This is a genomic window from Staphylococcus cohnii subsp. cohnii (assembly GCF_002902365.1).
GTDB lineage: Bacteria > Bacillota > Bacilli > Staphylococcales > Staphylococcaceae > Staphylococcus > Staphylococcus cohnii.
The window spans coordinates 57672-115342 of record NZ_PPQC01000036.1 but is presented as its reverse complement, the minus strand read 5'-3'; the positions used below and the strand labels follow the sequence as shown (position 1 = coordinate 115342).

General features: G+C 33.6%; 71 protein-coding genes and 2 pseudogenes (2 of these 73 cut by a window edge). 66 read left to right on the top strand and 7 right to left on the bottom strand.

Annotated elements, in window-relative coordinates; genetic code table 11:
- The 50 genes from CD032_RS06650 to CD032_RS06400 all read left to right on the top strand — a co-directional run.
- On the top strand, positions 1-63 hold the 3' end of the coding sequence (locus tag CD032_RS06650) for a putative HNHc nuclease (RefSeq protein ID WP_103211316.1). 609 nt of this gene lie to the left of the window's left edge; only the last 63 of its 672 coding nucleotides appear in the window; its start codon lies off the left edge, out of view; the stop codon is at positions 61-63.
- Positions 60-812 (top strand): DnaD domain protein, encoded by a 753-nt coding sequence (locus tag CD032_RS06645; RefSeq protein ID WP_103211315.1) that lies wholly within the window; start codon positions 60-62, stop codon positions 810-812. The genes CD032_RS06650 and CD032_RS06645 overlap by 4 nt, the downstream gene beginning before the upstream one ends.
- 5 nt (positions 813-817) lie before the next feature.
- The gene (locus CD032_RS06640) at positions 818-1186 is read left to right on the top strand and encodes a replicative helicase loader/inhibitor (RefSeq protein ID WP_103211314.1); all 369 of its coding nucleotides are present in this window, start codon (positions 818-820) and stop codon (positions 1184-1186) included.
- Complete coding sequence (locus CD032_RS06635) at positions 1176-2411, top strand: DnaB helicase C-terminal domain-containing protein (protein WP_103211313.1); 1236 nt, start codon at positions 1176-1178, stop codon at positions 2409-2411. The genes CD032_RS06640 and CD032_RS06635 overlap by 11 nt, the downstream gene beginning before the upstream one ends.
- 193 nt (positions 2412-2604) lie before the next feature.
- Positions 2605-2841 (top strand): DUF3269 family protein, encoded by a 237-nt coding sequence (locus CD032_RS06625; protein WP_103211311.1) that lies wholly within the window; start codon positions 2605-2607, stop codon positions 2839-2841.
- Positions 2842-2851: 10 nt separating this feature from the next.
- Entirely contained in the window at positions 2852-3265 is a 414-nt protein-coding gene (locus CD032_RS06620; protein WP_103211310.1) for a RusA family crossover junction endodeoxyribonuclease, read from the top strand.
- Positions 3258-3455 carry a hypothetical protein gene (locus CD032_RS06615; protein ID WP_103211309.1) on the top strand — a complete coding sequence of 66 codons (198 nt, stop codon included), beginning with the start codon at positions 3258-3260 and terminating at the stop codon, positions 3453-3455. The genes CD032_RS06620 and CD032_RS06615 overlap by 8 nt, the downstream gene beginning before the upstream one ends.
- Position 3456: 1 nt before the next feature.
- Positions 3457-3858 (top strand): hypothetical protein, encoded by a 402-nt coding sequence (locus CD032_RS06610; protein ID WP_103211308.1) that lies wholly within the window; start codon positions 3457-3459, stop codon positions 3856-3858.
- 11 nt (positions 3859-3869) lie between these two features.
- Entirely contained in the window at positions 3870-4088 is a 219-nt protein-coding gene (locus CD032_RS06605; RefSeq protein ID WP_103211307.1) for a hypothetical protein, read from the top strand.
- The gene (locus CD032_RS06600) at positions 4089-4571 is read left to right on the top strand and encodes a DUF3310 domain-containing protein (RefSeq protein WP_231912215.1); all 483 of its coding nucleotides are present in this window, start codon (positions 4089-4091) and stop codon (positions 4569-4571) included.
- A complete protein-coding gene (locus CD032_RS06595) occupies positions 4572-4877 on the top strand; it encodes a DUF1140 family protein (RefSeq protein WP_069973593.1) in 306 nt (101 codons plus the stop codon). It abuts the gene before it with no gap.
- A 199-nt stretch (positions 4878-5076) separates the two neighbouring features.
- Positions 5077-5352: a hypothetical protein gene (locus CD032_RS06585; protein WP_103211305.1), complete on the top strand. Its 276-nt coding sequence runs from the start codon at positions 5077-5079 to the stop codon at positions 5350-5352.
- Positions 5353-5601 (top strand): hypothetical protein, encoded by a 249-nt coding sequence (locus CD032_RS06580; protein ID WP_040030406.1) that lies wholly within the window; start codon positions 5353-5355, stop codon positions 5599-5601. It abuts the gene before it with no gap.
- Positions 5598-6020 carry a dUTP diphosphatase gene (gene dut, locus CD032_RS06575; RefSeq protein WP_103211304.1) on the top strand — a complete coding sequence of 141 codons (423 nt, stop codon included), beginning with the start codon at positions 5598-5600 and terminating at the stop codon, positions 6018-6020. Before CD032_RS06580 ends, dut begins: the two co-directional genes overlap by 4 nt.
- A gap of 47 nt (positions 6021-6067) precedes the next feature.
- Positions 6068-6298, top strand: a complete 231-nt coding sequence (locus tag CD032_RS06570) for a DUF1381 domain-containing protein (RefSeq protein WP_103211303.1) — start codon at positions 6068-6070, stop codon at positions 6296-6298.
- Position 6299: 1 nt separating this feature from the next.
- Positions 6300-6533, top strand: coding sequence for a hypothetical protein (locus tag CD032_RS06565; protein WP_103211302.1), 234 nt, complete (start codon positions 6300-6302; stop codon positions 6531-6533).
- 1 nt (position 6534) lies between these two features.
- Positions 6535-6669 carry a transcriptional activator RinB gene (gene rinB / locus CD032_RS06560; protein WP_103211301.1) on the top strand — a complete coding sequence of 45 codons (135 nt, stop codon included), beginning with the start codon at positions 6535-6537 and terminating at the stop codon, positions 6667-6669.
- Positions 6669-6896, top strand: a complete 228-nt coding sequence (locus CD032_RS06555) for a DUF1514 family protein (RefSeq protein WP_103211300.1) — start codon at positions 6669-6671, stop codon at positions 6894-6896. Before rinB ends, CD032_RS06555 begins: the two co-directional genes overlap by 1 nt.
- Positions 6897-6909: 13 nt before the next feature.
- Positions 6910-7305 carry a helix-turn-helix domain-containing protein gene (locus CD032_RS06550; protein WP_053464119.1) on the top strand — a complete coding sequence of 132 codons (396 nt, stop codon included), beginning with the start codon at positions 6910-6912 and terminating at the stop codon, positions 7303-7305.
- Between the two features lie 278 nt (positions 7306-7583).
- Positions 7584-7898, top strand: a complete 315-nt coding sequence (locus tag CD032_RS06545; protein WP_103211299.1) for an HNH endonuclease — start codon at positions 7584-7586, stop codon at positions 7896-7898.
- A gap of 184 nt (positions 7899-8082) precedes the next feature.
- Entirely contained in the window at positions 8083-8445 is a 363-nt protein-coding gene (locus CD032_RS06540; protein ID WP_103211298.1) for a hypothetical protein, read from the top strand.
- Positions 8442-10112, top strand: coding sequence for a terminase TerL endonuclease subunit (locus tag CD032_RS06535; protein ID WP_103211297.1), 1671 nt, complete (start codon positions 8442-8444; stop codon positions 10110-10112). The genes CD032_RS06540 and CD032_RS06535 overlap by 4 nt, the downstream gene beginning before the upstream one ends.
- Before the next feature lie 15 nt (positions 10113-10127).
- The gene (locus tag CD032_RS06530; RefSeq protein WP_103211296.1) at positions 10128-11306 is read left to right on the top strand and encodes a phage portal protein; all 1179 of its coding nucleotides are present in this window, start codon (positions 10128-10130) and stop codon (positions 11304-11306) included.
- Positions 11269-11976 carry a head maturation protease, ClpP-related gene (locus CD032_RS06525; protein WP_103211295.1) on the top strand — a complete coding sequence of 236 codons (708 nt, stop codon included), beginning with the start codon at positions 11269-11271 and terminating at the stop codon, positions 11974-11976. The genes CD032_RS06530 and CD032_RS06525 overlap by 38 nt, the downstream gene beginning before the upstream one ends.
- Positions 11977-11987: 11 nt before the next feature.
- Positions 11988-13181 (top strand): phage major capsid protein, encoded by a 1194-nt coding sequence (locus CD032_RS06520; RefSeq protein WP_103211294.1) that lies wholly within the window; start codon positions 11988-11990, stop codon positions 13179-13181.
- Positions 13182-13195: 14 nt separating this feature from the next.
- Complete coding sequence (locus CD032_RS06515) at positions 13196-13483, top strand: phage head-tail connector protein (RefSeq protein WP_103211293.1); 288 nt, start codon at positions 13196-13198, stop codon at positions 13481-13483.
- On the top strand, positions 13467-13835 hold the full coding sequence (locus CD032_RS06510) for a hypothetical protein (RefSeq protein ID WP_103211292.1): 369 nt from the start codon (positions 13467-13469) through the stop codon (positions 13833-13835). The genes CD032_RS06515 and CD032_RS06510 overlap by 17 nt, the downstream gene beginning before the upstream one ends.
- The gene (locus tag CD032_RS06505) at positions 13825-14214 is read left to right on the top strand and encodes a hypothetical protein (protein ID WP_103211291.1); all 390 of its coding nucleotides are present in this window, start codon (positions 13825-13827) and stop codon (positions 14212-14214) included. Before CD032_RS06510 ends, CD032_RS06505 begins: the two co-directional genes overlap by 11 nt.
- 20 nt (positions 14215-14234) lie before the next feature.
- On the top strand, positions 14235-14642 hold the full coding sequence (locus tag CD032_RS06500) for a hypothetical protein (RefSeq protein WP_126116909.1): 408 nt from the start codon (positions 14235-14237) through the stop codon (positions 14640-14642).
- Positions 14642-15238, top strand: a complete 597-nt coding sequence (locus CD032_RS06495; RefSeq protein ID WP_103211289.1) for a major tail protein — start codon at positions 14642-14644, stop codon at positions 15236-15238. The genes CD032_RS06500 and CD032_RS06495 overlap by 1 nt, the downstream gene beginning before the upstream one ends.
- A gap of 18 nt (positions 15239-15256) precedes the next feature.
- Entirely contained in the window at positions 15257-15454 is a 198-nt protein-coding gene (locus CD032_RS06490) for a hypothetical protein (RefSeq protein ID WP_103211288.1), read from the top strand.
- 69 nt (positions 15455-15523) lie between these two features.
- Entirely contained in the window at positions 15524-15883 is a 360-nt protein-coding gene (gene gpG, locus CD032_RS06485; protein WP_103211287.1) for a phage tail assembly chaperone G, read from the top strand.
- A gap of 15 nt (positions 15884-15898) precedes the next feature.
- Positions 15899-16420 (top strand): phage tail assembly chaperone GT, encoded by a 522-nt coding sequence (gene gpGT, locus CD032_RS06480; RefSeq protein WP_103211286.1) that lies wholly within the window; start codon positions 15899-15901, stop codon positions 16418-16420.
- Positions 16421-16561: 141 nt separating this feature from the next.
- Positions 16562-21667 carry a phage tail tape measure protein gene (locus CD032_RS06475; protein ID WP_103211285.1) on the top strand — a complete coding sequence of 1702 codons (5106 nt, stop codon included), beginning with the start codon at positions 16562-16564 and terminating at the stop codon, positions 21665-21667.
- A gap of 21 nt (positions 21668-21688) precedes the next feature.
- Positions 21689-22522 (top strand): phage tail domain-containing protein, encoded by an 834-nt coding sequence (locus CD032_RS06470; RefSeq protein ID WP_231912214.1) that lies wholly within the window; start codon positions 21689-21691, stop codon positions 22520-22522.
- A gap of 12 nt (positions 22523-22534) precedes the next feature.
- Entirely contained in the window at positions 22535-24451 is a 1917-nt protein-coding gene (locus CD032_RS06465) for a hypothetical protein (protein WP_103211284.1), read from the top strand.
- Positions 24452-24512: 61 nt separating this feature from the next.
- A complete protein-coding gene (locus CD032_RS06460; RefSeq protein WP_103211283.1) occupies positions 24513-26969 on the top strand; it encodes a phage tail spike protein in 2457 nt (818 codons plus the stop codon).
- Positions 26956-27108, top strand: coding sequence for a hypothetical protein (locus CD032_RS13100; protein WP_172459302.1), 153 nt, complete (start codon positions 26956-26958; stop codon positions 27106-27108). The genes CD032_RS06460 and CD032_RS13100 overlap by 14 nt, the downstream gene beginning before the upstream one ends.
- A 37-nt stretch (positions 27109-27145) precedes the next feature.
- A complete protein-coding gene (locus CD032_RS06455; RefSeq protein WP_103211282.1) occupies positions 27146-27568 on the top strand; it encodes a hypothetical protein in 423 nt (140 codons plus the stop codon).
- Complete coding sequence (locus tag CD032_RS06450) at positions 27555-27953, top strand: hypothetical protein (protein WP_103211281.1); 399 nt, start codon at positions 27555-27557, stop codon at positions 27951-27953. The genes CD032_RS06455 and CD032_RS06450 overlap by 14 nt, the downstream gene beginning before the upstream one ends.
- Positions 27954-28058: 105 nt before the next feature.
- A complete protein-coding gene (locus CD032_RS06445) occupies positions 28059-28541 on the top strand; it encodes a phage holin (RefSeq protein WP_103211280.1) in 483 nt (160 codons plus the stop codon).
- Positions 28528-30006, top strand: a complete 1479-nt coding sequence (locus CD032_RS06440) for an SH3 domain-containing protein (protein WP_103211279.1) — start codon at positions 28528-28530, stop codon at positions 30004-30006. Before CD032_RS06445 ends, CD032_RS06440 begins: the two co-directional genes overlap by 14 nt.
- A 67-nt stretch (positions 30007-30073) precedes the next feature.
- Positions 30074-31477 carry a hypothetical protein gene (locus CD032_RS06435; protein ID WP_103211278.1) on the top strand — a complete coding sequence of 468 codons (1404 nt, stop codon included), beginning with the start codon at positions 30074-30076 and terminating at the stop codon, positions 31475-31477.
- A gap of 862 nt (positions 31478-32339) precedes the next feature.
- Positions 32340-33359: a hemolysin family protein gene (locus CD032_RS06430; protein ID WP_019469692.1), complete on the top strand. Its 1020-nt coding sequence runs from the start codon at positions 32340-32342 to the stop codon at positions 33357-33359.
- A 52-nt stretch (positions 33360-33411) separates the two neighbouring features.
- Positions 33412-34479 carry an NAD(P)H-dependent flavin oxidoreductase gene (locus CD032_RS06425; protein ID WP_040030172.1) on the top strand — a complete coding sequence of 356 codons (1068 nt, stop codon included), beginning with the start codon at positions 33412-33414 and terminating at the stop codon, positions 34477-34479.
- 189 nt (positions 34480-34668) lie between these two features.
- Complete coding sequence (locus tag CD032_RS06420; RefSeq protein ID WP_103211277.1) at positions 34669-35517, top strand: DUF72 domain-containing protein; 849 nt, start codon at positions 34669-34671, stop codon at positions 35515-35517.
- Between the two features lie 12 nt (positions 35518-35529).
- A complete protein-coding gene (locus CD032_RS06415; RefSeq protein WP_019469689.1) occupies positions 35530-36354 on the top strand; it encodes a sulfite exporter TauE/SafE family protein in 825 nt (274 codons plus the stop codon).
- A 20-nt stretch (positions 36355-36374) separates the two neighbouring features.
- Positions 36375-37694, top strand: coding sequence for a bifunctional metallophosphatase/5'-nucleotidase (locus CD032_RS06410; RefSeq protein WP_019469688.1), 1320 nt, complete (start codon positions 36375-36377; stop codon positions 37692-37694).
- Positions 37695-37775: 81 nt separating this feature from the next.
- On the top strand, positions 37776-38705 hold the full coding sequence (lipA, locus tag CD032_RS06405) for a lipoyl synthase (RefSeq protein WP_019469687.1): 930 nt from the start codon (positions 37776-37778) through the stop codon (positions 38703-38705).
- Between the two features lie 171 nt (positions 38706-38876).
- Positions 38877-39260, top strand: coding sequence for a YutD family protein (locus CD032_RS06400; RefSeq protein WP_103211276.1), 384 nt, complete (start codon positions 38877-38879; stop codon positions 39258-39260).
- 275 nt (positions 39261-39535) lie between these two features.
- On the opposite strand, the gene CD032_RS06395 is transcribed toward CD032_RS06400, so the two are convergent.
- Positions 39536-39802 carry a DUF3055 domain-containing protein gene (locus CD032_RS06395; protein WP_019469685.1) on the bottom strand — a complete coding sequence of 89 codons (267 nt, stop codon included), beginning with the start codon at positions 39800-39802 and terminating at the stop codon, positions 39536-39538.
- Positions 39803-39947: 145 nt separating this feature from the next.
- Here CD032_RS06395 and CD032_RS06390 point away from each other — a divergent pair, with 145 nt between their 5' ends.
- The 8 genes and pseudogenes from CD032_RS06390 (at position 39948) to dltD (ending at position 46804) form a co-directional block, all read left to right on the top strand.
- A complete protein-coding gene (locus tag CD032_RS06390) occupies positions 39948-40382 on the top strand; it encodes a DUF86 domain-containing protein (RefSeq protein WP_019469684.1) in 435 nt (144 codons plus the stop codon).
- A 6-nt stretch (positions 40383-40388) separates the two neighbouring features.
- On the top strand, positions 40389-41168 hold the full coding sequence (gene nucF, locus CD032_RS06385) for a 5' nucleotidase NucF (RefSeq protein ID WP_019469683.1): 780 nt from the start codon (positions 40389-40391) through the stop codon (positions 41166-41168).
- Positions 41169-41178: 10 nt separating this feature from the next.
- Positions 41179-42138, top strand: coding sequence for a 2-hydroxyacid dehydrogenase (locus tag CD032_RS06380; protein WP_064264629.1), 960 nt, complete (start codon positions 41179-41181; stop codon positions 42136-42138).
- 434 nt (positions 42139-42572) lie between these two features.
- Complete coding sequence (locus tag CD032_RS06375; protein ID WP_019469681.1) at positions 42573-42719, top strand: teichoic acid D-Ala incorporation-associated protein DltX; 147 nt, start codon at positions 42573-42575, stop codon at positions 42717-42719.
- A 14-nt stretch (positions 42720-42733) separates the two neighbouring features.
- Positions 42734-44197: pseudogene (gene dltA, locus CD032_RS06370) on the top strand (D-alanine--poly(phosphoribitol) ligase subunit DltA).
- Positions 44194-45408 carry a D-alanyl-lipoteichoic acid biosynthesis protein DltB gene (gene dltB, locus CD032_RS06365; RefSeq protein ID WP_019469679.1) on the top strand — a complete coding sequence of 405 codons (1215 nt, stop codon included), beginning with the start codon at positions 44194-44196 and terminating at the stop codon, positions 45406-45408. The pseudogene dltA and the gene dltB overlap by 4 nt, the downstream one beginning before the upstream one ends.
- A gap of 17 nt (positions 45409-45425) precedes the next feature.
- Positions 45426-45662, top strand: coding sequence for a D-alanine--poly(phosphoribitol) ligase subunit 2 (dltC, locus tag CD032_RS06360; RefSeq protein WP_019469678.1), 237 nt, complete (start codon positions 45426-45428; stop codon positions 45660-45662).
- A complete protein-coding gene (gene dltD, locus CD032_RS06355) occupies positions 45659-46804 on the top strand; it encodes a D-alanyl-lipoteichoic acid biosynthesis protein DltD (protein ID WP_103211275.1) in 1146 nt (381 codons plus the stop codon). The genes dltC and dltD overlap by 4 nt, the downstream gene beginning before the upstream one ends.
- Before the next feature lie 163 nt (positions 46805-46967).
- Here the strand turns inward: dltD and CD032_RS06350 are convergent, their stop codons facing one another.
- Positions 46968-47210, bottom strand: coding sequence for a NifU family protein (locus tag CD032_RS06350; RefSeq protein ID WP_019469675.1), 243 nt, complete (start codon positions 47208-47210; stop codon positions 46968-46970).
- Between the two features lie 106 nt (positions 47211-47316).
- Here CD032_RS06350 and CD032_RS06345 point away from each other — a divergent pair, with 106 nt between their 5' ends.
- Complete coding sequence (locus CD032_RS06345) at positions 47317-47628, top strand: YuzD family protein (protein ID WP_019469674.1); 312 nt, start codon at positions 47317-47319, stop codon at positions 47626-47628.
- A gap of 92 nt (positions 47629-47720) precedes the next feature.
- Here the strand turns inward: CD032_RS06345 and CD032_RS06340 are convergent, their stop codons facing one another.
- A complete protein-coding gene (locus CD032_RS06340) occupies positions 47721-48785 on the bottom strand; it encodes an NAD(P)/FAD-dependent oxidoreductase (RefSeq protein ID WP_019469673.1) in 1065 nt (354 codons plus the stop codon).
- 435 nt (positions 48786-49220) lie between these two features.
- Here CD032_RS06340 and CD032_RS06335 point away from each other — a divergent pair, with 435 nt between their 5' ends.
- The 7 genes and pseudogenes from CD032_RS06335 to CD032_RS13390 all read left to right on the top strand — a co-directional run.
- Positions 49221-49457: a YuzB family protein gene (locus CD032_RS06335; RefSeq protein WP_019469672.1), complete on the top strand. Its 237-nt coding sequence runs from the start codon at positions 49221-49223 to the stop codon at positions 49455-49457.
- Between the two features lie 13 nt (positions 49458-49470).
- Positions 49471-49830, top strand: coding sequence for a HesB/IscA family protein (locus CD032_RS06330; RefSeq protein WP_019469671.1), 360 nt, complete (start codon positions 49471-49473; stop codon positions 49828-49830).
- 235 nt (positions 49831-50065) lie between these two features.
- Positions 50066-51274: an NAD(P)/FAD-dependent oxidoreductase gene (locus CD032_RS06325; RefSeq protein WP_019469670.1), complete on the top strand. Its 1209-nt coding sequence runs from the start codon at positions 50066-50068 to the stop codon at positions 51272-51274.
- A 183-nt stretch (positions 51275-51457) separates the two neighbouring features.
- Entirely contained in the window at positions 51458-52933 is a 1476-nt protein-coding gene (locus CD032_RS06320) for a M17 family metallopeptidase (protein ID WP_019469669.1), read from the top strand.
- 234 nt (positions 52934-53167) lie between these two features.
- Entirely contained in the window at positions 53168-54484 is a 1317-nt protein-coding gene (locus CD032_RS06315; protein WP_019469668.1) for a Na+/H+ antiporter family protein, read from the top strand.
- 30 nt (positions 54485-54514) lie between these two features.
- Positions 54515-54895, top strand: coding sequence for a PaaI family thioesterase (locus tag CD032_RS06310; protein ID WP_019469667.1), 381 nt, complete (start codon positions 54515-54517; stop codon positions 54893-54895).
- Positions 54896-55192: 297 nt separating this feature from the next.
- Positions 55193-55380, top strand: a pseudogene (locus tag CD032_RS13390) (IS5/IS1182 family transposase); the annotation flags it as partial.
- A gap of 146 nt (positions 55381-55526) precedes the next feature.
- On the opposite strand, the gene CD032_RS06305 reads toward CD032_RS13390, so the two are convergent.
- The 4 genes from CD032_RS06305 to CD032_RS06290 form a co-directional block, all read right to left on the bottom strand.
- Positions 55527-56672, bottom strand: a complete 1146-nt coding sequence (locus CD032_RS06305) for an NAD(P)-binding domain-containing protein (RefSeq protein WP_103211274.1) — start codon at positions 56670-56672, stop codon at positions 55527-55529.
- 127 nt (positions 56673-56799) lie between these two features.
- Entirely contained in the window at positions 56800-57156 is a 357-nt protein-coding gene (locus CD032_RS06300) for a Na+/H+ antiporter subunit G1 (RefSeq protein ID WP_019469665.1), read from the bottom strand.
- Positions 57134-57427: a Na(+)/H(+) antiporter subunit F1 gene (locus CD032_RS06295; RefSeq protein ID WP_019469664.1), complete on the bottom strand. Its 294-nt coding sequence runs from the start codon at positions 57425-57427 to the stop codon at positions 57134-57136. Before CD032_RS06295 ends, CD032_RS06300 begins: the two co-directional genes overlap by 23 nt.
- Positions 57427-57671: the 3' portion of a Na+/H+ antiporter subunit E gene (locus CD032_RS06290; RefSeq protein ID WP_019469663.1), read on the bottom strand. Its footprint extends 235 nt past the window's final position; the window shows 245 of its 480 coding nt (coding positions 236-480); its start codon lies beyond the right edge, outside the window — the gene reads right to left on this strand; its stop codon occupies positions 57427-57429. Before CD032_RS06290 ends, CD032_RS06295 begins: the two co-directional genes overlap by 1 nt.

The following is a 57671-nucleotide window of genomic DNA, read 5'->3' as shown; positions in this document are numbered from 1 at the left end:
GACAGCTGGCTTGATGTAGACGAGAAGCTGAATAAGATGTTGAAAGGAGAAAAAGCAGATTGAGTAAATTATTAATAGATGACTATCCAATACAAGTGCTGCCTAAATTAGCAGAACATATTGGATTAAACGAAGCAATCATACTACAACAAATGCATTATTGGTTGAACGCAAGTAAACACTCACACGACGATAAGAAATGGATTTATAACAGTTATAAAAATTGGGAAAAGCAATTTCCTTTTTGGAGCAACGTTACTATAAGAAGAACAATATCAAGTTTAGAAAAACAAAATTTATTATTCACAGGTAATTTTAACAAAGCAGGATTTGATAAAACAAAATGGTATTCGATAAATTATGAAGTTTTAGAGGGTGTGAGCAAACGAGTTGCTCAAAATGAGCAAACGAATGTATCAAAAAGAGAAAATGGAGATGCTCAAAATGAGCAAACCAATACCATAGACTACACAGAGACTTCTACAGATAGTATAGACACCTCAAAAATATTTGAATATATATCTAAAGAATTACATCCAGTTAGTAATATGTTGCAAGTAGAAAACCTAGATTATGAAATAAACCAAATTAAAAATGATGCATATGAAATAACAAAGACAGCTGTCGATTACTGTAGAGAAAAAGACAAAGGAATACCTTACCTAATATCAATATTAAAAAATTGGAATAAGGAAGGCATCGACACTGTAGAAAAAGCTACAGCTAAAGTTACACCTAAACAACGTAAGCAGTCTAAAGATCAAACCGAAGATTTCTTAGAGAAGAAACGTCAAGAAATATATGGAGGTTAGACATTATGCCGATGACTAAAAAAGAAGCATTTCACATTATTGAAGTTGTAAGTAATGTCTACAATATGGAATTAACCGAGAATAAGTTTAATTTATGGATTCAGTTCTTAACTGAAGATGGGGATTATGAGCCAACAATGAAAATGGCCAAAAAATATATTAAAGATGGTAATGTTTATCCTCCTAAAATACCTAACATTATGCGGGCATCACCAAAGTTAATGCAAGAAGATGAACTGGATGATGAAACAAAAACGCATCGATGGAAAATGGAAAACGATCCCGAGTATGTGGAACGCAGGAAACAAGCGCTAGATGCTTTTAAACAAAAGGTCCAAGAATATAACAACAGAGGTGATGACTATGTTGAATGAGCAATATGAGATTGAAAGTACAGTCATTGCCAGTTTGTTAAAAAAACCAGATTTGCTTGAGAAATTAAGAGTTAAGCCCTATATGTTCCAGAACGAATATTTCAAGAGTTTTCTCGAATATATATTAGATCAAGGGAAAATCGATTTAAATGAAATATATCTCAAGAGCGCTAAGGATAAAACATTCCTAAGTAATGATGTGATAGGTAAACTATATCAATCAGACTTTATAGGTTATGGCTTCTTTGAACGATACCAGCAAGATTTATTAAAGAACTATCAGATTATAAAAGCTCAACAAATTACAAATAACTTTAAAGCGAATGCAACTAATGAAAATCTAAATGCGATGCTAGATGAGTTGAAAGACCTAACAAATATTACTACTAAACAAGAGAACGGAACGCAAAAATTTGTAAATGATTATGTGGAGTTGCTGTACAGTGATGAACCGTCACGAACAATCAAAACGAAGTTTCCATTGATGGACCATAAAATAGGTGGATTTGAACCTAGTCAGTTAGTTGTAATCGCAGCACGACCTAGTATAGGTAAGACTGGTTTCGCCCTTAATATGCTATGGAATATTGCCAAACAAGGATATGAAACATCATTCTTCAGTATAGAAACAACTGGTGTAAACGTATTACAAAGACTATTAGCTACGATTACAGGCATTCCATTAAAGAAAATAATGGGAATCAAAGACCTAACACCAGAGGAATTAACACAGTTAACTAGCGCTATGGATAAAATACTGAAGCTAGGTATCAATATCAGTGAAGAAAGCTCAACTACTATTCAAGATGTTAGATCACAAGCAATGAAATCATCAGATAAACCACAAATTATTTTTATAGATTACCTGCAGTTAATGAGTACAGATACCAACGCAGATAGACGTGTGGCAGTAGAAAAATTATCTCGAGATTTGAAGATTGTAGCTAACGAAACAGGTGCTGTCATAGTCATTCTTTCACAATTAAGTCGTGCGGTAGAAACACGTAATGACAAACGCCCAATGTTATCGGATATGAAAGAGTCTGGTGGTATTGAAGCAGATGCAAGTTTGGCAATGCTTTTATATAGAGATGATTATTATGACCAAGATGCCGAAGATACAGATAAATCTATTCTTGAATGTAACATTGCAAAAAATAAAGACGGTGAAACTGGTGTGATTGAGTTTGATTACTATAAAGCAACGCAGAGGTTTTTTACATGAGTATAAATCAATTTAAACAACTACTAGGACACCTATTCAGAACGACATACAAGGGCGATACGCTCATCCAACGCAATTTGCTTGAGTTAGGTTGGGCAACTGAAAGATTGCTTGTGAGTGGGCGAATAACGCCATTTGATGTGTACGAAGAAAAGAAGGACATTATTTTTGAAGATATGGAGTGGTCAGACAGATGGGATTAGTTGATGGTTATAAAAATAAATTTTATTTGTACCGAGAGAATAATGAAAAAGTAATTTCAGTTATTCCATTAGCTCCTAACGTGAATAACGTAGGAAATTTAACTGGTGCTTACTTTGCAGGTACAGAAAAAAATATGACTGATGATGAGCTGATGAGTTTTAAGGGAGTACACAATCTGTACTACGAGCATGAGCTTGGCAGCCAAATGAATATATTTGACCTCTAGGAGTGAATAAATGAAACGCATAGAGCTTACGGTAGATGCTCCTATGGCATCACCTAGACCGAGATTTAGAAATGCAGGAAAATTTGTACAAACATACATGTCTAGCGATTATATGAAGCATAAGAAAGAGTTACAAAAACAAATGCCGAAACTTCTGCTAGATGGGCCACTGATAATACTCATAGAGTTTCACTTTCCAATGTTAAAAAGTTGGAGTAAGAAAAAACAACAATCAATGGCAGGTAAATATAAAATAACCAAACCAGATGTAGATAATTTGATTAAGACAATACTTGATGCTGGTAATAATCACTTATGGGCTGATGACAATATCGTTGCTGATGCAAGAGGTATAAAAACTTATTCCTTTGAGCCGAGAGTGATTATTCACATTGAAAAAGTAGAAGGTGATCTAAATGAATGAAGAAACGTTAAAGATTAAATACACGATAGAGTATGAAAGACAATATACATTTCCTGCTAAAAATGGTGAACCAGATAACGATGTAGAACATAGAATATCGAATCACATGATTACAAATTTAGATGATTACACAGATGAAAATTTATTTAGGGATATAATCGACGTAAAAATTATAGATAGGGGTTATTGAGATGAGGTTTCAACGTGTGAAAGATAAGAATGGCGAAGTGTGTTATGCACTGCAAAACTGGGATAAAGCAATCTTAATACCAGTCGAAGATTACAAAGAGGCAACGAGATTGGGCATAAGTAATGGAACAATCAAAAAACATATGGAAAAAGGTATAAGACATTTTCGTAAATACGTTAGAGATTATGATGCTCAACAAGGGTTAGCTAGATTAAAGCGTGAGGACAGAGAACGTGAAGAACGCAAGCAAGCATTAGCGGAAGAAAAGCAACGTAAGGAACAGGAACGCTTACAGATGATTGACGATGCGAAATGTAGCAGTAAGTGGTTTCAGGAATTATCTAAAAATAATTTAGTAGCAAAACTTAAAAAAGATAAATATGGCAATCAACAATTAGTTTAGAGGTGGACAGAATGGCAAAAGGACGATCACATGCATACGAATATGTTGTATATAAAGGGGATGAAGTGATTTGTGCCGGTACTAGACAAGAAATACAAGCGAAGATGAATATTACAGAAGGTACATTTGCTCGAATGGCAAGTTCTCTAACAAAAAGAGAAGCTGGACCAAACCAAATTGTAGCAGAGAAAGTGAGTATCAAAGAAATAAAAGCAGAGGCGGTGCGTTAGATGAAAATCAGTGATTTAAAAATAGGTAAATACGTTGTTGTGAATGACTTAGGTGCAGGTAATTATAGCAGTGGCATGCGTGTGATAGGTAAAGTGGTTGAGATTGACGGTAAAGGAAACTATGCAATTATCGAATCGCTAGCTAAACACAGATATGAAATCACAGACTTCAACGATTTTGAGTTGTGGGCGAAAGAGATAGAAAATAAGACGAAGCGTATGGGATTGGATAAACAATCCAACGACGTACAACAACGTAAGCGTAAGGATAACGTCAACAGTCCTTCACATTATAACTTTGGTGATATAGAAGTTGTGGACTTCATCGACCAGGTTACCAAACATTACAATCCAAACGTAGCTTATCACATTGGCAATGCTATCAAATATATTAGCAGGGCGCCGCATAAGAATGGTAAAGAAGATGTTGCTAAAGCTAAATGGTCAATAGAACGTGCGTTTGAGAATTGGGATGTGAAGTAAATGACACCTAACGACATACTACTAAAAAATTCTGACTTGATTGTTAAATCATTATTTCAAAGAGCTGATAGAACATATAAACAATTCTTGAAATATAGTAACACAAGTTATGAGGCAGAAGTTGGTACAAGTAGATACTGGAAAGCAGTGGCTGCCGCTGAACAGACGCAGAGAGAAATAAAAGGATTAATTGAACAACTTAAAGCAATGGACGAATATACACAGTGGAGTGAGAAGTTACACCAAGACAGATATAAGTTTGTTGAGAAGTACGACATAGTAATGGAGAAATATAAATTATCATGATGCTATCAGAAACTATCAAAGTTAAGTACAAAATTGATACTAAAGGCAGAAACACTGTCGAAATGACAAAGCTACTAAGATATTGGGGAGTTAAAGGATTCTTATACTCTCTCAATACACGTAGCATTGTCATGGCAGTGTTACCAGAGGACAAGAAACATAACAGGAAAGTTTTAAATGGGATAAAGGAGTGTTAATTATGAATTCAGAAACGAAACTTCATGTAAGTGTTATGGATGCAAGGTTGAAGAAAGTGAAAAAGCAACATGACCAATACAAACAAGCGTATCAACACTGTGTAGATGATTTAATCGTCTTGCGTGCGAATAATAAACGATTGGAACGAGAGAACGCCGAACAACTTGCATTACTGAAACAGTTTAGAAAGCTCATAGATTATAAATTATCACTGCATCAAGGCAGTTCAATGTATAGAGAATATCGAAGTAAGTTAGATAAGTTGGGGGTTAAGTAGATGGCGTATGAGTATGAGGAAAGCAATAAGCAAATAGTTTTTACAGTAGATAATGAAACTTCAATGGATGAATTAAACGAACGAATTAAAGAACTTGAAGAAGTCTATCGCAAAGCTAAAACTTTAGATGAAGTAAAAAATTTCACTACCGAAAGATTAAAAGAACAGAAACATACTGACGAATATGATTTTGGTGAAAGATTAATGTGTGAAGAAATAGAAGAGATTATTGGAGGACAAACAAAATGACTAAACTACAAATCAAACTATTAAGCGACAACGCAACTAAACCAAAAAGAGCAAACCCTAGTGATAGTGGATTGGATTTATATGTATCGGAAACAGTAAACATTCCACCACACACTACTAAGTTAGTTAAAACAGATATAGCTATAAAATTACCTTACGGATACGAAGGACAAGTAAGACCACGTTCAGGAAAGTCATTAAAAACTAAATTACGTGTTGCATTAGGAACTATAGATTACACATACCATAAGGAAGTTGGAATTATTACAGATAATATAGGCGATAAACCTATTATAGTTCAAAAAGGTGAACGATTAGCGCAGCTAGTTGTTGCGCCAGTGAGTTATATGGAGGTAGAAAATGTGGAAAAATTCGAAGAAGAATCAGACAGAGGCGGATACGGATCAACAGGATACTAAAGATATCGTTGAACGTGTACGAATAATATTAGGCAAGGAGTGACGACATGCAATTCCTAGTACGCAAAACAACCCACACAACAGGTGAAGTGTTCTTTGATGTAACCAGAGCTAAGGAGAATGAAGAATTCATTGTAGTGGACGCAGAGAATAAGGAAGATGCGAAAGAGAAGGTAAGGAAACCTAAAGGATTATTGGAAGTAGTACCATCTAGTTTTAATAACGGTCCTATTAGTAGAGCGTTAAAAGCTGGTATGTATAGAAAGGACAGTGAGTGAGATGGAAATAGGTAAATACTATTATGTTGTTACACGCAATAATCAAATGGCTACCGGTTCAGTTGTGAGTTTTTATGCTGACTGGGAAGTCATCGAGAAAACTATAGAAACTACAACAGATATTACTAAGGTTAGATTGTATGAAGATTATGATGACGCATTGAATTTTGCAGAAAAATATAACTTAGAAGTTAAGAAAATTAGAACGGACATATTAGGATTGGGGAGTCGATGAAATGAAAATACTTAAAACACTACTAATCACTACCTTGTATGAATTAAGCAAATACGTTACGAATGAAATTATAGTACGCATGCAAGCTAATGACATGGTGGATCAGTATCCTAAGGACTATGAGGTGAGCGACTAATGTTCTGGATTATATCAACTATTCTTCTAGGCGTAATCGCAGTCATTTCTCTTATATACAATTCAGTTAAAGATACTAAGATAGATGCACTGGAATATGAGGTTGCGTACTTGCTAGATATTATATTCAATGATCATGGTGATGTGGCGTTGAGGTTGAAGGAAGATGAACTCACTGACGAACAGATCAGAGAGATAAAAGATGCATGGGATAAACGTATTAAATAACTGGAGGTATTAGATGTACAGTGAATCAGAGGTAAGACAATTAATTACAGGCTATCATTGGCGTGTTAACTTGCTAGAACATAAGGTGTACGAGTATGACAGTACCTCAACAGGGCAGTATGGTATAGAGGCGGCAATGCCGAAAGGTCAAGGACAGACAGGAGATAAGGTGTTAGTTAGAGTGATACGCAATGATAAGGACAAGAGACACTCACAGAAGCTTATAGAAGAGATAGGCTTTGTAGATAAGCTAGAGTGTTATATCACTAATGATAAGAACTACCACATATTACAATTACTTAAACAAGGAGAAACTATCAAGACTATAGAAAGACTACTAAGTATTAGTAGAAGAAGTATATATAGTCGTATAGATAAGATAGTAGACACATACATGAAGCACCAATAAGTCTGCACATATTGCACACTTTGCACAGATTACACACTATTATGTACTGTACATAGGTACGGTATATAATATAGATATACGATAAGTTTCAGTGACTTATTATAAATAACAATACTATATTATATTGAGGCACGCAGGGGTGATTACCTGTGTGTCTTCTTTGTGCTTATTGATATGAACACTACACATGAACTCCAACTATATAACTTTTAGTCATGCTCGTAGTGTTGATATGAGTTAGCATATGCCATTCATTAATAAAGATAAGGTGATTGCATATGATAGATGATATTAACTATAAAGATGTGAATGATCGTAAGAGATTTTATAAGAAGAGAGAATGGAAAGACATAAAGGCGATAAGGCGTGAGATTGATAATGATGAATGTCAGTGGTGCAAAGATAATGGCAGAGTAGTTACGTCTAAAGACACAAGATTAATTGTTCATCATAAGCAAGAGTTAAAGGACAGACCAGACTTAGCATTAGATATAGATAATTTAGTTACAGTTTGCTTTGCTTGTCACGAAAATCATCACGATAGAAATATTTATAAAAAGAAAAAAGATAATTGGAATGATGAATGGTGGTAATTTAAAAAAAATAAAAATAAATTTTTAAAAAATATTTTTCAAAAAAATTAAATCCCCCCACCAAAATATTTTTAATTTTATTTTAACCTCGGGGAACGAGGTGGGGAGTCTTTTCTCGACATTTGCTAACAAATATCGCGTATAACCCCCTCCCTAAAGCATATATAGAAAAGAGGTGATAACTGTGGAAAGAAACGAACAACAAATTAAAGAGCATGAGGCACGAGTAGATAAAGAAAAGAAACGCTTAGACAAGGTTTTCCAATCTATACCAGATGACAAAAAGAGAGTGGCGCAAGGCTTAATCGTTCAAGCTGCTAGAATGCGTGTATTACTTGATGACGCATGGTTGGATATCCAAGAAAATGGCGATTATGAGTTATTCACTCAATCAGAGAGTGCCCCTCCATACGAACGTGAACGACCAATAGCCAAACTTTTCAATTCTCGTGATGGTGCTTATCAGAAAATTATACAACAACTAACGCGGTTGTTACCTGAAGATGTAGCGCAAGAAGTGAAGGAAAAAGGTAGGAGTTTATTATGACGAAAGTAAATAAACATGTACAACGGTACATAGATAAATATAAAAATGGCGAAATCAATTTAAACAGTGACCGAATTAAATTAATAGATCACTTGGAACTTAACGTTTTGTATCGAGAAGATTTATATTTCGATGATGAACAAATTGAAAAGTGTATTGCTTTTACAGAAAAGTTTTATTTTAAATTACAACCATTTCAAAAATTTCTAATCGCCTTTATTTTCTTGTTTGATGAAGAAGATGAATTATACTTTGAACAGTTCTTTTGGTTAGTAGCACGTGGTGCTGGTAAAAACGGTTTGATTAGTGCTTTATCTAACTATCTAATAAGTGAGCTACATGGTGTAGATAATTACGACGGAACGGTTGTAGCTAACACTGAAAAACAAGCTAAAACATCATTTGAAGAAATGCACAGACAAATTACTAAACATAATTTATACAGTGGAAAGATAAATGATGTTGAAGGTGAAGGATTCTTTGATTTAACCAAATTACGCATAACATCAGAAGTAACACAAAGTAAATTTGAATTCGCAACAAGTAATGCTGGTAGTAAAGATGGTGGACGTGAAGGTTTTATTATTTATGATGAGATTCACAGATATGAAAACAATGACATAGTAGACGTATTCTCTAGTGGGCTTGGTAAAGTAAAGCACCCTAGAGAATTTTTTATAGGTACTGATGGATTTGTTCGTGAAGGATTCTTAGATAAAATGAAAGACCGTTCTAAAGAAATTCTTGAAGGTCGTTCACCCGATGATAGATTGTTTCCATTTATTTGTAAGTTAGATCATAAAGAAGAAAAAGACGACCCTAGTACATGGTCTAAAGCGAATCCAATGTTTGAAGAGCCTATGAGTGAATATGGTAAACGCCTTTATCGTAAGGTTCTTAACCAACATAAAGACTTAGAGCATAGCCCTAGTGGTTATGAAAACTTTATAACAAAGCGTATGAACCTACCCGAAGAAGATTCAAGTAAAATTGTAGCATCTCGTGAAGATGTGCTTGCGACAGCTCGCAATATTCCGCCGTTAAAAAACAAAACAGCTATTGGTGGCGTTGACTATGCAAGTATTAAAGACTTTGCAGCAGTTGGATTGTTGTTTAAGCAAGGAGACGATGTCGTATGGATATCACACTCATTCGCTCGTAAAGATTATTTAGACGAAGCTAAACTTAAGCCACCTATCAAACAATGGGAGAAAGAAGGGCATTTAACAATAGTTGATGAACCATCTATTAACCCGATTCATATTGTTAATTGGTTCATAGAAATGCGTAAAAAGTACGCAATTCAAAAAGTAGTAGCCGATAATTTCCGAATGGATTTAATGCGCCCACTGTTTGAAGAAGCAGGTTTTGATATAGAGGTGTTGCGCAACCCTAGAGGCGTTCACAGTAAATTAGCGCCACGCATTGAAACGTTGTTTGCGAATCGTCGTGTCATATATGGCGATAATCCGTTGATGCGTTGGTACACAAATAATGTGGCAGTCCAGGTGAAAAAAGACGGTAATAAAGAATTTATCAAGAAAGACGAACACAGAAGAAAAACAGATGGTTTTCATGCTTTTTTACACGCTTTATATAGTGTAGACGAAATAGAAGAAATAGATTTAGATCAAGCATTTGACTTATTAGATAAACTTGATTTCTAGTTAGGAGGTGATTTATTGGGAATTTTTGATTCAATACTGAAAAGGAATCTAGACTTACGAGACATGCTTGATTTGGATTTAGCCTATGACCCTGCTAGTAGGTCGTATTTGAAACGTATTGCACTTGAAACCTCTATTAACTTTATTGCTCGTACCTTTAGCCAATCGGAATTTTGGGTTAAAGATGGACAAGAATTAGTTAGAGACAAGTTGTATTACAAATTAAATGTACGACCTAATACTGATTCTAGTGCTTCAGACTTTTGGCATAAAGTTATTTATAAACTTGTGTATGACAACGAAGTATTAATTATAAAGACTGATAGCGATGACTTATTGATTGCTGATGATTTTTATAGAGAAGAATATGCAGTCTATGATGACTTGTTTAAAGATGTAGTAGTTAAAGACTATGTATTTAAACGCAATTTTAAGATGGATGAAGTAGTTTATCTAAACTACAACAACGATAAGTTACAAAGATTTGTAGATGGCTTGTTTGGGGATTACGGCGAGTTGTTCGGTCGTATGATGGACACGCAATTACGTAAGAACCAAATTAGAGGTATTGTTAGTGTTGGTAATGGTGGCGGCCAATTAGACAATAATAAAATGACAAGGCTACAGAAGTATATCGATAAAATATATAGTCAATTTAAAAATAATGGTGTCGCAATCGTACCACAAGTACCCGGATTTGATTACGAAGAATTATCCAAAGACAATGCTAATGGGACTGATAACGGCGCTGAAAACTTGCAAAAAGTTAAACGTTTATTCATTGATGATGTAGCTAAGATTATTGGTATACCATCTAATATTATTCATGGTGATGTAGCAGACCTTAATAATGCTATGGATGCTTATCTTGATTTCTGTATCAATCCACTTGTCACTAAAATTGAAGATGAATTAAATAGTAAGTTTTTTACAGAACAAGAATATTTAAAAGGACAATGTGTCAAAGTCGTAGGCATTAACAAGGTAGATCCTATTAAGAATGCGGAAAAAGTAGACAAATTAATATCGTCAAGCGCAGCTAAACAAAATGAAGTGCGCGAAATGCTCGGTCTTGAACCTGTTGAAGGTGGAGACCGTTTTATTTTGACTAAAAACTATGAAAAAGAAGATTCAACGGAAGGAGGTGAGACTGATAATGAAGACGAAGAAAGAATTAATCAAAGCAACGTCTAAATATTCGTTCAAGAATGAAGTAGAAGACGATAAAGTCATTCTCACCTTAGGAGGACCCGTTGCCGAAGCTTCAATTTTTGCAGATGAAACTATCAATAGTACAGATATTGCGGATGTATTAGACGATGTGAACAAAGATGTTGTTATTAGATTAAATAGTCCTGGTGGTGATGTATTCCAAGGTATCGAAATTTACAACTACCTTAAGAATCACCCGTCAAACATTACAGTAGAAGTTACTGCTTTAGCTGCAAGTGCTGCATCGATTATCGCTATGGCTGCTGATTCTATTGTAATGGAAAAAGGTGCTTCAATCATGGTACATGAAGCTGCAACTTTAGCTATTGGTAATAAAGCCGATATTAAAAAAACGCTAAACGCTTTAGAAACGATTGATGAATCCATTGTGGACATTTACCAAGAAAAAACTGGTTTAGATCGTGAAGAAATTTCTCAAATGATGTCTGAGGAAACTTGGTTTACTGCTAAAGACGCAGTAGATAAAGGTTTTGCAGATGATACAAAAGAGAAGGTTGAAACACCTAAAGAAACTAAAGTAGAAAATAACGCAGAAATCATTGAATTAAGAGAGCAAGTTGAAAACTTAACAAATATAGTTAAGTCGTTTGAAAACATAAATAAAAAACCTAAAACAAAAAGGTTATTATAGGAGGAAAAAGTATGACGATGAAATTTAAGGATGCAATCAACAAAGATGTTGAGAATTTAAAGAATGAATATTTCAATGCAGTACGTAATGAAGAAGAGCAAGAGGTAGTGGAAAATAAATATGCTGAATATATGGCTGCCTTTTCTCAAAACATACACAATGAAGTTTTAAAAGAAGCACGTGAAGAAGTCCACAACACTACTACGGATAAACAAGTACGTATGAACCGTGGAGATAATATATTAACTGCAGAAGAAAATCGTTTCTTCACAAACTTAGTAGAAGATGAAGCTAACTTAGATACTTACAAAGAAGAAGTTATCTTACCTGAATCTACAGTATTACGTGTATTCGAAGATATGCAACAGGCTCGCCCTTTACTATCTAAAATTAATTTCCAAATTGCTGGAATTAAAACACGTATGATTGTTGGAGACCCAAGTGGAGCAGCAATCTGGGGAGAAATCTTTGGTAAAATTCAAGGACAAATCCAAGCTAATTTTAAAGAATTAAGCTTCTCACAAAACAAATTAACAACATTTGCGATTGTACCGAAAGATATGCTCGACTTTGGTCCGGAATGGGTTGAACGTTATGTACGTTTACAATTAGCAGAAGCAATGGCTCTTAAATTAGAAGAAGGCGTTGTTTTAGGTAATGGCGCAGCATCTAACCAACCGTATGGTCTAACTAAAGACTTAACGTATGATACTGATGGTGTAACTGTAACAGGTGCAGCAGATAAAACGGCAACTGGTACATTAACATTCGCAGACGCTCAAACTACTGCTAATGAACTTGCTGGCGCATTAACAACACTATCTACTAAAGAAAATGGACATAAAGTAGATGTAACATCAGGTGTGACTTTAGTAGTTAACCCTGCCGACCAATTCTATATTAAAGCTCAAAACACAATGCAAACAGTTAATGGTTCTTGGGTCACTTCGTTACCATTTAATGTAGATGTTATTGCTTCTGAGTTCGTACCAGAAAACCAAGCATTATTTGTAGTAGGTAGTCGTTACTATGCAGTTCAAACTGGCGCAGTTAACATTAAGTCTTATGACCAAACATTAGCTTTAGAAGATGCAGATGTATTTATCGCTAAGCAATTTGCACACGGCATGCCTGATGATAATAAAACTTCATTAGTATATGACCTAAATATCGCAGCTAAACCAGAACCAACGCCTGAAGTTTAATAGAAGGTGATTAAATGATCACACAAACACAAGTAGATGAAATGAAAAGACGATTGAAAATATTTCATACATTTGAAGATGAACATATCAAGTCATTGCTTGAGCAATCATACGAAGATATAAAGTATCGTTGCCAAGACTTTGTAGTCGGTGAAAACATAAGAGGTACAGAACTTGTATATGAGCGTACAAGATATGCTTATAACGATGTATTAGAATATTTTCACGAAAACTTTTTATCACAAATCACTTCTTTCGCTTTAGAAAATATGAAGGAGGTTGATTATGAAGAAAAGTTATAAACCACCAGAGATAAGTAACGGAGACCTTAGAGTTCCCGTTACTTTTTTTCGTATGGTTGAAAATGAAGGTCCTTTACCCGGTAGCAGCAAAGCAGAGGATGTTTTCACTACACTTTGTGAAGTTTACGAAAGTTCAACTAAAGACTTAGAGAAAACAAGTAATGTTACAGGCACAAGCAAAGTGACTGTTAATTTTAGAAACCCCCATTCAGATTACCGTATTAAACATTCCGATACGTTCGAGTTGATGCATGACCTATATCAAGATTTAACATTCAGAGTTATTGATTTTGCACCTAATTCAAGTAATAGAGAAATAATCAAAGTTGTAGGTGTCGCTAATGACAGTTAAATTGAAAGGTTTGAAAGAAATTGAACAAGCATTAGAGCGTAAATATGGTAAGCAAAAAATGAAAAAGATAACTGATAAAGCACTTATAGCTGGTGGTCAAGTAATAATTAAAGAGATACAAGGCAACTTCCAATCCTTTAAAGATACAGGTGCCAGTATTGATGAAGTCACATTATCTAAACCTTATTCATTAAATGGTGTACGTACAATAAAAGTGCATTGGAAAGGTCCTAAAGATCGTTATCGAATTATACATTTAAATGAATTTGGTACTGTCAAAAACCCCAATCCAGATGGTAAAGGTGCGATTGATAGAGCTTTAAGAAGTGGTAGAGATACCTATTTCAAAATAGTTAAAAGAGAATTAGAGAAAGGGTGATGTAGATGAGGGATATTCTAATGGACATTTATAATACGCTGATAAACGACAATCAAGTTATAGAACATGTAGGAAAAAGAATTAAATTCTACGAATACCCAGAACCCTCTGATGCATCGAAACCTTACATTGTCATGAGTGAAATTGACGATACTTTACCACTTGCATATGCAGATAATGATAACTTGGCTTTAAGTTATTTGGTACAGATTGATTTGTTTGTACCAGAATCAAGTGATTATCAAGCTTATCATGTTAGGAACGAACTTAGTTATCACATTTCTAGGTTGATGAAAGAAAAGTTAAAAATGGAAAATACCGCAAATGCAAAACCAGAATACGATAGAGAATTAAAAATATACAGGTCCGCTCGTAGATACGAGGGGGCCTTTTATCGTTCTGAATTAAATATACAGGAGGAATTATAATGGCTAAACAAAAAACAAGTTTTACAGGTTTAGATAACTTTAACTACAAAGTATTAAATCAAGATGATTCAACAGTACAAACACCAGAGCGCATCGAAGGGTTACAAGAAATTACAATTTCTAAAGAACAAGAAGTTGTTAAAGCACATGGTGACAACAGAACAATGGAAACAGCAGTAAGTAACGGTGATGTGGAGTTAGAATCAGGTTTCCACACATTAGCACTTGAAGATCGAGCAGCTTTATTTGGATTAGAAACAGATGAAAACGGAATCGTAGCAGTAGGTAATGATACACCAAACGATGTAGCTGTCTTACTAGAACGTACATCGGCAGAAGGTCGAGAAGTTGTAGGTTTAATATCTGGTAAGTTCACATTCGCAGAAGTGGAAGGGTCTACAAAATCTGACGAAATCGAATTCTCTAGTCAATCAACTACTGGAACATTCATTGCGAAAGATGTCGAAGGTTACGATGAGCCAAAAGCTATGTTCTTAGGATTTGACCCTAAAGGCACAAATGCAGCGTTGCACAGTATATGGGAAAAAGTATTTGGCGAGGCACACCCAGACGCAGTAACAGAACCAACAGTCTAAGACAGGAGGTAATTCTATATGGCTAAAAAGTATGAAGTAATAGCTAAGTTTAGAGATGGTGAAGACAAAAATAAACTTTATGAAGTTGGAGACAACTATCCAAAACCATCTAATAAGAAAGTTAGTAAATCACGTATTGAATCGTTATCTAGCAAAGATAACAAAATAGGTAAACCGTTCATAAGAGAAGTGGAAGAAGTTAAAGAAGAAGAGTAATTACTGAGGGCTTAATGCCCTCTTTTTTATTTGCAAATAAAAATACAAAAATCAAAGGAGCAATTATAAATGGCTAAACAAACTAAATTAAACTTTATCGAATTAATTACAGGTGAAAAAGAAAATGGTGAATTTGAAACTAAAGTATACTTCACACCTAAACACTTACCTTTCAGTGAGTTAATGAATGTATTTGAGAAAGTGGAAGAAATTGAAAAACTAGAAGAAGATTCAGGAATTGAAAGCATTAGAGAAATGTTTAAGTTAGTTGCAGAAGATATTTATAAAAAACAATTTACTGTACAAGAATTAATGGACGGATTGCATGCACCAGAAGCAATTCCAGAATTAAGAGCGCAAATCCAATTCGTTTCCCAAGGAGAGTTATCAGAAGAAAATGAAAAACGTTTGAAACAGCTTCTAAAGTAATAAGAGGTGATATGAATGAAACACAGCAAAATAGAATTAGCTACTAACTTTGATAGTGAAGGAGTGCCGATGAGATACGAAATATTCGTAACTCGTCCAAGCATTCCTTTTTCTTTGGTATATGAATGTGTTTCTTTTCTAGCTTCGTTAAAAGGCAATCCAGACAATGACGAGTTACACGTAATGATAGACCTAGTTGTCCGTATATTCGATAACCAGTTTTCTAAAAGACAACTTATTGACGGTCTAACATCGTACGAAGGTACCCACGAACTATACAAACAAGTTGTTTTTATAGGTAGTGGTCAAAACTTAGATGATGAAGTTGAGTCTAATGAAAATGTGCAATCCATTTCGGTGAATGGTTGGGAAGATCATAAAGAAAATTTGAAAAAAACTATTAAGAAAATGGTCAAAGACGGTGAGCAGACGTACAACGATGTGTTAAATATTCCGTTTTATTTGGTGTTCGATGATTTAAATAGGAAAGCTAAAGCGGAACGTAAGTCGTCTATGCTTGATGCCTTTGGACAGTAAATATAGGAGGTTTTGAATTATGGAACAACAAATGTTAAATGCGTTTATTGAAGCGCCTATTCATTACAAATGTGACAGCATGTTGACTGCTTGTATCTTTTAATTACTTTATTAGGAATTTGTAAGTAAGGAGGTGGAACAATGGCAGAAAGAATAAAAGGTCTTCAAATAGATTTATCCATGAAAGATATGGGCATTGGTGCGACACTTGCTGGTGTTAGACGTAGTTTTAAAACATTGAATTCTGACTTGAAGTTATCTAGAAACAACTTCAGAAATTCTAAGAAGTCTATGACTTCATATAAAAATAGAATTCGTGAGTTAGATGGTGCTACTAAACAACAAAGGAATAATGTTAAAGAACTACGTGCACAATACCAAAAGACAGCGCAAGAACAAGGCGCAAATAGTGCTAAAGCTGCAAGATTACGAACAGAGTACAACAAGCAAGCTGATACTTTGAATTATTTGGAGAATGAGTTAGAACAAACAACTAATTCATTTAAAAATTTTCAAAAGGAATCTCAAGCAGCTGCTAGAGTATCTAACAGTAGTTTCGGTAGATTAGGTAAGAGTTTTACTGAAATGGGTCCAAAGATAAATAAAGTGGGCGAATCAATGAAAAGTGTTGGTCGTTCAATGTCTATGTATGTCACAGCACCAGTTGTAGCTGGATTTGGTTTAGCTGCAAAGACTAGTATAGATTTCGATGATTCTATGCGTAAAGTTAAAGCGACATCTGGAGCTACTGGTAAAGAGTTTAACTCACTACGTGATAAAGCGTTGGAAATGGGTGCTAAAACTAAATTTAGTGCGAGTGAGTCAGCAGATGCACTCAACTATATGGCACTTGCCGGTTGGGATTCAAAAGAAATGATGACTGGTATAAGTGGTGTTATGGACTTAGCAGCAGCATCGGGTGAAGACTTAGGTCAAGTAAGTGATATTGTGACCGATTCATTAACAGCTTTTGGCATGGAAGCAAAAGATAGTGGTAAGTTTGCCGATGTATTAGCACAAACAAGTTCTAAAGCTAATACAGATGTGAAAGGTTTAGGAGATGCGTTTAAATACGCAGCACCTGTAGCTGGTGCATTAGGTTACAGTGTGGAAGATACATCAGTCGCTATAGGTTTAATGAGTAATGCGGGTATTAAAGGTGAAAAAGCTGGTACAGCATTACGTACGATGTTTACTAACCTTTCAAAACCCACTAAAGCTATGAAAGATAAGATGGATGAACTCGGTATATCTATCACAGATAGTAACGGTGAAATGCTACCAATGCGTGATGTTATGGATCAATTGAGAAGTAGCATGGGTGGTTTATCTAAAGACCAACAAGCAGCTGCAGCAGCAACTATATTTGGTAAAGAATCTATGAGTGGTGCGTTGGCAGTGGTTAACGCATCAGAAAAGGATTACAAAAAACTTACTAAATCCATTGATGGGTCAAAAGGTGCTTCTAAGCGAATGGCTAAAGAAATGGAAGGCGGTATTGGTGGTTCAATGCGTAAAATGAAATCTGCGGTTGAATCACTAGCAATTAGTATTGGTGATGTAGTAGCACCATTTATAGGAAAGGCAGCAGACGTCATTGCGGGTTTAGCAACTAAATTAACTAATTTACCTAGTTGGTTACAAGGTACAATAGTAGCGTTCGGTGCATTAGCAGCTGCAATTGGTCCATTAACATTAATTGTAGGAGTATTTACAGCCTCATTAGGTAGTATTATGACTACACTTGGACCAATAATGGTTGGTATTACCAAAGCTGGTGGTGTAATGAAATACTTATCTGGAGTAATGGCAACTGTTACAAAAGCTTCACCACTTTTAGGAATGGCATTAAAAGGCATTGGTTCCGCAGCTACATTCATGCTAGGTCCTTGGGGATTAGTCATTGCAGGTGTAGTAGCTTTAGGTACAGCATTAGTTGTAGCTTATAAGAAATCTGAAACATTTAGAAATATTGTGAATGGCATGGTTACAGGTGTGGTTAATGGATTTAAATTATTATGGTCAGGAATTATGACTGTACTAACACCTATAGGTCAGGCGTTTATGAAGTTTGGTCAACAAATCAAACAGACAATTGGTGATTTTTGGGCTAAACATGGTTCTCAATTTATGCAAGCGATAAATAATATTAAGAATGGTTTCTTTGCATTTTGGGAATTCATCCAACCAGTTTTAGGGTTCATAGGTGGATTATTCAAGAGTACGTTTAGCGATTCCATACCTGTTATAAATTTCTTTAAAGACCTTATAATGGGTAGTTTAGTACATGCGTTTAACATGGTAAAAAATACTGTGATGATTGCGTTTAATGCGATTAAAGGAATTATCATGGGTGTTCTAAATGTAGTAATGGGATTCGTTAAAATGTTTATTGGTATTTTCACAGGCGATTGGAAACTATTCGGTGAAGGGTTAAAACAAGTTGCTAGAAGCTTCCTAAGTATACTGAAAAACCTGTTCCAATTAGCGTTTGCTGGAATCCTAGGTATAGCTAAGACAATTTGGAGCGTAATTAAAAATACAATAGTTGGATTAGCAAAAGGTATTTGGACTGGTGTTAAGAACGCTTTTACTTGGTTAAAAAATAGTACAGTATCAATTTTTAATTCCGTTAAAACTTTTGCTATTAATGTTTGGAATTCTATCCGAAATGGAGTAGTCAATTTTGCTAAAAGTTTGTGGAACGGAGTAAAAAGTGCGTTTAACTGGTTGAAAAATGGAACAATTTCAATATTCAATAATGTTCGAAACTTTCTATATGGACTATGGAAGGCAGTTAGAAACAGAGTAGTATCACTCGCACAATCTTTATGGAATGGCGTTAAATCTAAATTCAATTCGTTAAAAAATTCTATAACGTTTATATTTAATGCTGTTAAGTTTTTTGTTTTGAAAACATGGTTATCGATAAGAAGTAAGGTGATATCACTTGCAGCAAGTTTATATAATGGTGTTCGTAGTAAATTTAACTCACTTAAAAGTTCTATAAAGTCTATATTTAATAGTGTACGCTCATTCTTGTATGACATATGGCAGAAAGTAAGAAATAAAGTTGTTTCAGTCGCTACATCTCTGTATAACGGTGTTCGTAGTAAATTTAATAATCTAAAGAATTCTATTAAAAATATCATAGGAAAAGTAAAAAATAACCTATACGACACTTGGGACAAAATCTGGAACAAAGTAACAGGTGTTGCTACATCCTTAAAAGATAAAGTAACAGGTACATTTGGGGAAATGCGCGATGTACTAGGCGATATTATTGGTAAAATTAAAGGCTTCATCGATGACATGGTAGACAAAGTTAAAAAAGGTCTCAACAAACTTATTGGTGGTGTGAACGCAGTTGGCGACAAACTTGGTATGGGTAAAGAAATGGTTAAACCTATCAAGCTATCAACTGGTACAGAGTCTACACATTCACAGAACTTTGTAAGCAATGGTGCGATTAGCAAACCAACAATGGCAGTAGTAAATGATAAAGGACCGGGGAATGGTTCAGGACCAAATGGACATCAAGAACTAATTCAACGTAAAAATGGTTCTTTACATGCGCCGCAAGGTAAAAATACACTTGTAGGATTAGATAAAGGCGATAAAGTCATTAACGGACGTAATACACAAAGTCTTATGAGTTCTGGCGCAATTCCAAAATTCTCTCGAGGTACAAGTGATCTATTAGCAGGTTTAGGCTTCAAAAAGAACAAGAAAGATGATTTGTTCGGCGGCTTAGAAAACGATGCTAAGAAGAAAGCTGGCGGAGGACCTTTAGATACAGCTGAAAAACTGTGGGAAGCAGGAAGTGGAGCTGTTAAAGAAGGTAGTAAAAAAGCAGTAGAGACAACATTAAAAAAAGCTGGACAAGGTGCTAACTTCCTTAAAGAAAGCATGGGAGACGTAATGGAGTGGATGGATAAGCCTAAAAAGTTACTTGAAAAAGTAGTTAAAGATATGGGTGTCAATTTTAACTTCCTAGGCGGAGATTCTATTCCTGGAAAACTTATGTCAGGCATGTACAAGAAAATAAAAAATGGGATAGTTGACTTATTTACATCTTGGTTTAGCCAACAAGGAAGTGGAGATAGTGGCTTCTTAGATTTATCACACGGTATTAATTTCGGTTTTGCTCGTACAGCAGCAGAAGCATTAGCACAAGGATACCCATTCCCTAGAGCGCATCACGGTCTCGATATTGGCTATCCATATGGAACAAAAGTATTCTCTACTACAGGTGGTACTGCTACAGCTAGCAAAGGTTGGAATGGTGGATTCGGTAACATGGTATCTGTTAAATCAGGAACTATGGAAACCATTTATGGTCACTTATCCAAACATGCATTTAGTGGAAGTAAAAAAGTTAAACCAGGTGATTTACTTGGTCTATCTGGTGGTGACCCATCAAAACAAGGCAGAGAAGCAGGTAGTTCTACAGGCGCTCACCTTCACTATGAAATGCGTTGGGGTGGCGTACCTAAAGACCCTACTAGTTGGTTAAAAGAAAACAATGGTGGCGGTAAAGGCGCTGGTAAATGGAAGTCAACAGTTAAACAAGCATTGGAAACAGCAGGCCTTCCAACAGGTTCCAAATACGTTAACGCATGGTTGAAACAAATTGACACAGAATCGAGTGGCAATGAAAAGGCTATCGGTGGTACTGATGGACTTGCAGACGGTAGAGCAAAAGGTTTAGTACAAGTTAAACCAGGAACTTTTAACGCTTACAAGATGAAAGGTCATGGCAACATCATGAAAGGTTTAGATAACTTAATCGCTGGTATGAGATATGCTGATGCTAAGTATGGTAATGCTGGATTAAGTCAAATCGGTAAAGGTGTAGGCTATGCAACTGGTGGAATCATCAACAGTGAAGGTTTATACAACCTAGCCGAAGATGGACACTCAGAGGTAGTAGTACCACTTGACCCTGCACGTGCTAATGACGCAATGAAGTTAATTGGTTATGCACAAAGTAAGGTTAAAGATAAGAAAAATAAACGACCTAATGATATGAGTAATAAATACGGTCAACAATCTGGTAGTGACAATGATAATTTACTACTACAAATGATTGCGAACCAACAGAAACAACTCGATACGTTAACGGAAATTGCACGAAGTAATAAAGGTATTGAGGAAAAAAACTATTTCCCTACTAGTCGTGAAATGACGAAGATGAACAATGAAAACATGGCGTTAAATAATGCAACTCAATTAATGAGAAATTAATGAGATAAGAGGTGATAACTATTGGGATTTACAATGTATGACCCAAATATGAATAAATTACAATTTCCAGTTGGCGTAAAGCCACTGGATTTTTTTGTATCATCAATGGAAAAAGAAAGAAAAGAACAATCAATTGATGGTATACCGGGTGTTATAGATTATGGATTTAACTATAAACAACGTGAAGCATCACTAACATTCTTTTTACGTCATTATCATGGAGAACATGATTATTTTCTATTAGAAAGTGAATTAAATGCTTTTTTAGATAGTCATGAGTATTTTTATGTTGCTCGTAATGCTTTACCTTCAAGAGTTATAAAAGTAACTGTAGATGGTTCGTTTAAACCCGAACGTATTTTAGGAAGTATGTATGCACAACTTGAAGTTGATGCACGAGTAACAGGATTACCTTTTTGGCGTACGAAGTATGACACACAAGAAATACAGACAAGTGGTTATAGTGCAATTGTAGAGAAATATGGTATGGCCGATGGAATTAATGTAGAAAACGCAAATTATGATTTCACAGATAACACTTTCACCGTATGGAATGGTGGGAACGTCAGAATTGATCCTAGAAACATGGATTTGAGGATAACTGTTTTTAGTCCGGTCAGTAGTAATAATTTTACTTTAGAGAATATAACTACTGGTGAAAAATTCATTGTGAATAGAGATTTGAATCAACAAACAGTTGCGTTAGAAAACGCTAAGTTTTTATTAAACAACTTAAACAGACTGCGAGAATGTAATAGAAAATTCATATCTTTAGCTCCCGGCAAAAACGAGATAAAAATAAGTAACGGCACGTTTACAAAAGTTCAATTCAAATTTAATTTCCACTATAAATAAAGGAGTGACGACATGGGAAGAAAAAACATTGACGCAATGTGGGACAGAAAAAACTTAAAGAACATGAATGATAATTTTTACGAACTATTTCTAAACATGGGTGACCATGTGTCGTTAATTAGAAATTTAGTAGGTAGTACAGATAATGTTCTGCCAATACCGCCTAATGGCGAACCAATGAGAACTTATGCAGACTCTATAAACGACCCGTATTTCAATGGGTTAATGAGTTTGAAAACCTCTCCGGGATTAACTGTAAATAGAGATTCATCTTTTGAAATTAGCCCAGAAGGCTATTTTTTTTACACGATGAATGCTGTTAAAGATTTAGCGCCTAATAAAAAGATGTCTTTTATTGTATACACATCTGAAAACAATAGTAATTTTAAACTTGAATACAACTTTATTGATTCGAGTGGTAAAAGTATCGGGGGCATAACAGGTGTTGAAGAATCGGCACCCAACGTTTATTTAATAGAAGGTTTATCAATACCAGTAGGTACAAACAAGATTGATTTAAGGTTAGATAATAGAACGGGAAACACAACCGTACAAGTGGATAAATTAATCATTGTAGCAAGTGAACGAATGGGCTTATTTAATTTCAGTAGCACAGATATAAAAATAGATTTAGACGAACAGGTAAAAAAAGTAAATGACAAAATAGACAAATTAAATGAACAAGGTTTAACGATTGCTTATGAACAGCCGGAAGATTTTGAATTAAAAGATCATGTATTGAAATCAAATATATACACTGATGGTCGTGGTACTTTTGATACGGCATTAGATGTTGAAAGTTTTAAAAACACCAATGGAAAAACTTACTATGTTTCTGGTGATGGTTTAAATGCCAATGATGGCTTAAGTTCAGCCAGTCCTTTGGCCGATATATATACAGCAATGAATAAAAGTGATGTAGGAACTATTATGGTAGATGGTAGATTCATTTATAATAGAACAGCTTCAGGTAATGTTATCGGTTATCCAAATAAAGATATAAATATCATTGGTTATAATGGTAAACCTAAAATGGCAACTTCAAACACACTAAAATATACTAAAACACCGGATTATCAAAACGTTTATCAAGCGAGTAGAAATGGAACAATGAGAGTTATAAATATACATGAAAAAGATGAATATGGTGACCATTTAGAATTTACGAAAGTTGGAAGTATTGCAGAAGTAGATTCAACGCCTAACTCTTGGTACAGTGCTTCTGGTATTGTATATGTAAATCAAGATAACGGAGAAGTTAATGATGATGATATTCAATGTTTGCTTTCTACTGATTTAATAAGATTTAATGGTGATTTCAACGTTTATTTGGAAAACATTGAGCTACTAGGCGGCGCACGCAATATTAGATTTGAAACAACTAACGGTCGGCTAGTAATGAATAATGTTAAAGCCTCTTACTCAACGCAAAGTAATGGTAATGGGTTAGAAATGGTCGGTGGTAGTTACTGTATTTCTAAAGACTGTGAATTTTCAAAACAAATGATGGATGGTTTCAACTACCACAAATCATCAAATGGTGCGTTACCTTACTTCGTTGAGATTGACTGCATAGCTAGAGATAACGGTGTTATGAAAGGTACAAGTGGAAATCGTTCCGATAACGGTTCTACAGCTCATGATGGTATTAAAGGTATAAGAGTTAATGGTTTATACGCTAGAAATGATGGCGGTAATTTAGCAGATGTTAATACTGGAACGCAAACGTGGAATTTAGGTTGCATCGCTTTCGGTTCATATCAGGTATCTGATTTCCAAACAACTACTGGCGCACATCAATTCTTGGATAGTTGTGAAGGGTTTGGAAGCAATTATTCAGTTCAATCTGTAAACGCTGATGACAAAGTATATATAAGACGTGGACAATTCCAAAGTAAAAATATATCTGGAACAGAAACAACTTATTAACAATTTTTAAAGGCTAACTGTAAAAGTTAGTCTTTTTCTTTTGGGAAAGGAGAGTGAATAAATGTTTATTCGTGACTTAGAAGGCAATGAATATTTCTTGCAAGGTGTGCTTAAGCACGATCAAGAGTTAAACGGTGATGAACGTATTGATATCGAAATAGAATATACTGATATGAACAGTGAGTTTTTAAGTAAGCAAGATGACTTAAAGATGTGGATTATCCTATTTGAAGGTAAAGAATATCGCATTATTTCCAGTAAACAAACGGGATTTGGTGATAAGTATCGTATATCTGTCACTGCAGTGTTATATATGTTGGATTGGCTCAACTCTCACCGTGTATACGAACGAATTGACGCAAGTCTAACTGTAACAGAAGCATTTAATATTGTGTTTAATGATACACCTTTCACATATTCAACAGTTGAGGCTGCACCTAGTAATCGTTTTGAAGGTATTGGAGAAGGTGAAACACGTCTTGAAATATTCAAAACATTTATAGATAGATATGGTTATGAATTTAAAATAGTAGGTAATGTTGTCTATTTATATAACCAAATCGGTAATGATGCGAATTTTGAATATAGATATAAAGTGAATGCACAAAACATTGAAAAAGAAGTGGATGCTTCTGAGATGTGGACGTATGCACGAGGGTACGGAAACTATTCAGATGATGATTCAGATACAGATGTTGTTGAAAAAGCTAAATTGAAACGTGAATACACTTCTCCACTTGCTAAAATAATTGGTATAAGAGAAGCACCACCTATACGTGATGGTCGTGTTACTAAACAAGCAACTATGGACGCTAACCTTAAAAAGACAGTTGATGAAAGTGTGAAAGTATCCTTTACTGCTGATATTTACGATATGTCACAACAAGGTTATGACTACCAACATGCAGTATTAGGAGATAGGGTGTTCCTAGTCGATGAACGTATTGGATTAGACACTGAAATACGTGTAGTTAAAATAACACGAAACTTTAGTAGCACTGGTCAAATATTAGATTTAGAAATAACTTTCGGTTCCGGTAACATGGGTGATCGATACGGTAGCAACTTATCGACTGCTGCTAAAGATATAGCCGACTTGATACAAGGACGTAAGTCGCTACCATTCCAAGCACTTGATATTATCAGTAAATCAATGGTAACGAAAATTCAAAATACATCAAGTGAAATTATATATGATACAAACGGTCAACACTTCATGGATAAGAAGAATAATAACAACATCATGACTATGAACAGTAGTGGATTATTACTTTCTACTGATGGTGGTAAGACTGCCAAAACTGCAATCACAGCAGAAGGCATAGTGGCAGATACGATTACTACTGGTACGTTGAACGCTAACCTAATTAGTGTGCGTGGTGGAGACAACAGTAAATTTGTAGAAATAAAAAACGATGAAATGACATTGTTCGGTACTTTCAAACGTACATGGCAAAACAATACAACAACTAACAACGTATTCACTAGATTTAAAAACGGTCACTTAAGATTTAGGAACAACGATTTAAATCGTTCTATTTACTTTTCTGATTTTGGTATCTCCACATATCTTGATGGAGATAGTTCAGATGCTTCTGGTACATTAGAGTTCTTTGATTATACTTATAGTGGCGCACGTGGGGTCACGCTCAACTCAGGTTTAGGCGTAGTTGCTTTAAGGACAGATTCTAACAGAATATTGTTAGATTCACATGCAACTGTAAATATTGAAAGTAAAACATCAAGTCTCTACTTTAGACCAATGAGTGATAATAGAGTTGGGCGTAATGAGTTTAGAATGTGGGTTAAAGAAAATTCAGGAGCTAGTGATACTGATGGTATACTTTCTTACGGTTCGATTACATCAGGGTCAACATATGGTAGTAGTTTGCGTTTTGATAAATCATCTTCAACCAATTATGTTTATGCCACTAACAATAATGGTGATATTGGTTCTGGTGATTTTTATGCTAGAGACTTATACGGAATGTTAAAAGCTAAAGCAGATAATCAATATATTGGCGTTAATGGTGCATTGCGCATAACCGATATGAAAGGGTATAACGGTGGCAATGTTAATTACAAAGACTTGCAAGTCAAAGACATACAGGCAGGTTCTATTCGCACACATGATGGTAATTTCTATATCGGTGTATCAACTAATGAACTAAGAGTTACTAACAACCTTTTATATAACGGTGGAGATATTGGATATAAACCAGTAAGAGCGTCAGACTTTAATAACGCTTCTTTAGAAGAATACAAAGAGAATATAAATGAATGGAATTTCGACGCTTTAAGTGCAATTAATAATGAAACACAATTATATTCGTTCAATTACAAGTCAGACGAAAAGAAAGAAACAAAATACGGATTAGTTATCGGAGAAGGTTATAAAACACCTAGCGAATTAACGAGTGGAGATGGTGTGAATATATACGGAATGGCAACGTGGTCATTCAGAGCAATTCAGCAATTAACTAAACGAGTGGAGGAATTGGAAAATGGAACAAAATAATGTAGATGATAAAGATTTGAAAATAGCTTTTCAACAAAATGAAATGGCAAGATTACAAGATGTCGCTATGAATTTACAGGTAGAGTTAGAAAAACTAGCAAGAGAAAACCAAGAGTTGAAAGAGTCGCAACCCGAATAGGTTGTGGCTTTTTATTTTATAAAAAGTAGGTGAACGTATGAACGAAAACTTCACAATACACGATAAACTAGCCACCTTATCTTTGTTTGGGTTAGGTGTATTTGTAGATATACGAGGTGTCTATTGGCTCATAAGCCAAGAAAAGGTTATTAACGAAAGTGATTTCTACCGAGAGCTAAATGAAGTTATGCCTATTTGGATTTGGGGTTTGTTACTGCTTGTGTTCGGCACTTGTCTAATTCTATCAAGTCTATTGTTTGGTAAAAGGTCTATAAATAATTGTTCAAGCCATTTTATGTTAATAGGTGGGTTAGGAAGTGCCATCATACACTTCTTAATGGCTTCGGCCGCTGTGTATAATGCGCTTAATTGGCTAACGCCAGCACAGTTAATCGCTATCACAGCATGGCTTGGATTTGTCGGTTTCTTAGGTGGTTTGGGTATTTATGGACGAAAATAAATATGTACTAAGACACGAGTGGGAAAGATCAAGAGGTAAGCTAAATGAACGCATAAACGAAGTAGATAGCAAACACACAGACAATTTTAATAGTTTGTTGAATAAAGTAGATAGACAGACATTGCTGCAAGAGAAAGCATTCGAATCACAAGCTAGATCAGAAAAACACTTAGAAAAAATGAGCGAATCATTAGCAACAGTAGGGACTAGAGTTACTGATTTAGAATACGAAACAAAAAGTCATGAGAAAGAAATTAAAAATTTACAAGGAACTGTAGAAGCAGAAGCAAAAGGAAACAGAGAAGTAATTGGCTACTGGTTGGGATTTGCGGGTGTTGTATTAGTTCCTCTTATCTCTGTGGTAGCAAACATCTTCTTTAAATAAGTCGGCACTCATGTGTCGGCTTTTTATTATTCGCAACGATAGGTAAATACATTTCTCGATGCAACACAGGGCGTTTCTCAGCGTCTTATATTTGGAGGTTATTAAATGAAGAGTATAAACTGGAAAATTCGTTTTAAGAAAAAATCATTTTGGGTGGCTATCGTTTCGGCGATAGTCCTTTTTGTTAACAATATAACGCAAGCATTAGGATTAAACTATACAGAACAACTGGAACAATTTAGCGATGGTATTAATGGATTATTAGCTGTATTAGTCACATTCGGAGTAATAAACGATCCTACTACTAAAGGGATGAAAGACAGTGGCATTACACAGACTTACACAAAACCACGTGATGAAAATGTTGATCCAGTTGAGTATCAAAGTGAAGGAAACACATTCACACCTAAAGAATATGATACTAGAGAAGATTTTTCTGATGATAGTGATGAAATAGATTTTTATTCAACTTTAGCAGATGGTGGTCAACATCCAGACGATGCTAAACATTTAGAAGATGAAGAACAACCAGAAGATGATACTGATGAAGGTCTAGGACAAAGAGGTGTTGACAATGGCAAAAACTAAAAAACAAATTGAACAACGACTACAAGCCTACGCAAAAGGTACAGTGGATAGTCCATATCGTATTACAAAGCCTACGAGTTATGACCCATCATTTGGTGTTATGGAAGTTGGCGCCATTGACGCAGATCGTTACTACCATGCACAGTGCCAAGATTTAATTACTGATTATGTATTGTGGTTAACGGATAATAAAGTGAGACCGTGGGGAAATGCTAAAGACCAAATTAACCAAAGTTATGGAACAGGATTTAAGATTCACAAAAACATGCCATCTACAGTTGCTAAAACGGGTTGGATAGCAGTATTCACTACTGGCACTTATGCTCAATACGGACATATTGGGATTGTATATAGCCCAGGCGACACAAATAAATTCCATATTATCGAGCAAAATTGGAATGGCTGGGCAAATAAGAAACCTTTAACACGTTGGGACAATTATTATGGATTAACGCATTTTATCGAGGTTCCATACGCTAAAGAAGCGAGTACGACTAAGAAAACAACACCTAAAGCAGCTACAAGTAAACCAATTAAAAAGATTAGTGTTAGCCATAACAATATCAGTAGAATGAGTAGCTTTAGTAAACGTGGTCACAATCCTACTTCTATTACAATTCATAATGATGCAGGTCGAGCTAGTGCTAAAGATTATGAAAATAGTCTTAAGGGTGCAGACCAAAACAGATTGAATAATGGTATAGCTCATATCTACGCAGATTCAGGGCATATTTGGTATGCAATCGAGCCCGATAGGATTGCTTATCACGTTGGAGATGGAGTAGGTAAGAAATCAGGAAACTGGAACTCAGTAGGTATTGAAGTATGTCAATCAATGAGTGCATCAGATAAAGAGTTTATGGCTAATGAGCAAGTAGTATTGCAAGAGGTAGCTAGACTATTGAAGAAATATAATTTACCTGCAAACCGTAACACAGTGAAATTACATTTAGAATTTTCACCTACTAGTTGCCCTCACAGAAGTTTAACAATGAGAACAGGATTTAATCCAGTAACTCAAGGTAGACCATCAGAAGCTATTATTAAGAAACTTAAGGATATTTGGATTAAAGAAATCCGTGCTTATATGGAAGGTAAAACACCATCTATAAAAACAGTAGCTAATAAGCCAGGTTCAGCTTCTACACCAGCTACTAAAAGTAATAATGGCGGGTGGAAAGTTAATGCCTATAATACCTATTACAAATCAGAGCGCGCTTCATTCACTGTAGGCGGTACACGTATCGCAGTGAGAAGCACTGGACCATTTACAACATGTCCATTCACTGGCTGGCTTAATCCGGGTGTAACTATCACATATGACGAGTGCATGGTCCAAAACGGCTTCGTATGGTTGGGATATGATTCTTACAATGGCAGACGTTATGTACCAATTAGAACGGCGCAAGGAACACCAGGCACAAGCAATTATGTATTAGGACCATTATGGGGAACAATTAAATAACTTTCGTGGCGGGCTTTAGTCCGCCTTTTTACATAGAAATATGGTATAATTACTTTAAGGTGATTATATGAAAAAATATATAAAAGGGAATAATCATATTGATTTAACTAACCTCCCTACAAGAAAACATGGTAAAAGAATATATACAGATTGGAAAAATTGTTATAAAGAAAAAGTAGAATTTCAATATGACGATATCAATGATTTCTTTTATCTAACATTTGAAGAATACAATCCTAAAACAACACAAAACAAATTAAAATTGGAATACAACAACAACTCCATAACAACTTCCACCGGAAATCTAATAAATATTAAAATTAAGAATTTAATATATGGAAATCCATCTGATTACAAATATGAAGTTAATGATATTATTAATGGGTATAAAGTATTGGAAAAAATTAGAGTTGAAATTGGTGATTTAAATCAAAAAGGATATTTGATGTTATGTCTTACATACAATGAAACTTTTGAAATGTCTGAATACTATGTAAAAGCTGGATTTAAAAGTCCTTATGTAACGGGTAAAATAGCACACAAAGGAAATTGGCTTTATAGTGAAAAAGATATTTTAGAAGTGTTAGATAATCCAGAGGATGCAAAAAAATATACGAAAGGATCACATGCCAAAATAAAAACTGTATGCCCTAACTGTTTATATATCAAAATGTATACTGTGAACAAATTGGTAAATAGAGGTTTTTCTTGCATTAAATGTTCTAACCATATTTCTTATCCAGAAAAACTTATGATATCTTTGCTAGAGTTGAACAACATAGAATACGAGTTGCAAAAAGTTTTTGAAAAACTACCAAAGAAAAGATTTGATTTTCACTTACCAGAATATAATGCTGTTATTGAAATGCACGGGAAACAGCATTATGAAGAATTTAAGAATACTAGATGGGGTAAGTTAGAAAACATTCAACAGTCCGATCTAATAAAGAAAAACTTCTGTAATGAGCAGAAAATAGAGTATATTGAAGTAAACAGCAGTAAATCCGATATGGAATATATTATAAAAAATATAGAATCTACAAGTTTAAAAAACATTATAAGTAATTATAATAAGAAGAGTCTAAAAAAACAGATGAAAAAAATATCTAAATATGAAAACGTGAGAGAAATAATAAACGATTATAAAAATGGAAATACAATTAAAAATATAACTGAAAAGTATCATTTAAATTCTTCGACAAACACTGCAAATCTATTAATGAGGTTTGGAGTTTACGAAGAAAAACCTGCTTATAATTTAAAAAAAGTAATATGTTTAAATAACTTGAAAACATTCGATTCTTTAACCAAAGCATCTAAGTATGCTGGATTGAAGAGTTATAAAAAAAGTAATTCTATATCAAAAGTTTGCAAAGGAGAAAGAAATGTATCTGGAAAACATCCGGAAACAGGCGAACCTCTAAAGTGGATGTATTATGAGGATTACATTAACCAACAAGAAATGTTATAATAAATGTACCACGTAATCATACTAGGGTAGGCACTTATGTGCTTGCCCTGTTTTTTGTGGTATAATTTATTTACATGTATAATTCCTTTCTCAAATTTTTTATATCCACCACCTACACATGTCACTGGGTGGTTATTTTTTTACATAAATAAACCCACCAATTAAGGTGGGTCACGTGTCAAATATGTGTCAAAATGTTTCTATTTCGTTCTATTCCGTCCGAAAGTTAAAACGGCTAAATACTTTAGTTATGCGTTTTTTTCGGTCATCTTTTAAAATATACAAATACCCTTACTCAATGTTATAGGTGTACACATTAATGTTTGCACAATATAAAATTAATGTTACTATATACACATGGTGATAAATAAACCACACCTCGCTTTTTCGAACATATTACACACAAGCCGTCTCATAACGAGATGGCTTTTTATAGTTATTAAAGATAAATTTGATTAGGTGGTCGCATTGGTACTGATACCATTTTTGATACCATTTTATCTGAATACGTGTTTTTTATAAAATTTACTCCCCTCCAAAACGTTGATTTAAAGGCGTTTTAAAAATATAAAAAATACAAAACAACTTAAACTTAGTCGAAATGGAAGGTTCAATCGGCTAAAGTATTTATGACGAATAGTTTAGTTTTACAGTAAGTGATTAAATTTAAAAAACACGAGTGATATGATTTTGATACCCTTATATATGTGGGCATTCAAATATGTATCACTTCGTGTTTTTTTATTATAGTTGTTTTGAAAACGCTATTTTAATAGTTAGAAATGCGTTTATGTATTGTAAAACAAGGGAATTGATACATATCGTTTAAAATTTTATAGAATAAAAAAGGAGTTATGCTGATATGATTATAGCTATAATCATACTTTTATTTGCTTCATTCTTCTTTTCTGGTAGTGAAACAGCTTTAACTGCTGCAAATAGGATGAAAATACAAACTGAAGCTGAAAATGGAGATAAAAAGTCTGCTAAATTATCAAAACTACTTACTAAACCCAGTGAATTTATTACTACAATTTTAATTGGAAATAATATTGCGAATATTATTTTGCCTACATTAGTGACAGTATTAGCAGTGGATATTGGAATGAACGTTGGTGTAGCTACCGCAATTACCACGGTTGCTATTATCATTATTTCTGAAGTGATTCCAAAATCTGTTGCTGCAACTTATCCAGATCGCATGTCTAGATTGGTTTATACACCGATTTCATTTTTTGTCACAGTATTTAAACCAGTTACGAAATTGTTAAACTGGTTAACAGATATGATCAATAATTTACTTTCTAAAGGGCAAGAAGATCAACAACGATTATCAAAAGAAGAGATTAGACAGATGGTTACGATTGCAGGTAGTGAAGGTGCTTTCAATGAAATGGAACGAAATCGAATTCAAGGTGTTATGGATTTTGAACAATTAAAAATAACAAATATCGATACAACACCAAGGATTAATGTAACTGCATTTCCGGCTGATATATCTTATGAAGACGCGTACGATACTGTAGTGACGAATCCGTATACACGTTATCCAGTATATGATGGTGATATCGACCATATTATTGGCATCTTCCATTCAAAATATTTGCTAGCATGGAGTAAAGAAAAAGCAAACAATATTTTACAATATACTTCAGAACCTTTATTTGTGAATGAGCATAATAGAGCAGAATGGGTTCTGAGAAAAATGACTGTGTCACGTAAACATTTAGCAATTGTATTAGATGAATTTGGTGGGACAGATGCCATTGTTTCTCATGAGGACTTGATTGAAGAAATGCTAGGTATGGAAATTGAAGATGAGATGGACGAACAAGAGCAAGAGAAATTAGAAGCACAAATGCAAGCTTATAATAAAAAATAAAACTATAGTCATAAAATTTAAGTTATTGTTTTTAATGAAAGGAGTGTTTTACATGCACTTTTCATCAAAAGTAACCCAAATGTTGAATATCAAACTTCCTATTATTCAGGCAGGTATGGCAGGTAGTACAACGCCTGAATTAGTAGCATCTGTTAGTAATAGTGGAGGTCTTGGTACAATTGGGGCAGGATATTTTAATTCAGAGAAGTTAGATTCAGAAATAACATATATTCAAGAATTAACTGACTTACCTTTTGCAGTTAACTTATTTGTTCCAAGTGAGCAATTATATATTCCGGAAAATGTAGAACACATGAATGCATGGTTAAAACCCTATAGAAAAGCTTTGAATCTAGAAGAACCTGTGATTGATATTAGTGAAGAACAGCAATTTAATGAATCTGTAGATATGGTAATCGAAAAAGGGGTTCCTGTCGTTTCATTTACTTTTGGAATACCAAATCAAAATATTATTAAAAAATTGAAAGCGCGTCAGATTACTGTGATAGGAACAGCAACCTCAGTGGAAGAAGCGAAAGCTAATGAAAGTGCTGGAATGGATGCAATCATCGCTCAAGGTAGTGAAGCAGGTGGGCATAGAGGTTCTTTTACTGTAACTTCAGGTGATCACACACCATTAATTGGTACCATGTCATTGGTACCACAAATTGTAGATAATGTATCTATTCCAGTGATAGCAGCAGGTGGCATTATGGATGGACGTGGCGTTGTTGCAAGTATGGTGTTAGGTGCCGAAGCTGTACAAATGGGAACAGCTTTTTTAACTTCAGAAGAAAGTGGTGCTTCAGCTTTATATAAAAATGCAATACAGCAAAGTAAAGAAACAGATACTGTCATCACCAAAGTTTTTACAGGTAAACCAGCTAGAGGTATCGATAATGAATTTATACACAAGATGGAAGGTTATGATGATGACATTCCAGATTATCCTATACAAAACCAATTGACAAAAAATATTCGTAAAACCGCAGCTGACTTAGGTAATGAGCAATGGACACATCTATGGAGTGGACAAAGCCCTAGGTTATCACAACCTAGTTCAGCTTCTGAATTGATAGCTGATATCATACAAGAAACCAAACGCATACTTAACGAATAATAAACTTAAATTGTTTCATGAAAAGTTGCTATTTTTAATACGATAGCAACTTTTTTAATTTTTATGTTTCGTGTATCTACTCAGTAATCGTTGTTTTATCATAAACTTAACCGTTGAAACAATTGAAGAATATAATTTAATCTAGTGAATCTCATAAATCATCTATGGTATCATGTAACTGGTGATACTATGATAAATATTGGATTAACAGGTTGGGGAGACCATGATACTTTGTACGAAGATTTACAGCGTAAATCAGATAAGCTAATTACATATGCAAGTCATTTTCCCATCGTAGAATTAGATGCATCTTATTATGCGATACAACCTGAAAGAAATATTAGAAAATGGATAAGAGAGACGCCTGAGAGATTTCAATTTATAGTTAAAATTCATCAGGCATTAACACTTCATGCAGATTATCACGATTTTACAGAATCAAGACAAATACTTTTTGATCAGTTTATAGCGATGTTAACGCCATTAAAATCTGAACAAAAGTTAGCGATGGTACTAGTACAATTTCCGCCTTGGTTTGATTGCACGGTACAAAACATCAGATATATTCGATATGTACGAGAACAGCTGAAAACATTTCCTGTTTGTATAGAATTTAGACATCAATCCTGGTTTAGTAATCAGTTTAAGGAAGAAACATTAGCTTTTTTAACTGAACATGACATGATACACGCAGTATGTGATGAACCACAAGTTGGCCAAGGGTCAATCCCCCTAGTTAATCGTATTACAAATGAGACAGCATTTGTGCGCTATCATGGCAGAAATGAACATGGATGGACAAAAAAAGATATGACGGATGAAGCGTGGAGAGATGTAAGGTACTTGTACGATTATAATAAACAAGAACTTCAAGATTTAGCGCAAAAAGTGAAATTATTAGAACAAAAAGCTAAAAATATTTATGTCGTTTTTAATAATAACTCCGGTGGTCATGCTGCACAAAATGCTAAAACATACCAAACATTATTAGGCATTGATTATGAAGGCTTAGCACCACAACAATTAAAATTATTTTAGGAGCGGTCAGATATGTTAACAATAATCATTTTGATTTTAATTGGTGGTTTATCAGCCATATTGGGTTCACTTGTGGGCATTGGTGGCGGTATTATCATCGTCCCAACTTTAGTTTATTTGGGCGTAGAAAATGATTTACTACATGGTATCACACCTCAGATTGCCATAGGAACATCTTCATTAATATTAATCGTGACAGGACTATCATCAACATTAGGTTATTTAAAAACGAAACAAGTTGACGTCAAAAATGGTTCCATCTTTTTATTTGGATTATTGCCAGGTTCTTTGGTTGGGTCTATTTTAAGTCGTTTTTTAACTTTAGACTCTTTTAATTTATATTTTGGGATCTTTTTAATATTTGTAGCAATTTTGCTCATGATAAGAAATAATATTAAGCCGATGAAAATGTTTAATAAACCAAAGTATGCACGTACATATGTTGATGGTTATGGAAAGACACATCATTATAGTGTTCCGCCAGTTGTAGCATTTGTATCAACGTTATTTATAGGTGTTTTGACAGGATTGTTTGGTATTGGTGGCGGCGCATTAATGACACCTTTAATGTTAATTGTTTTCAGATTCCCACCACATGTCGCTGTCGGTACAAGCATGATGATGATATTCTTTTCTAGCGTGATGAGCTCTGTTGGGCATATTGCCCAAGGACATGTAGCTTGGGTTTATTCTATTGTATTAATCATCTCTAGCTATTTGGGTGCTAAAATAGGTGTGAAAGTAAATCAATCCATACAATCAAATACTGTCGTTATGTTATTAAGAACAGTTATGCTTATAATGGGACTATATTTAATCATTAAATCATTTTTATAAACTAAGAGGAGGGAACCAAGGTGAAATTAACTATTTATCATACAAATGATATCCATAGTCATTTGCATGCGTATGCTCGCATTTCCGAATATTTAGCTCAAGAGATACCAAAATTAAATCATCCCTCGCTCTATTTAGATATTGGAGACCATGTAGATCTATCTGCACCTGTTACAGAAGCTACTATGGGAATAAAAAATGTTGAACTATTAAATAAAGCACGATGTGATATAGCAACAATTGGTAATAACGAAGGTATGACCATTTCACATGATGCATTAAATACACTTTATGACAATGCAAAATTTGATGTAACCTGTGCAAATGTTTTTGACGAACAGGGTGACTTACCGCGCAATATCACATCATCAATCATTAAGGAAATTGAAGGTGTGAGCATCTTATTTGTTGCAGCAACTGCGCCATTCACACCATTTTATAGAGCGTTGGATTGGGTTGTTACCGATCCATTAGAAGCTATTAAAGACGAAATCAGTGCGAACGAAGGCGATTATGATTTATTGATTATTATGAGCCATGTAGGCGTGTTCTTTGATGAGAAATTATGCCAAGAAATTCCTGAAATAGATTTAATACTAGGGAGTCATACACATCATTATTTTGAAAATGGAGAAATGAATAATGGTGTATTAATGGCAGCTGCAGGTAAATATGGTCATTTTTTAGGTGAAGTGACATTGGAAATAGACCGTAATAGAGTGGTAGATAAGCAAGCGGTGATTTATCCAGTAGATACTTTACCTGAGGTTGAAACACATTTCGAAAGTGAAGGTAAAGCACTATTAAGCGATCCAATTATTAATCGACCAGTTGAATTACCAAGAAGAACAGATGTTATAACAAAGACTTCTTATATGTTAGCTGAAAGTGTATTTGAATTTACAAATGCTGATTGTACAATCATTAACGCAGGATTGATTGTAAAAGGTATCTCAGCGAATCAAATGACAGAGTTTGATATTCATCAAATGTTACCTCATCCTATCAATGCCGTTCGTATCCGTTTAAATGGTCTGGAATTAAAAAATATAATTATTAAAAGTCAAAAACAAGAATATCTACATGAACATGCACAAGGTTTAGGTTTTAGAGGAGATATTTTTGGTGGCTATATATTATATAATTTAGGATTAATAGAATCAGAATCAAGATATTTCATCAATGGAGAAGAAATTGAAGACGATAAAATTTATGTGTTAGGTACTGTTGATATGTATACATTTGGTCGTTATTTCCCATCGTTAAAAGAACAATCTATAGATTACTTAATGCCAGAATTTTTAAGAGATATTTACAAAGAAAAAATGCTCGAATATTAAAATATTACATTTTACGTTTTAATTTAATCCGATTTTCGTTATAATGATTACAGATTTGAAATCAGGAGGAATTGTGCGGTTATGGCTACTAAAAATGAAGAAATTTTACGTAAACCAGATTGGTTGAAAATAAAACTGAATACTAACGAAAACTACACTGGTCTTAAGAAAATGATGCGAGAAAAGAACTTACATACAGTGTGTGAAGAAGCAAAATGTCCAAACATACATGAGTGTTGGGGCGAACGTCGTACTGCTACATTTATGATTTTAGGCGCAGTTTGTACGCGTGCATGTCGTTTCTGTGCGGTTAAAACCGGATTGCCTAATGAGTTAGATTTAGATGAGCCAGAGCGTGTGGCAGAATCTGTTGAATTAATGAATTTAAAACATGTTGTTATAACAGCGGTTGCACGTGATGATTTAAGAGATGCTGGTTCAAATGTTTATGCTGAAACAGTCCGTAAAGTACGTGAGCGTAACCCTTACACTTCAATAGAAATATTACCATCTGATATGGGTGGTGACTTTGAAGCTTTAGAAACGTTAATGGCTTCAAAACCAGATATTTTAAACCATAATATTGAAACAGTTCGTCGTTTAACACCAAGAGTTCGTGCTAGAGCGACTTATGACCGTACTTTAGAATTTTTAAGACGTTCTAAAGAATTACAACCTGATATACCAACAAAATCTAGTTTAATGGTAGGACTAGGTGAAACTCACGAAGAAATTTATGAAACAATGGATGATTTGCGTGCGAATGACGTAGATATCTTGACTATTGGTCAATATTTGCAACCTTCACGTAAACACTTAAAAGTTGAAAAATACTATACACCTTTAGAATTTGGTAAATTAAGAAAAGTAGCAATGGATAAAGGTTTCAAACATTGCCAAGCTGGACCGCTTGTGAGAAGTTCTTATCATGCAGATGAGCAAGTAAACGAAGCGGCAAAAGAAAGACATCGTCTAGGTGAAGAAAAACTTAATACAGATTCTAATAGTTAAAATATAGATATTGTATTTAAAGACTTAGTTCAATTAGGGATATTAACGATGCGCGTTAACTCACTTTGGGCTAAGTCTTTTATTAGAAATAATAAAAATTGATTACTAACCTATTAAAGACAGACAATGTATGGTTAAATTGAGTAATGAAAATTAGATTAGGTGAGTATAATGATAAAAGTTAATAGTTTTTATTTTGAAATTATAGAAGATTATAGAGAATGTTTTGATGAAACATTATTTGCAAATCGTTACGCTGATATTTTAGATAAGTATGATTATATTGTGGGAGATTTTGGATATGATCAATTAAGATTAAAAGGATTCTATAAAGATTCGAATAAGAAAGCTGAATTAAGTAAGCGTTTTTCCACAATTCAAGATTATTTATTAGAATACTGCAACTTTGGGTGTCCGTATTTTATTCTCAGAAAAGTTCCAGAAAATGAAATTCAATCTCAAATTGAAACAGAAGATGAAAATACGTTAATATCATTTGAAGAAAATAAATTACAAGATGTTAAAATTCAACCAACGATTCAAGATACAGAATAATAAGTTGATGTAGATTTAGCGCCAGTTTAATATTAAAAAACAAGTTAGGCTGCTATTCAACCGAGGAGTTACGGGTGATGAATAGTAGCTTTTTTATAAATTTAGCAGATGCTAAATAAAAAAGGCTGATTATCGTAAATGACTCAGCCTTTTTCAATGACATTGTGTCTTATCATGTGCATCGATTTAATTAATAATATGACATAGAAATAATTTTTAACGAACTGTATTTTGGCCATTAATACTAATTTGAACTTGTGCGTTTGTCATAGCAATTATTGTATGACTTGATTGAGATATTCAGTGATTTCATTACCTTCATTTTCAGTTACACCTAAAATATAAGCAATGTATCCTTCTTCTTCTAAATCATCTGTACCAATAATGCCAAATTTATTTGTTTGCATGTTTAAAACAATTGTTTTTCCAAAGTGACGATCAGTTTGTATGAGCATTAAATCATAACGACTAAATTCTCCGACGAAACCTACAAATTGCACCTGTGATGATTCATCATCGTCATAAAGATACATATCTATCATAAAAACACCCTTTCATCATTGAGATATTAAAGTTTTATATCATTCGAATCATTCAATGAACTTAAAAAGTCTTAATTTACAGTATAACCATAAATGAATTCGACTGCAAAGGTGTGGTATGATGAGAATGATAGGGGTGACATAGATGTATTTTGTTAATAAAGAAAAGTTAGATAAAAAATTAAACTATTTACAACAATTAGTTAATGATTATCCAGATTATAGAGATAATCACTATGCATTTGAAAGAATTTCACAAATGTTGATTGAATCATCAGTAGATATTGGTAATATGATCATTGATGGCTTTATTTTGAGAGATCCAGGAAATTATAAAGATGTCATTGATATTTTAGAATTAGAAAATGTAATTTCTAAAGATACTCAAAATAATGTTAACCAAACTGTTGATGTCAGAAAGCAATTCGTTCATTTTTATGATGAACTTGATACGATTCAATTAAAACCACTTTTTGATAAAGCACTTGATTATTATCAACAATTTATCGATGAGGTAATACAATTTTTGAATAATGAAAATGTACCTATAACAGCATTTGGTCAAAAAGGAGAGAAGTAATTTTTGATGAAACAGTACAAAGCATATCTCATTGATTTGGATGGTACGATGTACAAAGGAAATGAAAAAATTGATGGCGCAGCACAGTTTATTGAATACTTAAACAAGCATCAAATACCTCATTTATTTGTCACGAATAACTCCACTAAAGAACCATCAGAAGTAGCAGAAAAATTAAAAGTGATGGGAATTGATGCTACAGCAGATGAAGTAGTTACATCAGCACTGGCAACTGCAGAATATATTGCTGATGAACAACCAGGTGCCTCAATCTATATGTTAGGTGGCACTGGTTTAGAAAAAGCGTTAACGCAACATCATTTAAAAATAAAAGATGATGAGTTTGTAGATTATGTAGTTATTGGTTTGGATGAAGCTGTAACTTATGAAAAATTAGCAACGGCTACGCTAGGTGTTCGAAATGGAGCAAAATTCATTTCAACAAATAAAGATGTATCCATTCCAAAAGAACGTGGATTCTTACCTGGTAATGGCGCAATTACAAGTGTTGTGTCAGTATCTACAGGTGTTGAACCAACATTTATTGGTAAACCAGAACCCATTATTATGAATAAAGCCTTAGAGATTTTGGGATTAGATTGTTCTGAAGTTGCAATGATAGGTGATTTATATGATACAGATATACTTTCTGGAATCAATGTTAATGTTGATACAATACATGTTCAAACAGGTGTATCAACTTTAGATGATGTAAACCAAAAAGCAATACCGCCAACATATAGTTTTAAAGATTTAAACGAGGTAATCAAAGAACTCGAAGTTTAGGAGTGATTGAATGCAAAAAATCGTAGTAAGTAGAAAAATTCCACAGAAATTTATCAAACAATTAGAGGACATCGGTGAAGTAGAAGTTTGGGATGCATCGTTGACCCCTATGCCAAGAGAAAAATTTTTAACAGCTTTAAAAGACGCAACAGCTTGTTTTGTGACATTAAGTGAAACAATGGATGAAGAAGTTATTGAAGCTGCACCAAACCTGAAAGTCATAGCAAACATGGCAGTAGGTTATGACAATATAGATGTTGATTTGATGCAAAGTAAGGGTATTGTTGTGACGAATACACCAAGTGTTTTAACTGAAACAACGGCGGAATTAGGCTTTACTTTGATGCTTGCAGTAGCAAGACGTGTAGTCGAAGCGGAAACTTATGTTCAAAATGGTGAATGGCAGAGTTGGGGACCGTATTTATTTGCCGGTAAAGATTTATATCATGCTAATGTCGGTATTTATGGTATGGGCGATATTGGAAAAGCATTCGCGAGACGTCTAAAAGGTTTCAATACGAATATTATGTATCATAACAGAACTAGACATAAAGATGATGAAGAAGCGCTTGGTGCATTATACGTTTCATTTGAAACATTATTAAAAGAGAGCGACTTTGTGATTTGTACGGTACCATTAACTGCAGAAACACGTGATAAGTTTGACGATAAGGCATTTAAAATGATGAAAAATGATGCGATTTTTATCAATATCGGTAGGGGTGCTGTCGTTGATGAGGAAGCATTAGTGAAAGCTTTACAAAACGGTGAAATTAAAGCATGTGGATTGGATGTTTTAAGAGAAGAACCCATTGATATGAAACATCCATTACTTTCAAGGGACAATGCAACAATACTGCCACATATTGGAAGTGCATCGGTGATAACAAGAGACCGAATGATACAACTTTGTATAGATAATATAAAGTTAGTGTTAAGTGAAAAAGAACCTAAGACACCTGTAGTATAAATTACGCATACCTTTTCAAGCGACTCATTATTTGGTTAACCCAAATGAAGAGTAGCTTGATTTTTAGAAATATTTACAATGAAGGTCAGTTATTTAAATTTGCATGATTACTAAAAGAGATTGCCGCATATGATAACTGTGATTGTTGCATTATTGGCTTATTATATCTTGATTTGATGAATACACATTAAATTTTTGTAAAAGAATTTAATGTGTATTTTTTTAATTTTTAAAATAGCGTTCTATTTATTTATATTCTATCTAACAGTTTTGTTATATATATGCACAAATATTTAATTGTAATGACGTAGGAAAAATTGTATAATTAATTGGTGAAAAAGTTGAATAATTTATATACAATAAAGTGTAAAATATAAAAAATAATTTAATGAAGATGGTTAATGGTAAATTTACATAAATGCTAGAGGTGAAATATGCAAAAAAACGATAAAGAACGTACTGCTTTACAAAAATTCAAACCGTGGTTATTGATAGTAATGTATTTAGCTATATTAATTGCATTATATTTAATTTATGGTACAGGAGATACACACAATAACTTTATTTACAATGAATTTTAATTAAGGAGACTATCATGAAAGACATCATTCGAACTTTAATAGAGCATGGAGAAAACTGCCCAAATCAAGTTGCAGTTAAACATAATGACGAAATTCTGACATATGAAGCGCTCAATTGCTTTGCTAATAAACTTGCAATCCTATTGAAAGATGCTAAAACACCACTAATTTTATATGGGCACATGTCCCCGTTTATGATTGTGGGAATGATAGGTAGTATGAAAGCAGGTTGTGGCTATGTCCCCCTAGATACTTCTATCCCTCAAGATCGTATTCTATCTATTATAAATAAAATAGAGCCTCAATATATATTTAATACTACTGATGAACAACTAGAAATTGAGGATATTTCCTTTATTTCAAAAGAGTTATTAACAAGCGTAAAACAAAATGAAGACATAGTAAGTAAAATTAAAGATTCAGATATTGCTTATACTATTTTCACATCAGGTTCTACTGGAGAGCCCAAAGGTGTACAAATCAGTTATGAGAGCCTCAATCTTTTTACAAATTGGATGTTAGAACTTAATCAAGTTGGTTCAAATCAACAATGGTTAAATCAAGCACCTTTTTCATTTGATTTATCTGTCATGTCTATATATCCATGTTTAATGACTGCTGGAACTTTGAACTTAGTTGATAAAACAATGATTAATAAACCAAAATTATTAAATGAAATGTTAGAAGAATCAAAAATAAATGTATGGGTATCTACACCCTCATTTATGGAAATGTGTCTCATGTTACCTCGCTTAACAGAAACATATTACAGTAATTTAAAGGAATTTTTCTTTTGCGGCGAGATATTGGCAAATAAAACTGCAAAACTATTGCTGCAACGTTTCCCATCTGCATATATTTACAACACTTATGGTCCTACAGAAGCTACTGTAGCAGTTACAAGTATATTAGTTACAGAAGAAGTGATAAATCAGTACAATCCTTTACCAGTAGGATTACCGCAGCCGGGTACGAAGTTATCTTTGACCGATGAAGGCGAACTTATTATTTCAGGGAAATGCGTAAGTAAAGGATATGTCAAAGACGAACTACGTTCTAAAAAAGTATTTAACGAAATAGACGGTCAGAAATCTTATTACACTGGTGACAAAGCACAATTTATTGATAATCAATGGTTTATAAATGGGAGAATAGATTATCAAATTAAATTAAACGGTTATCGTATGTAATTAGAAGAAATAGAATTTCAATTGCGCAAATTAGAAAAGATTAGAGATGCGATTGTTGTACCAACTTATAAAAATAACAAAGTTACTCATTTAAATGCAGCAGTAATATTGAATCATTGTGACGAGGTAAAAGATGTTCAAACTTTGACACATGATATCAAAACTGAATTAAAACCTGTACTGCCTGAATATATGATTCCCAAAAAGATAATATATATGAAAAAATTACCGCTTACAATGAATGGGAAATTAGATCGTAAGAAGATTGCAGAGGCTATATTAAAATGATTCCATATAGCGATTTTACATTCTTTTTTATAGCATTAGCAATTTTGTTACCAGTTATTATATTAGGATTTATGGGCAAACAGAGCAGAATCTATAATGGTCTTAGTACAGCCGTCATGATTATATTAATATTTTCATCGACTAAGCATAATCTATTTGGACAAACGTATTTAAGTTTAGAATTGATAAATTTTATACTTTATCTGATTTGGCAAGTGATGATTATTATATATTATTGGCATTCTCAAGCTAAAAATAATACAACAACAAAATTTATATCGGTTATTTTTCTCTCTATTTTGCCATTGATTGTTGTTAAAGTTATGCAAAGTTCGTGGTTTGGTACTGCACAGTTAAAACTTCATGAGAGTAAAGTTATTGAATTTATAGGGTTTTTAGGTATTTCATATGTAACATTTAAAAGTGTTCAACTATTAATGGAAATTAGAGATGGTTCAATCAAAGAGGTAAGACTTTGGAAAGTCGTACAGTTTATATCATTTTTTCCAACCATTTCTTCAGGGCCGATTGATCGTTACAAACGTTTTGTCAAAGATGACAATAAAATACTGAGTGGAAGTGACTATAGTCATTTATTAGTCAAAGCAATACATTACATCATGCTCGGATTTTTATATAAATACATTATTGCTTATTTAATACAAACATTTGCAATTAATCCATTAATGTCGAATTTTTCTGGTGTTATCACAAAATGGCTATATATGTATGCTTATAGTTTATATTTATTTTTTGATTTTGCCGGTTATTCACTATTTGCGATAGCATTTAGTTATATTTATGGCATCCATACCCCACAAAACTTTAACCAACCATTTAAAGCTAAGAACATTAAAGATTTTTGGAATAGATGGCACATGTCACTCTCATTCTGGTTTAGGGATTGTATTTATATGCGTTCATTATTTTTTATGTCAAAGAAAAAATTACTGAAAAGTCAATTTGCAATGTCGAATATAGCATTTTTCTTAAACTTTTTAATAATGGGTATCTGGCATGGTATTGAAATTTATTATATTGTGTATGGTTTGTACCATGCAGCATTATTTATTGGATATGGCTATTATGAAAAATGGAGAAAAAACCATCGTCCACGTTGGCAGAACCAGTTTACAACTGCTTTAAGTATTGTTGTAACGTTTCACTTTGTAACATTCGGTTTTCTGATTTTTTCTGGAAAACTTTTTTAAAATGAGGAGGAATTATAATGGAATTTAAAGAACAAGTGTTAGATCTATTAGCTGAAGTAACTGAAAATAATATCGTGAAAGAAAATCCTGACATTGAATTATTTGAAGAAGGTATTATAGATTCATTTCAAACGGTTGGTTTATTATTAGAAATTCAAAATAAATTAGATATAGAAGTTTCAATTATGGATTTTGACAGAGATGAATGGGCAACGCCTAATAAGATTGTAACGGCATTAGAAGAACTAAAATGAAATTAAAACATTTTATTCCAATTATTATCAGTCTATGCTTATTTGGGATTTTCTTAATATTACCTTCTAGCTGGTTTAGCGGATTAATTACTCCCAAAACTATAGATAATCAACGCACTTCACTGTCAGATCAAGTGTTAAAAGGTACGCTAATACAAGAGAAAATGTTTAAATCGAATGATTTTTATCCTATTTATGGTTCTAGTGAACTTGGAAAAGATGATCCATTTAATCCGTCCATGTTATTGCGCAACAAAAATACGTATGCTAAACAACCATTTCTAATTGGCACAGGTGGTTCTACAGATTTGGTTAATGCTGTAGAATTGGCTTCACAATATGATTATTTAAAAGGAAAGAAAATGGCACTTATCATATCACCACAATGGTTTACGGACCATGGATTAACTAATAAAAATTTTGATGCACGTATATCTAAAGCACAATTGAATCGTATGTTTAATCAAAAGCATTTAAGTCCAGAGCTTAAACAACGTTATGCAAAGCGTTTATTGAGATTTAAAAATGTAGAAAACCGAAACTATTTAGAAAAAGTAGCTAAAGGTAAAACCAACAGTAAAGACCAATATTTATCACCGTTTAAAATGAATCAATTTGAAAAAATTGAAGCGATAAAGTCGAATTTCCCACTTTCAAATACTGAGCTAGAAGATATTAAACCAGTAACAGCGCAAAATGAAAGTTGGAAAATGCTTCACAATAAAGCTGTACAATATGGCGCTAAACATTCACAATCAAATATGTTTAAAATTAGAGATGAGTATTGGCAATTAATAAAAAAACATAAGCGTAAAGTGAACAGAGATTATGAATTTAATAGTAATTCTCCAGAATTTAAAGATTTGGAGTTATTGGTAGATACTATGCGAGAAGCTGGTGCTGATATTGAGTATATCAGTCTTCCATCAAATGGAAAATGGTACGATCATATAGGTGTAAATAAAGAAAAACGTCAGAAAGTGTATAACAAAATTACGGAAACTGTTGTTAATCGTGGCGGGAAAATTTATGATATGACAGATAAAGATTATGAACCATATGTTATCAGTGATGCGGTCCATATAGGATGGAAAGGCTGGGTTTATATTAGTGAACATATTGCGCAACACATGGGTAAATAGTTGTTTTAAAATTGAACGTGAATGATTTGAATATAAAAATGCACCTTCATTGAACATGAAAGTGCATTTTGTTATGAATCGATTATCATATAACAGATTCATAAACAAAGAATTCTATAAAATTTGACGTTTTTGTTGTTTAATTTATATATAAGTTGATCAACTAGAATACTTGTTCTACTTCTACTACTCCAGGTACTTCTTCATGTAAAGCGCGTTCGATGCCTGCTTTTAATGTGATTGTTGAACTTGGGCATGTACCACATGCACCGTGCAATTGAAGCTTAACAATGCCATCTTCTACATCTACTAACGAGCAATCGCCGCCATCACGTAGTAAGAATGGACGTAGTTTTTCAATTACTTCTGCTACTTGATCAAACATTGTTACGTTTTCAGTTGGCATGGAAATGCCTCCTTTCAAGTATATTATTTCATTTTCTGTCTATCTTTTTATTATAATAGATATATAAAGAAAAATCTATCAATCAAGACAAAAGGGGATAGTTAAAATGAATAAAGTAAGTGTAGTCGTTTATGGTGCAGATGTTGTTTGTGCCAGCTGTGTTAACGCACCAACTGCTCGAAATACTTTTGATTGGCTGCAACCATTGCTCAAAAGAAAGTATCCAGATACACAATTTGAATTTACTTATATCGATATCGAGAAGGATACTGAAAACTTAACTGATCATGATCAACAATATATTGAGCGTATTCAGGAGGATGAATTGTTCTATCCACTTGTAACAATGAATGATGAATATGTTTCTGATGGATATGTACAATTGAGAGATATCACTCAATTTATGGATGCAGATTAATTTAATCATTTAGAAAAAAGACACGCTCATATACATTTAATACATGTTAGTAAAGTATATGAAGACGTGTCTTTATTATTTTTGTTTAAGATTTATCCATTGTGATATTTGTATAACCATAGCACACCAGATTTTAAAATTGAAGCTAAACGACCAGTAACTGTTCTGTCCATGATGTAGGCAAACCCTTTTTTATCGCCAAGAGAGCCTAAGAAACCTTGAACTTTAAGTTCTGGCATTTTTTCTGGTAGAGGCTTGCCTTGCCATTGTAGTTTCATAACATCAGCAATTTGATCTCCTTGCACTTCAGCAAGTTGTGCACTAGGTGCATGAGGCAAATCTGCACAGTCTCCCACTACGTACACATTTTTATAGGTTGGAACTTGATGGTATTGGTTAAGGATCACACGGCCGTCTCTACTAATATCAATTGGTAAATTTCTAACAATTTCCACAGGTTGGATTCCAGCAGTCCAAACGATTAAATCTAATGGTTCAGGTACATCATTATTGAAAATCTTACCAGGTTCCACTCGATTAATATCAGAGTTTGGTACTACTGTTACATCGTTCTTTTTAAACCAATTTTCTATATAACGACTTAATTTTTCAGGGAAACGTTGTAAAATGCGTTCTCCACGATCATATAAGTATATTTGTAAGTCTTTACGACTTTCACGGAGTTCACTCGCTAATTCGATACCACTTAAACCTGCACCTACAATACCAACTTTTGCTCCGTTTGGTAGTTCACTAATATGATGGAATGTTTCCCGTGAACTTGATAACGTTTGGATACTGTGCGTATATTCTGCAGCACCTGGAACATTATGATATTTGTCCTCGCAACCAAGTCCAATAACTAATTCATCATAATCTACTTTTGTGTTGCCAACTGAAATAATTTGATCTTCCAAATTAATATCATTAATTTCTCCATACACAATATTGATACGTTCTGAATCAGGGAAATTCATACGAATATCTTTGTCTGATTTAGTACCAGCAGCTAATTCATAGAATTCTGGTTTTAAACCATGATAAGGCATACGATCAATTAATGTAATAGAATAATTTTCAGGAAGTGCAGATGGTAAAATATGAGACATAATGCGCATATTTCCGTATCCGCCACCCAATAGTACTAAATTTTTCATTTATGATACCCCTTTAGTAAAAATGTATTGAGCAATTTGATAAAAATATTATTTTTGTTCATAAATAATATTTTTATCTATTGTCGTCAATGTAAGTCAATAAATATAATTTGGTTAAATCATATTCGTCTTCATTGAACGAAATACCAATTTCATAATAAGCTTACTTAGATATATTATATGCTTTTTTATATACTTCTACAAATAAACATGATGAATTGTAATTTGTAAATATATATCTTTTAAATGCAATATGATTATAACAATATAAAAAAATTGTGTTAATGACATTTCATACGAAAAACAGTTTTGTTTTAATTTATTTGTAACAAAAATGGCAAAACAGATGAATCAATAATATAAGCTAGTAATTGGTCAAAAACGGTGTGATTTTGTTATAATTGGTAAACTGATAATTAATTGAGAGGGTGTAATATGAATCCAATAGTTGAGTTCTGCATTTCGAATTTAGCGAAAGGTGGAGATTATGTATATAATCAACTTGAAAATGATCCAGGTGTAGATGTTTTAGAATATGGTTGTTTACAAAATTGTGGTATTTGCTCAAGTGGCTTGTATGCATTAGTAAACGGTGATATTGTTGAAGGAGAATCACCAGACGACTTATTACAAAATATTTATTCACATATAGAAGAAACATGGATTTTTTAGGGAGGTAATTTTAATGGCAGTAGTTGAACTGACAGAAGCGGCAGCATACGAAGTTAAAGATATGATGGAACAAAATGATATGCCAAATGGTTTTTTAAAAATTAAAGTTAATGGTGGCGGTTGTACTGGATTAACGTATGGTATGTCTGCAGAAGCTGAACCTAGTGAGAATGATGAAATATTTGAATTTCACGGTGTAAAAGTGCTGGTTGATAAATATGACATACCAGTATTGGAAGGTACAAAAATTGATTTTAAACAATCATTAATGGGTGGCGGCTTCCAAATAGACAATCCAAATGCAATTGCATCTTGTGGTTGTGGTAGCTCATTTAGAACTGCAAAAGTTTCTGGCTCACCAGAAGATTGCTAATAATTGTAAATAGCGTGTTTATAGACTATAGTTCGACTAAGTAAGGTGAGAACTATAGTCTTTTATCTGTTTATGTGAAAAAACAAACAATATATGCGTTTCGGCTTGAAAATAAACTATAAAAACTATAAAATTAGTGTTGGATGAAAAATGTCTTTTTTGTGAATTTTTATGAAAATCAGTAAATTAAAAAGACGATCGCAACAAAAAAATTATGAAAGCTTAGGTGAATGAAATGGCTCAAGAACGTAAAAAAGTTTTAGTTTTAGGCGCTGGTTACGCTGGGTTACAAACTATTACCAAATTACAAAAGCAACTTTCGGCTGATGAGGCTGAAATTACATTAATTAATAAGAATGATTATCACTACGAAGCGACTTGGTTACATGAAGCTTCAGCTGGAACAGTTAGTTATGAAGATGTTTTATACCCAGTTGAAAGCGTGATCAATAAGAATAAAGTAAACTTCATCAAAGCAGAAGTTACAAAAATTGATCGCAATGCTAAAAAAGTAGAAACTGATGCGGGCATTTTTGATTTCGATATTTTAGTTGTTGCTTTAGGTTTCGAAAGTGAAACATTTGGTATTAAAGGTATGAAAGATCATGCTTTCCAAATCGAAAATGTTTTAACTGCTCGTAAATTGGCGCGTCACATTGAAGATAAATTTGCTAACTATGCTGCATCAAAAAATAAAGACGATAAAGATTTAGCTATTATCGTTGGCGGTGCAGGATTTACAGGTGTTGAATTCTTAGGTGAATTGACTGATCGTATCCCTGAGTTATGTAACAAATATGGTGTAGATCAAACAAAAGTTAAAATAACTTGTGTAGAAGCTGCTCCAAAAATGTTACCTCAATTCTCTGATGAATTAGTAAACCATGCAGTAAGCTATTTAGAAAGCAAAGGTGTTGAATTTAAAATTGCTACACCAATCGTTGCTGCAAATGAAAAAGGTTTCGTGGTTAAAGTTAACGATGAAGAACAACAATTAGAAGCGAATACAGTGGTATGGGCTGCTGGTGTTCGTGGTAGCAAATTAATGGAAGAATCATTCGAAGGTGTGAAACGTGGCCGTATTGTTACTAACCAAGATTTAACTATCGATGGATATAATGATATTTTTGTAATAGGTGATTGTTCTGCATTTATTCCTGCTGGAGAAGAACGTCCATTACCTACAACAGCACAAATTGCTATGCAAGAAGGCGAGCACACTGCTAAGAACATTAAAAATATCCTAGAAGGTCAACCAACTCAAGAATTTGAATATGTTGATCGTGGTACAGTATGTTCTTTAGGTGCTAACGATGGCGTTGGTGTTGTTTATGGTAAAGATATCCAAGGTAAAAAAGCTGCATTTATGAAAAAAGTTATCGATACACGTGCGGTATTCAAACTTGGTGGCGTCGGTCTAGCATTTAAAAAAGGTAAATTTTAATAACTGATAAATACTAGATGTATATCTAGTAGTATAAATATTGAGGCTGAGACTATTTTATGTCTCAGCCTCAATTATTATATGTATATTTTTATAAGTTTACACTGTAAATCATTTTTAATAATGAACAGGGATTAATTAATGATACAATGTGACTGAATAAACTGAAATGAGGGATGATTGATGAAAGCAATTATAAATAACACTGCTAAGGTTGAACAAGAAACAATCATTGTCGGTGTACCTGAACACTTAAATCAATTAGAGGCCATAAAAATAGGTGAAGAAGATTTAAAAGACTTATTATCACCTTTAAAGGAACATCAAGTCTTTAGCACTAATGTTGGAACGATATCGACTACATTTTTTAAAGTAGAAGAGAAGGCGCATAAGTTGATTACTGTAGGATTAGGAAATACTAAGGAATTAGGATACAATGATTATTTAAAAATATTCGGTAATTTATTCCAAGCTTTAAATAGCAGTAGAATCACTGAAGCTTCACTGTTATTTAATTCATTTAAATCTCAAAAAGTAGAAAAAGAAATAATCGCTGAAATTCTTGGTCAGCAAAGTGAACAATCAATTTATCATTTTGATGGTTATAAAACCAATAAATCAGCACCTTATCAATTAACATTAGAGATACATACAGAAGAAGATGATATTGCAAAATCTATTGAAAATGGTGAAGCAATTGCAACTGCTGTTAATTTAGCGCGTGATTATGGTAATATACCACCTAATATATTAACACCAGCTTATTATGCAGAACTGATAGAAAACCAATTTAATGACACTAATGTATTTGTTGATATCAAAGATGATGAGACTTTACAAAAAGAAGGGTTTGGGTTAATTCATGCAGTTGGTAAAGGTTCTAAAAATGGACCACGTGTAATTACATTGACTTATAATGGTGGCAAACCAGGAGAAAATCCTATTGCACTTGTAGGCAAAGGCATTACTTATGATTCCGGTGGTTATTCAATTAAATCTAAAACAGGTATGCAGACTATGAAATTTGATATGTGTGGCTCTGCAAATGTAATAGGAATGATCGAAGCTGCCCGTCAATTAGCACTACCTTTAAATATTGTTGGTATTATTGCTGCTGCTGAAAATATGGTGAATGAAGAGGCGATGAAACCAGATGATGTTTACACAGCCCTTAGTGGGGAGTCTGTAGAGGTATTAAATACAGATGCAGAAGGACGTCTTGTTTTAGGGGACGCTGTATTTTATGCTAATCAATTTCAGCCAAATATAATATTAGATTTTGCAACTTTAACTGGTGCTGCTGTAGCTGCGTTAGGTGAAGATAAAGCTGCCGTTTTTAATCAAAATGCTGAAGACACGTTAAAATCTATTCTAGGTCAAGCAGAAATTATGGATGAAAAAGTCTTTGAATTACCAATTACTGCTACAGAACAAGCACTGATAAGAAAAAGTGAGGTAGCTGATTTAGTCAACCATACCAATGGTCAAGGCAAAGCATTGTTTGCAGCAACATTTATCAATCATTTTGCAGGTAATACACCACATTTACATTTTGATATAGCAGGGCCTGCTACTACGAATAAACCAAGTTATAAGGGACCTGCTGGACCTACAGGTTATCTAATATCAACAATCGTACAATGGTTACGTAATCAATAAAATAAACAACATTGAAGTTAAGAAAACATATGCTTCAAGTTAATTTTTAGTAGATTAACTTGAAGCTTTTTTAACTTATATAAAAAGGTCGGCAAGTTTATGAAGCATGTCTCATTTTAATATAAAGTTTTGAATAAATATATCTAAAGATAGGATTGACAATTTGATAAGCAATTGTTATTATAAATCTCGTGATACTTTAGTTCGATAACGTAATAAAGGAGTTGTGCTTTTGTGATAAATGCAGTTGTTATAGCAGTGGTACTGATGATTGTACTCTGTTTATGTAGATTAAATGTTGTTATAAGCTTATTTATCAGTGCACTAGTTGGTGGCTTAATCGCAGGTATGAGCGTCACAGACATTGTATCTGTATTTGGTAAAAATATTGTTGATGGCGCTGAAGTAGCATTAAGTTATGCTTTATTAGGTGGATTTGCTGCGTTGATTTCTTATAGCGGTATTACAGACTATTTAGTAAATAAGATTATCAATGCGATTCATGCAGAAAACAGTAAAATGTCACGTATTAAAGTTAAAGTTATTATTATCGGTGCACTATTAATTATGAGTGTAATGAGTCAAAACTTAATACCTGTACATATTGCATTTATCCCAATTGTAATACCTCCATTAATAAGTTTGTTTAATGAACTTAATATAGATAGAAGACAAATTGCAATAATTATTGGCTTTGGTTTATGTTGGCCATATGTTTTATTACCCTATGGTTTCGGTCAGATTTTCCACCAAATCATTCAAAGTGGATTCTCTAAAGCAGATCATCCAATTGAAATGGGTATGATATGGAAAGCAATGCTGATTCCATCATTAGGCTATATTGTTGGCTTAATCGCAGGTATTTATTATTATAGAAAACCAAGAAAATACTCTGAACATAAAGACATTAAAGATATGAGTGAAATTGAAATTAGACCTTATGTTCTCGTAGTAACGATTATTTCTATTATTGCTACTTTTTTAGTACAGATGTTCACTGATTCTATGATATTTGGGGCTTTAGCTGGTGTACTTGTTTTCTTCATTTCACGTGCTTATAAGTGGACTGAGTTAGATCAAAAATTTGTCGATGGTATTAAAATCATGTCATTTATAGGTGTTGTGATTTTATCAGCAAATGGTTTTGCAGGTGTAATGAATGAAACAGGCGATATAGGTAATTTAGTAAGTGGACTTAGTGGTGTTATTGGAGAGAATAAATTAGTTAGTATTATTGTAATGTACATTATTGGTTTGGTCGTGACTTTAGGAATTGGCTCATCATTTGCTACAATCCCTATTATTGCAACGTTGTTTGTGCCATTAGGTGAATCTTTGGGACTAAGTACCATGGCATTAATTGCTTTGATAGGAACGGCGAGTGCATTAGGAGATTCGGGATCGCCTGCGAGCGATTCAACATTAGGTCCTACAGCAGGTTTAGATGTTGATGGTCAACATGATCACATTCGTGATACATGTATTCCAAACTTTGTTTTTTATAATATTCCATTAATCATTTTTGGCACTATTGCGGCTATGATATTATAGAGCTAAGAATTAGAAAAAGAGGTGTCTTCAATGGCGAATATGCTTGATGCTTTAAAGATAAAGGTAGAGCGACAAGAACATGGACTTATGGTTATGTCTATGCCAGTCACAGATGAAGTGAAACAACCATTTGGCTTTTTACATGGTGGAGCGAGCTTAGCGCTTGGAGAAACAGCATGCTCAATGGGAGCTGCTGACATCATTGATACAGAGCATTTTATTCCTTTAGGTCTAGAAATGAATGCAAATCATATAGGTTCAACGACTGAAGGAACAATATTTGCGACTGCTACAATCATTCATGAAGGTAGTACAACGCAAGTTTGGAACATAGATATCAGAGACCAAAATGATAGATTGATTTGTGTAATGAGAGGGACCGTTGCTATTAAACCACGTAAACGGCAATGAGAAATTAAAGTATTAGATTGGTGATATTAATCTTAATGATTAGCGTGTATTCAAGCTAATTATTATTAAATGTAAACTATATATGAGCTTGGTACAAAAACTAAGAAAAATAGCACGCAGATGATTTAATTAATGCATCTGTGTGCTTCTTTGTTATTCAATATTTCGTATGGTGGGCTCGCTTTCTTAGGGGACAGCTTCAGCTTGTCTTGTTTCCTCAAGCGACACGCCAAAATACAACGTATTCATATGTCATTTCACATTAAAATACTTTAAAAATAAGGTCTTATATTAACCAAAATGATGTTAATAATTATTCTACATGTATACACCAATCTGTATACACTGGTCGTAAAATAGAAGAAATGTTTAATAATCGTATCTGAATTATGTAGCTCTTACAAAATCAAACACCTTTTTATAAAACAATGAATCGTTTTAAAGTAAATCTTAAAGTAGATGTCTTATTAGTATCTTTATTTCTTGGTATTAATGGTATTTAATATGAGCAAATTAGCAACTCAATGAGTTAATTATTATTTCAATTGAAATTGGCTTTTTCACTTGTCCAAGAACTTTATGTCCCAGATTCTTTTGAATATGATTATTTGTTGTTAAATATATCTTATGTTCAATACGTTTTTTTTGATAAAACAGCAGTTGCAATTTTTGCTGCTGCTTCACGGCCACCCATGATGTTGCGAGCAAAGGGACCGAGTTCTAAATCTGCTAGACCACCTGTGACGAATAAATTCGGTAACCATTCTAAATGAGATGAAATAGAAGGCAGTCCCGCATCTGACACAGGTGCATTAAAATTTTTAACGAGCTGCTTGATAATTGGTTGTTGCATTAGTGTATCTTCGAAACCTGTGGCTAATACTACGCTATCATAGAACATACAATATTGTTCTGTACAAATATGATGATGATGTATATCTTTTAATTCATTGATATGCATTATTAATTTGCCTTGCTTCATGTGTTTTTTGAGCCTCAATGCTAATTCTTTAGGCATAGAACCTTTATGGCGCTCTTTTTGAATGATTTTCAGTTTGGTTTTAGAGTCAGTTAATGCACTAAAGTTTGACATTTTTTTGGGACCTAACCAACCTGGATCTGCGTCGAAGTCATGTACGTCAATTATTTTATTTGTCCAAAGATGAATGACTGATTGCGGTTGATGTTGTAGTAATTTTAAAGTGACATGTGCTGCAGAAATCCCACTTCCAACGACATGAGAAGTTTGTTTATGTAAATTTAATTGTGAATCAAAAATATGATATACATCTGGCGTATGATTAAAGTTATGTGGAATATAGGGTACGTGATTACAACCTGTTGCAATCACCAAGTAATCTGATGTAATCCAATTGTGTTGTGATAATTGTACATGCCATTGTTTTTGGTTGAAACTGATTTTATTAGCAAAACCGACAATATGGTTCTTGTTCAAATTAAATTTATGTAATAGATGGTGAATATGGTCTATAAATAACGCTCGATTTGGTCTTTTATACGGTCCATAACTGGCATTAATATACTGATAACATTTAGCAAATTGATTTAAATGAAAGGGATTAGGGTGTATATGGTGGACACACGGCGAACGTAAATAAGGCATTTGAATGCGCTGAGTATAATCCTCGAATTGCTCGCATAAACTATGATGTGGATCAATAATTGTTAGTTCGTGGTCTTTGATACCTATGGATTTTAATTTTATCGCAATTGTAACTGCTTGGATACCGCCACCGATTATGGTCCAAGTAGACATATTTTCAGCTCCTTTTAAAACGTAATAATTACGATTTAATATATCATCACACATCGAATTTAGCAATCATTAATTTTATAAAATAAAAAACGCATCCCAGATAATTGGAATGCGTAAGTTAATGACTTTACAATTTTGTATCTTTTAGGTCTTTTTGTATATCATCACGTTTTGTTCTTTTGGAAGCGGGTGTTCTCAAATTATATGCGGATTTAATAATAAGGTGACTTGCTAGTGGACCTGTTATCAGAATAAATAATATTCCAATAAGTAATTGCATATTTACGTAACCTTCACGACCTATGAAATATAAGAAAACACCACTTATAAGTAACATTGCTCCTAATGTAGCAGCTTTACCAGCAGCATGCGCACGTGCATATACATCATCTAAACGTAAGAGGCCAATCGCAGCTAGTGCACTTATGAGTGAGCCAAGGATAACCAAAATAAGCGCTATACTAATGACGATCGTTGTTATCATGCTCAATCACCTTACCTTTATCCATATATTTTGCAAACACTGCAGTTCCTAAAAACGCTAAAATACCAATTAATAAAATGACAACCATCATATATTTAGTACCTAAGAAAATACTAAATAGTGCTACAATCGCCATTAGTTGGATACCCATTGCATCAAGTGCCACAACCCTATCAGCAAGAGAAGGGCCGATAATGACACGAACAAGCATACCAAACATTGACAATGTTACAATAACTAATGCCACGATTAATATCACGTTGTAGTTCATTAATACTCACCTACCTCTCTTACCACTTTTTCTAGTGATGATTTAATACTTTCTATTTCTTCTTCTTTGGTACTGAAATCAATACTGTGAATATATATTTGTTTGCGATCATCACTGATGCCTAGAACAATCGTACCTGGTGTTAGTGTAATCAAATTTGATAACAACACAATTTGCCAATCTTTTTTCAAATCTGTTGGATAAGTAAAAAAGGCGGGTTCATTGTTAATTTTAGGTTTAGTAA

What these genes read in the sequence shown, in the direction of transcription:
- CD032_RS06640 (WP_103211314.1), top strand. Translation starts at nt 818, where the DNA reads ATGCCGATGACTAAAAAAGAAGCATTTCACATTATTGAAGTTGTAAGT.
- CD032_RS06635 (WP_103211313.1), top strand. Translation starts at nt 1,176, where the DNA reads ATGTTGAATGAGCAATATGAGATTGAAAGTACAGTCATTGCCAGTTTG.
- CD032_RS06625 (WP_103211311.1), top strand. Translation starts at nt 2,605, where the DNA reads ATGGGATTAGTTGATGGTTATAAAAATAAATTTTATTTGTACCGAGAG.
- CD032_RS06620 (WP_103211310.1), top strand. Translation starts at nt 2,852, where the DNA reads ATGAAACGCATAGAGCTTACGGTAGATGCTCCTATGGCATCACCTAGA.
- CD032_RS06615 (WP_103211309.1), top strand. Translation starts at nt 3,258, where the DNA reads ATGAATGAAGAAACGTTAAAGATTAAATACACGATAGAGTATGAAAGA.
- CD032_RS06610 (WP_103211308.1), top strand. Translation starts at nt 3,457, where the DNA reads ATGAGGTTTCAACGTGTGAAAGATAAGAATGGCGAAGTGTGTTATGCA.
- CD032_RS06605 (WP_103211307.1), top strand. Translation starts at nt 3,870, where the DNA reads ATGGCAAAAGGACGATCACATGCATACGAATATGTTGTATATAAAGGG.
- CD032_RS06600 (WP_231912215.1), top strand. Translation starts at nt 4,089, where the DNA reads ATGAAAATCAGTGATTTAAAAATAGGTAAATACGTTGTTGTGAATGAC.
- CD032_RS06595 (WP_069973593.1), top strand. Translation starts at nt 4,572, where the DNA reads ATGACACCTAACGACATACTACTAAAAAATTCTGACTTGATTGTTAAA.
- CD032_RS06585 (WP_103211305.1), top strand. Translation starts at nt 5,077, where the DNA reads ATGAATTCAGAAACGAAACTTCATGTAAGTGTTATGGATGCAAGGTTG.
- CD032_RS06580 (WP_040030406.1), top strand. Translation starts at nt 5,353, where the DNA reads ATGGCGTATGAGTATGAGGAAAGCAATAAGCAAATAGTTTTTACAGTA.
- dut (WP_103211304.1), top strand. Translation starts at nt 5,598, where the DNA reads ATGACTAAACTACAAATCAAACTATTAAGCGACAACGCAACTAAACCA.
- CD032_RS06570 (WP_103211303.1), top strand. Translation starts at nt 6,068, where the DNA reads ATGCAATTCCTAGTACGCAAAACAACCCACACAACAGGTGAAGTGTTC.
- CD032_RS06565 (WP_103211302.1), top strand. Translation starts at nt 6,300, where the DNA reads ATGGAAATAGGTAAATACTATTATGTTGTTACACGCAATAATCAAATG.
- rinB (WP_103211301.1), top strand. Translation starts at nt 6,535, where the DNA reads ATGAAAATACTTAAAACACTACTAATCACTACCTTGTATGAATTAAGC.
- CD032_RS06555 (WP_103211300.1), top strand. Translation starts at nt 6,669, where the DNA reads ATGTTCTGGATTATATCAACTATTCTTCTAGGCGTAATCGCAGTCATT.
- CD032_RS06550 (WP_053464119.1), top strand. Translation starts at nt 6,910, where the DNA reads ATGTACAGTGAATCAGAGGTAAGACAATTAATTACAGGCTATCATTGG.
- CD032_RS06545 (WP_103211299.1), top strand. Translation starts at nt 7,584, where the DNA reads ATGATAGATGATATTAACTATAAAGATGTGAATGATCGTAAGAGATTT.
- CD032_RS06535 (WP_103211297.1), top strand. Translation starts at nt 8,442, where the DNA reads ATGACGAAAGTAAATAAACATGTACAACGGTACATAGATAAATATAAA.
- CD032_RS06525 (WP_103211295.1), top strand. Translation starts at nt 11,269, where the DNA reads ATGAAGACGAAGAAAGAATTAATCAAAGCAACGTCTAAATATTCGTTC.
- CD032_RS06520 (WP_103211294.1), top strand. Translation starts at nt 11,988, where the DNA reads ATGACGATGAAATTTAAGGATGCAATCAACAAAGATGTTGAGAATTTA.
- CD032_RS06515 (WP_103211293.1), top strand. Translation starts at nt 13,196, where the DNA reads ATGATCACACAAACACAAGTAGATGAAATGAAAAGACGATTGAAAATA.
- CD032_RS06510 (WP_103211292.1), top strand. Translation starts at nt 13,467, where the DNA reads ATGAAGAAAAGTTATAAACCACCAGAGATAAGTAACGGAGACCTTAGA.
- CD032_RS06505 (WP_103211291.1), top strand. Translation starts at nt 13,825, where the DNA reads ATGACAGTTAAATTGAAAGGTTTGAAAGAAATTGAACAAGCATTAGAG.
- CD032_RS06500 (WP_126116909.1), top strand. Translation starts at nt 14,235, where the DNA reads ATGGACATTTATAATACGCTGATAAACGACAATCAAGTTATAGAACAT.
- CD032_RS06495 (WP_103211289.1), top strand. Translation starts at nt 14,642, where the DNA reads ATGGCTAAACAAAAAACAAGTTTTACAGGTTTAGATAACTTTAACTAC.
- CD032_RS06490 (WP_103211288.1), top strand. Translation starts at nt 15,257, where the DNA reads ATGGCTAAAAAGTATGAAGTAATAGCTAAGTTTAGAGATGGTGAAGAC.
- gpG (WP_103211287.1), top strand. Translation starts at nt 15,524, where the DNA reads ATGGCTAAACAAACTAAATTAAACTTTATCGAATTAATTACAGGTGAA.
- gpGT (WP_103211286.1), top strand. Translation starts at nt 15,899, where the DNA reads ATGAAACACAGCAAAATAGAATTAGCTACTAACTTTGATAGTGAAGGA.
- CD032_RS06475 (WP_103211285.1), top strand. Translation starts at nt 16,562, where the DNA reads ATGGCAGAAAGAATAAAAGGTCTTCAAATAGATTTATCCATGAAAGAT.
- CD032_RS06465 (WP_103211284.1), top strand. Translation starts at nt 22,535, where the DNA reads ATGGGAAGAAAAAACATTGACGCAATGTGGGACAGAAAAAACTTAAAG.
- CD032_RS06460 (WP_103211283.1), top strand. Translation starts at nt 24,513, where the DNA reads ATGTTTATTCGTGACTTAGAAGGCAATGAATATTTCTTGCAAGGTGTG.
- CD032_RS13100 (WP_172459302.1), top strand. Translation starts at nt 26,956, where the DNA reads ATGGAACAAAATAATGTAGATGATAAAGATTTGAAAATAGCTTTTCAA.
- CD032_RS06455 (WP_103211282.1), top strand. Translation starts at nt 27,146, where the DNA reads ATGAACGAAAACTTCACAATACACGATAAACTAGCCACCTTATCTTTG.
- CD032_RS06450 (WP_103211281.1), top strand. Translation starts at nt 27,555, where the DNA reads ATGGACGAAAATAAATATGTACTAAGACACGAGTGGGAAAGATCAAGA.
- CD032_RS06445 (WP_103211280.1), top strand. Translation starts at nt 28,059, where the DNA reads ATGAAGAGTATAAACTGGAAAATTCGTTTTAAGAAAAAATCATTTTGG.
- CD032_RS06440 (WP_103211279.1), top strand. Translation starts at nt 28,528, where the DNA reads ATGGCAAAAACTAAAAAACAAATTGAACAACGACTACAAGCCTACGCA.
- CD032_RS06435 (WP_103211278.1), top strand. Translation starts at nt 30,074, where the DNA reads ATGAAAAAATATATAAAAGGGAATAATCATATTGATTTAACTAACCTC.
- CD032_RS06430 (WP_019469692.1), top strand. Translation starts at nt 32,340, where the DNA reads ATGATTATAGCTATAATCATACTTTTATTTGCTTCATTCTTCTTTTCT.
- CD032_RS06425 (WP_040030172.1), top strand. Translation starts at nt 33,412, where the DNA reads ATGCACTTTTCATCAAAAGTAACCCAAATGTTGAATATCAAACTTCCT.
- CD032_RS06420 (WP_103211277.1), top strand. Translation starts at nt 34,669, where the DNA reads ATGATAAATATTGGATTAACAGGTTGGGGAGACCATGATACTTTGTAC.
- CD032_RS06415 (WP_019469689.1), top strand. Translation starts at nt 35,530, where the DNA reads ATGTTAACAATAATCATTTTGATTTTAATTGGTGGTTTATCAGCCATA.
- lipA (WP_019469687.1), top strand. Translation starts at nt 37,776, where the DNA reads ATGGCTACTAAAAATGAAGAAATTTTACGTAAACCAGATTGGTTGAAA.
- CD032_RS06400 (WP_103211276.1), top strand. Translation starts at nt 38,877, where the DNA reads ATGATAAAAGTTAATAGTTTTTATTTTGAAATTATAGAAGATTATAGA.
- CD032_RS06395 (WP_019469685.1), bottom strand. Translation starts at nt 39,802, where the DNA reads ATGATAGATATGTATCTTTATGACGATGATGAATCATCACAGGTGCAA.
- CD032_RS06390 (WP_019469684.1), top strand. Translation starts at nt 39,948, where the DNA reads ATGTATTTTGTTAATAAAGAAAAGTTAGATAAAAAATTAAACTATTTA.
- nucF (WP_019469683.1), top strand. Translation starts at nt 40,389, where the DNA reads ATGAAACAGTACAAAGCATATCTCATTGATTTGGATGGTACGATGTAC.
- CD032_RS06380 (WP_064264629.1), top strand. Translation starts at nt 41,179, where the DNA reads ATGCAAAAAATCGTAGTAAGTAGAAAAATTCCACAGAAATTTATCAAA.
- CD032_RS06375 (WP_019469681.1), top strand. Translation starts at nt 42,573, where the DNA reads ATGCAAAAAAACGATAAAGAACGTACTGCTTTACAAAAATTCAAACCG.
- dltB (WP_019469679.1), top strand. Translation starts at nt 44,194, where the DNA reads ATGATTCCATATAGCGATTTTACATTCTTTTTTATAGCATTAGCAATT.
- dltC (WP_019469678.1), top strand. Translation starts at nt 45,426, where the DNA reads ATGGAATTTAAAGAACAAGTGTTAGATCTATTAGCTGAAGTAACTGAA.
- dltD (WP_103211275.1), top strand. Translation starts at nt 45,659, where the DNA reads ATGAAATTAAAACATTTTATTCCAATTATTATCAGTCTATGCTTATTT.
- CD032_RS06350 (WP_019469675.1), bottom strand. Translation starts at nt 47,210, where the DNA reads ATGCCAACTGAAAACGTAACAATGTTTGATCAAGTAGCAGAAGTAATT.
- CD032_RS06345 (WP_019469674.1), top strand. Translation starts at nt 47,317, where the DNA reads ATGAATAAAGTAAGTGTAGTCGTTTATGGTGCAGATGTTGTTTGTGCC.
- CD032_RS06340 (WP_019469673.1), bottom strand. Translation starts at nt 48,785, where the DNA reads ATGAAAAATTTAGTACTATTGGGTGGCGGATACGGAAATATGCGCATT.
- CD032_RS06335 (WP_019469672.1), top strand. Translation starts at nt 49,221, where the DNA reads ATGAATCCAATAGTTGAGTTCTGCATTTCGAATTTAGCGAAAGGTGGA.
- CD032_RS06330 (WP_019469671.1), top strand. Translation starts at nt 49,471, where the DNA reads ATGGCAGTAGTTGAACTGACAGAAGCGGCAGCATACGAAGTTAAAGAT.
- CD032_RS06325 (WP_019469670.1), top strand. Translation starts at nt 50,066, where the DNA reads ATGGCTCAAGAACGTAAAAAAGTTTTAGTTTTAGGCGCTGGTTACGCT.
- CD032_RS06320 (WP_019469669.1), top strand. Translation starts at nt 51,458, where the DNA reads ATGAAAGCAATTATAAATAACACTGCTAAGGTTGAACAAGAAACAATC.
- CD032_RS06310 (WP_019469667.1), top strand. Translation starts at nt 54,515, where the DNA reads ATGGCGAATATGCTTGATGCTTTAAAGATAAAGGTAGAGCGACAAGAA.
- CD032_RS06305 (WP_103211274.1), bottom strand. Translation starts at nt 56,672, where the DNA reads ATGTCTACTTGGACCATAATCGGTGGCGGTATCCAAGCAGTTACAATT.
- CD032_RS06300 (WP_019469665.1), bottom strand. Translation starts at nt 57,156, where the DNA reads ATGATAACAACGATCGTCATTAGTATAGCGCTTATTTTGGTTATCCTT.
- CD032_RS06295 (WP_019469664.1), bottom strand. Translation starts at nt 57,427, where the DNA reads ATGAACTACAACGTGATATTAATCGTGGCATTAGTTATTGTAACATTG.